The organism is Arcticibacter tournemirensis (assembly GCF_006716645.1).
Lineage (GTDB): Bacteria > Bacteroidota > Bacteroidia > Sphingobacteriales > Sphingobacteriaceae > Arcticibacter > Arcticibacter tournemirensis.
The window spans coordinates 3,055,608-3,111,817 of sequence record NZ_VFPL01000001.1; the positions used below are offsets into that span (position 1 = coordinate 3,055,608).

Sequence of the window (56,210 nt, forward strand, 5' to 3'; positions counted from 1 at the left end):
CTTCCGACCTGAAAGACGTTTCTGATAAAACTCCTGTGTTGAAGATAAAACCGATCATTGACTTGCTTAATGCGCGTCTTTTAGTGTTTAATGTTAGCGAAGAAGGCGTCCGGAGCTTTCATGCCGATCTTATTAAGGAGCAAAAAGAACTTCACGAACGCTGGGGCACCGAAAGTGTAGAGTATCACTATGTGAACCACAAAGATATAGCTGAAGGGATTATGCGTTTCGCAGAGGATAATAATGTTCAGTTAGTGATTGTTATCCCTGGAAAACACGAGTTCTTTGAAAGCTTTTTCCACAGGAGCATTTCAAAAAAACTCGCATATCATACCCGTATCCCCCTGCTCATCGTGAATACAGAGTAGGTTGCAGTATGTGAGTTATGGGTTGTAAGTTGCGAGTTGTAAGTATAAGACACTTGAGCATGTTCGTTTTACAAAAGATAATCACGTGGCTTTATCATAAAGTGTAGACTATCAGTTTATTTTCGGCTAAAAGTTACAGCACAACTTAAAACTTATTACCTTTTACTTTCAACTTTCAACTTTCAACTTTCAACCCGCAACCCACAACCCGCAACCCACAAACCTACAACCCACAACCCGCAACCCGCAACTCAGATTATTCCTGCTATGTGTTTGTAGTTTGACTTGATGATGGCTATTACTTCGTCGACCTTTCCGTTAAACATCATCTTGGTCATTGAGACCGCAAATCCTTTCATCTGATCAAAAGTGGCCTTTGGTGGCATCGCCAGGGCATTTGGATCGGTAAGTATATTGACGAGTGCAGGGCCTTCAGTTGCCAGCGCCATGCCGATAGCCGTTCGCGCTTCGCGTGGGGTATGGGCTGTAAATCCTTTAATTCCCATAGCTTCTGCTATTGCAGCAAAATCGGTATCGGGCATATCGGTCTGCCAGTCGGGTAAACCCCCTACTTCCATTTCAAGCTTTACCATGCCCAGCGACCTGTTGTTGAAAACGATCAGTTTTACAGGGAGATTGTATTGCTTTATGGTGGACAGGTCGCCAAGAAGCATAGATAAGCCCCCATCTCCGCATAGCGCAATTATCTGCTGGTCTGGTCTCGCCAATGCCGCTCCGATGGCTTGCGGCATTGCATTCGCCATAGAGCCATGATTAAAGGAGCCAAGCATTTCGCGTTTGCCGGTAGCATCAAGGTACCGGGCGCCCCATACGCACGACATTCCGGTATCTACTGTAAAGATGGCATTATCGGCGGCGAGTTCATTAATCACTGAACATACATATTCAGGGTGAATGAGATCAGTATCCCCGGGGTCGTCTACATAGACGCGGATAGCCTTTTTTACTTTAGCATAGAAATCGAGTTGATTCTTCAGAAATTCGTCGTCTTTTTTTTCATTTAGCAGGGGAAGCAAACCCTGTATGGTATCTTTTACTGTTCCTCCAAGTCCTAACGTTACTTTCGCCCGGCGACCGATAACTTCCGGCTTGACGTCCACCTGTATGATCTTGCAATGCTTAGGCAGGAAGTTGGTATAAGGGAAGTCTGTGCCCAGCAGGATGAGAAGATCGCACTCCTGCATCGCGTGATAGGCCGACGGAAGGCCTAGTAAGCCTGTCATACCCACTTCATTAGGGTTATGATGCTGTACATACATTTTTCCTCGGAAAGAATACCCCACCGGCGCCTTTACTTTATCAGCAAGGGCGACCACCTCATCATGTGCGTGCCTGCAGCCTATACCGCAGAAAATCGTGGTTTTTTTACTGCTGTTTACCATATCGGCGAAGGTCTGCAGATCGGCATAGGAGGGGCGCATGACCGCCGCGCCCGGGAAAGCTCCGCTGGCTGCAACGCTTTCTTCGGCTTCCATTCCTGCCACATCGCCGGGAAGGCCTATCACAGCTACGCCCTTTCGATGGTAGGCATGCTGTAGCGCCTGTTGCATCATTCGCGGGAACTGCACCGGCGTGCTGGCCAGAACATTATAGGAGCTGCAATCATCGAAAAGTTTGATAGTATTCGTTTCCTGAAAGAAATCGGTGCCAAATTCGCCCGAAGGGCAGGTAGAGGCTATTGCAATAACCGGCGCTCCTGAGCGATGAGCATCATAAAGTCCGTTGATAAGGTGAACATGTCCCGGACCTGAACTTCCCGCACAGCAAGCCAGTCCTTCGAGCTCTGCTTCAGCTGCTGCTGCATAAGCGCCTGCTTCTTCATGCCTTACGTGTATCCAGTCAATTTTTCCGCTTCTTCTGACCGCGTCATTTACTTCATTCAGACTATCACCCGTTACCGCGTAGATTCGTTTTATTCCTGAATCTATCAGCATTTCTACTAATTGTTCAGCTACTTTCTTTGCCATTTGATAAATTTTTACCGTTTATATAAGATTAGAGTATTATAGGTAGATTTGTTTTTGTTTTTTTACAATCTGACATTTGTCGGCTTTATCGTCTTAATATGAAAATTGCTACTTACAATGTGAATGGCGTAAACGGGCGCCTGCCGGTGCTCCTCCGGTGGCTTCAGGAAACCACTCCCGATATAGTCTGCCTGCAGGAGCTCAAAGCGCCTGGCGAAAAGTTCCCGGAAGAAGCTATCCGCGACGCCGGATATAACGCCATCTGGCACGGACAAAAGAGCTGGAACGGTGTGGCCATACTGACCCGCAATTTACCGATAGAAGAGGTAGGCAGGGTGCTTCCGGGAGATCCGGAGGATGTGCAGAGCCGGTACATCGAAGCTAATGTAAACGGAATACGTATCGCTTGTTTGTATCTTCCTAACGGAAATCCTGCCCCCGGACCTAAATTTGACTACAAGCTTGGATGGTTTAAGCGGCTTGCAGCCCATACCCAAACGCTTTTAGCTATGGACGTCCCCGTAGTTATAACAGGTGATTTTAATGTGATGCCTACAGAATTGGATGTATATAAGCCTGAACGATGGCTTGACGACGCTCTGTTCAGGCCCGAAGTACGAGCGGCATTCAGGGAGCTGGTTGCTCAGGGCTGGACAGATGCCATACGGAAGCTCTATCCGGACGAGAAGATCTACACCTTCTGGGATTACTTCCGCAATGCTTATGGTCGTGATGCCGGCTTACGTATAGATCATTTCCTGCTCAGTCCGCATCTCGAAGGCCGCTTGACTGCCGGAGGGGTGGACCGCTATGTTCGCGGATGGGAGAAAACAAGCGATCACGCCCCTGTTTGGATTGAGATATCTGAAAGTTAGTCGTTGTAACTATCAATAGCGGCCTTGAGATACTTTGGCTCGGAAACAGAAAGGAGATAACCTCCTGTCGCGAGTCCTGTACCGAGGCCTAACAGGATAACGCCTCCTGTAAATTCTTTACTTCCGCTATTGAAGCCATGCTGGAGGTCCGTGCTTTTTGAGCCGCCCGAAACAAACGTAATAAGCCCGGCCAAAAGAGAAGCGCCAGCGCCCACGTACAGGCCTATTTTAGCTTTCTTTACCGATTCGTATTTATTTAATAATTGAATGCTCTCCGGATTTCCCGCTAAATCTTTACTTAGGTTGGTGTAGGTTGCCTTTTTTTGCTTTCCGTAGTCTATATTGTAATAGTTTCTGACAGCGGAAACCTGCGGCCGCTCGCGATATCTTCTGCCGTATACATCGCCATCGTCATCGTATTCCCAGGTAAACGTTTTCTCTTCGAATAAATTTAGTTTGCCCTTTCGTATACGCTCGGAGAATGCTGTTTCTCCATTAAACGTGGCATCCTTTACATTGGCAAAAAAGCCGCGGTAGTTATTGAAAAATTTCACCTGCTCGGGATGGAATATTTTTGAATCTACGGTAAAATAGAGCGATCCTGAAAAATCCCTTCTTAAATTGATCCTGTTGGCGTAAATGACGGAATCGGAATACAGGTACAGGAAGTTTTTTGATTCGTCCAACTGGCCGAATACGGCAGAAATGTACATCAGATACATCGCTGCTAAGGTTGCAAAATGTTTCATTTATAAGTGGTGTTTGTGTGTATACGAACTTATTAAGAATGCCGGAAAGCATCAATAATTTCGATCGAAACAATTGTAAATAGAGTGTTACCTGGAATATTATTCCGGGGAATTTTCGATTGGCCAAAAGAATGAAGGTTTTAACACAAAGGGCTTCCGTGCAGACCAGGGCTGCTTACCCATGCAGCGCTTGCAGTGGATGACAAGAATGCGGATGACAAAAACCTGCGAAGCTCAGAGGAGCTCCGTAGGTTTTTTGCACTATTTGAATTAATTGGGGAATATCAGCAGCGGAATATTAATATACGGCGGTAAGGTATCCTCGATTTGTCCATTTACGACCTCCTCGAAATGAAACTGATGATTTACAAGAGCCATCAGGTCGGTACTCATTCCATTGATCAGGATATCAACTGCCTTACGGACATCCCTTTCCTGGATATTATCGAAAAATAATTTATCGTATCTGATACTCCTGCAGATGGTTTCCCTGAACACGCTGTGACTATATTCCCGGTCCATATTGGGCAGTTCTTTTGCCGAAAGGTGAGCAACCATCACGTTTGCGCCGAAAGGATCCGCCATTTCTGTAAGGAATCTTACTACGTGCAGCTGGCAATATCTCAAATCCGCCATATAGATCATTCTTTCAAAGTCATTTACTACAGAGTTCTCAGGTACCAGTAAAACCGGACATTTAATTTTATTTAGTACAAAGTTGATATTAGCAGAATGGGATTCTGATCTTAGGGAATGTTTTGCAGGCGTTCCCTTAACCACCATCCAGATCTTATGTTTGTTAATCAGCTGAGAGATGTCGCTCACAGAAAGATCCGCCAGATTAATATTTCCAATTATAGGTTTAAAGCTGTCGGCCTCAGTGTTGAGGTTCTGAAGGTGTTTCCTCAGATCCGGCGTAGTTTCAACGGTAGTTTCGATATTCCCGCCGATTAATGTTTTCTCTTTGACTGAAACGACTCTGCCTGTTTTAACAATATTGCCTATAAGGATGTTCGCTTGCACTTTGCAGGCTATATTGTAAGCAAGTTCTGCTGCGTGTTTAGCATGTGCCGAATTATCATTGATCAAAAAAATTGTTTTCATTAAAATCCTTTTCAGTGTGCCAGTGGCGATTGTTTAAGTAATAGACAGATTGATTAATTAATATAACAACAGTCAGAAACTTGTGTTTTCAGGATTTTAATTCTAATTAACTTTTTAAATTATAATTATGTGTACTACACTTATTTTCTCTGGCGAAGTACACTACAGCAAATGGGGATTTATAATGGTGACAAACGGCGCGTAAGGTTCAGGTCTATTTTACCGGCGTTCAGGAATGCCCAATTGGTCGAGATATTCAACAGCTTCGCTGCTATTTGTGCAGTCCCAATAGCCATTACTTAAATAAATCAAGCCAATTCCGTACACGTAACTATAGTATTTCGCCTGCGAGAGGTGGGCCCTCTCTTTTTCGGTCAGCATAGCCACGTTATTGGTAATGCCCAAACTCTGCGTTTCTATCTCATTGTTCTTTGTATTCATAATAAAAATGATGTTGTGGTAATGTTATCAGAGGTATGATTGTAAAACTCCGCTTCTGGATGACCGTCTGATATTCTGAAGCGCTTTATCTTTTAGCTGCCGCACCCGCTCTCTTGTAAGGCTAAGCTTCTCGGCAATTTCCTCAAGCGTATGCGGGGCGTTGTTTTGCAAACCATAGAATAGGATCAGGACTCCCTGGTCTCTGGGGTTGAGCTTTGCCAGAGAACGGTTGATCTCTATGGAAAGCGAGTCCTGAATAAGCTTGCTATCGGTACCCGGATCGCCGCTTTCCATCACGTCGAGAAGTGTTCCTTCTTCACCCGCTACAAACGGAGCGTCCATTGAAAGCTGGCGCCCTGAATTGCTCAGGGAATCAGCAATCTTATCGGTAGTAGTCTCCAGGCTCTCTGCCAATTCTGAGGGACTGGGTTCACGTTCGAACTCCTGTTCAAGTCTCGACTGCTCACGTCTGATCCTTACGAGATTCCCAATCTGGTTTCCCGGAAGGCGTACGGCTCTCGACTGTGTCGAAATAGCCGAGATAATACTCTGACGGATCCACCATACGGCGTACGATATGAATTTAAAGCCTTTGGTCTCGTCAAAGCGCTTAGCGGCCTTTATGAGTCCAACGTTCCCTTCGTTAATCAGGTCGCCCAGTACAAGCCCCTGGTTTTGATATTGTTTTGCAACGGATACCACAAACCTGAGGTTTGCCTTTGTCAACCGCTCCAGGGCGGCATGGTCGCCTTCGCGAATCTTTTGTGCAAGGACAACTTCTTCCTGTGCTGTAACTAAATCTACTTTGCCAATTTCTGTTAAATATTTATCCAGAGATTGGGTTTCACGATTTGTGATGGATTGGGATATCTTAAGTTGTCTCATTTTATACGGAATAGTATTCCTTTTAAATATTGTAAGGCTGATCAGTCCTAAACTTTTCTCAGTTTTATGATCCCGCTCCAGTGAAGAAATTTCAGAACGGGGTAAACAGGATCAAACTCAAACCAGCGCTGTGCAAAATTCGCACTGTTGGGATGCCTGTGATGATTGTTCTGGAATAACTCTCCGAGCATCAGGAAATCAAACGGTGTAGTGTTTTTCGAATGATCATTGTTGTTGAAGTTTGCATAACCATATTTGTGTCCGCACCAGTTTACAATAGCGCCATGAATAGGGCCCATCAGAAAATGGATGGGCAGAAGCAGAAACATCCAGAATGAGCTCGCAAAAGCGATATAAAAACAAGTGTAAGCGGCGCCAAAAATCAGGCGCGAAGCTATGCTCGAGCCTATGCGATCTACAATATTCCACTGCGGATAGCTTCCTCCGATATTACGTGTGGGGTCTTCAGCCCTTTTTACATGGTCTCTGAAAGTTAAGACGGTTGCCCACATCATTTGAAAAACATCCTTGAAGAAATGCGGTGAATGCGGATCTTTATCCGTATCGCTAAACGCATGGTGATCCCTGTGCATGGTAGCATAGGCAGCCGGGTTAAGAAATGAAGCCCCCTGGAATATATAAGTCAGCAGGTAAAATGTCTTCTCCCAGAATTTGCTCATGCTAAAAACCTTGTGAGATGCATAGCGATGAAGGAAAAACGTTTGAAAGAACAGCGACAAAAACCAATGGCCTATGAAGAAAATCAGTATATACATAAATGTAATTTAAAGGTAGAATTAACGGGCATTCTGAGCATAAGCTCTTCTCTTGTTCCTGAAAGGCTTTTTAGCCGCGGGTTTTCCCCCCTTAACGTCTTTGCTAGTCGGCACCATAGCGCTGATATAGCTTTTAGCCGTGAAATACGGGTGGTCGTTTACAACGGGGATAGACTGTGAGGTAAGCTTGTTAATGTCTTTCAAATAGTCCTTTTCTTCAGGATCACAAAAAGAAAATGCATTGCCGCTTAGTCCTGCCCGGCCTGTTCGTCCGATGCGGTGAACATAGGTCTCCGGCTGATTGGGCAATTCAAAGTTGATAACGTATTGAAGTTCATCAATATCAATACCACGAGCCGCTATGTCTGTAGCAACTAGGATTCTGATCACGCCAGCTTTAAAGTTCGTCAGAGCCCTCTGCCTCGCATTCTGCGATTTGTTCCCGTGTATGGCTTCGGCAGCAATATTTGCCCGGTTAAGTGTCTTTACTAGTTTGTCAGCTCCGAATTTTGTCCTTGTAAATACAAGTACGCTTTTCATTTCCTTGTTTTGAAGAAGATGGATCAGCAGTGATGCTTTATCTTTTTTCTCTACAGGGTAGACAGTTTGGCTGATCTTCTCAGCTGTTGACGACACTGGAGTTACTTCAACTCTCACCGGATCTGTCAGAATAGTACTTGCCAACGAGGCTATCTCGGGAGGCATAGTAGCCGAGAAAAACAACGTTTGTCTTTTCGCCGGAAGTTTAGCAATGACTTTTTTAACGTCGTTAATAAAACCCATATCGAGCATCCTGTCGGCTTCATCCAAAACAAAAAGCTTGATATGCTGCAAGCTGATCACTTTCTGCGACATCAGGTCGAGTAACCTTCCGGGGGTAGCAATCAAAACATCCGTACCCGCTCTTAAACCACTTATCTGAGCCTGGGCCGATACCCCGCCAAAGATCACCATATGTTTAAGTCCGGCATGCTTTCCGTACGCCGTAAAACTGTCATTTATCTGTATAGCCAGCTCTCTTGTCGGTGTTAATATTAACGCTCCGATAGTTCTGCCGTTTGATTTCTTTTCTTCTTTAGGTTGTAGTAACTGTAAAATGGGAAGTGCAAATGCCGCTGTTTTTCCTGTGCCTGTTTGTGCACAGCCCAGCAAATCTCTTCCTTTTAAAATAACAGGAATCGACTGCTCCTGAATGGGCGTAGGATGCAAATATCCTTCAGCTTTCAGTGCTTTTAACAAAAAAGCACTAAGATTTAATTTTTCGAATGACAAATTATAATGTATTAAATTAGAAAATGTTAACTGCCCGGATGATATGATTACAAGGGAAGTTAATAATATGTCTCTCCTATTACGGGAGTCTTACAATAGGATAGGAGATTATCTCAACTAAACAAGTGTATTTGAACAAATGTAAGGTTTTTTTTGAATATTATGAATATTGTTTGTCAATGTCGGTGCGGGTTTGGGGTAACGCTTGAATTTAACGTTGACATTATGTATTTTTGGTTAATAACTTAGTGAAATGGAAGTTACAGTAATCAGGGACAGACTATTTGATTATATTCGTTATGCCGACGAAAAAAAGGTGAAAGCAATATATACAATGGTGGAGGAAGAAATAAATGAGCGTATCGACTTATGGGGAGATAAAAATCTCCTAAAGGAGATTGACATGCGTCTTGATGAGTATGAATCAGGAACTATTAAAACTTCAACCTGGGAAGAGGTAAAACAGAAAGCTAAACTGGCAAAGGAAGATTAATGAATTATACTATTCGGTTCCATCCTGCGGCTGAAAACGAATACATAAAAGCTTATCAATGGTACGAAGAGCACTTAGAAGGTCTGGGAGATCGTTTTAGTCAGGCTATTGAAATGAAGATTAAACTCATTTCCAAAAATCCAGAGCACTATCAAATTAAAAAACGCAATTGCAGAGAAAGTAAAGTAGACGTTTTTCCATACGTTATTGTATATAAAATTTATCAGAAAACGAACGATATTCTAATTGTAGCGATATTTTATACAAGCAGGAAGCCTGGAAGAAGATATCGCAAATAGGGTTTGACGTACTAAATATATCCAGAGACACAGTTTTATTGCTGTTCTTGCAACGCGTCGTAAATCTTTTAAACCTTTAATTCTTTGTTGTATTTGCTGCGGTATTCAACAGGCGACAATCCGGTGATCTTTTTGAATATTGTCCTGAACGCCTTGGGGTCGGTATATCCTGTTTTATACATCACCTCGTTCACATTTTTACGCATCGATTCAAGGTTGATTTTAGCGGCTTCAACCCTTACTCTCTGTAAATATTCTATGACGGTATTGGAGGTAGCATGCTTAAACCTCCGTTCCAGATGTCTGCGGCTCATGGCGAGCATCGAGGCTAAGTCATCCACAGTGATCCTGCCGGGATAGTTCTTTTCTATAAAGGCCTGCGCCTTTTTTATAACATCGTCTTCATGATCCTTTTGTCCCTTAAAAATGATAAAAGGCGACTGACTATTACGATCAATGTCTATTTCGAATATCTTGGACGAGAGAAGCGCCATTTCTCTTCCTGCGAACTTTTCGACGAGGTACAAAATAAGATTCAGTGAAGAATAAGCGCCGCCGCTTGTGTAGATTCCTCCTTCATCTGTAATGATCTTATAAGGCTGAAGGTTAACGTCAGGAAACATCGCTCTGAATTCGGCAGCCATTAACCAATGCGTGGTGCAGCTCTTTCCTCTCAATAAACCTGTGGAGGCAAGAATAAAAGCTCCTATACAAAGAGAAACAATTTCGGCTCCATTTTTATACTGTTTAATGATCCAGGGTATAAACGCTTCGTTTGCAGCGATAACTTTCTTTAAGTCGCCATGCACCGCTGGGATTACTACCAGATCTGTTTTTTCCACATCCTTGAACAACAACCCCGGCTTGATAGAAAACAGTCCGTTTGTAAGGGTGGTTTCCATACTCAGTCCCACCAGCTGCACTTTGAACAGTGGTTGTTTGCCTGCCTGTTCAAGGGCTTCGTTTACCTTTGAGAACATTTTGAATGTCGCTTCTATGTTGCTCAGGCTGGTCTCGCCCTCGGGAATGAGTAAAGAGATGTGTTTCATGTTATCAAAGCTAGATGGAAATGATGTCGCAATCAACACCCTGTTTTGTCCTTTTTACACCTCACCAGGCAGGGTTTCATTCTTCTGCAGCTCTAAATTTCTTCAATATTTTTTATGTTTACAAAAAAAACAACTTAGATATGAGAATCCAAAAATTGAATCTGCTGCCCGTTGTTGTCGCGGCGCTCGCAATGACACTGTTTTCATGTAAAACAAAAAAGGTGGCGACAAAGCCAAACCCGCCGGCAGAGGCAGTACAACAGGAAACGCCGGTTGAGACAGCGCCTGTAGAAGAGAAAAAGGAAGAACCGGCTCCGGCGCCAGAAAAACCGAATTTCAATTTCAAAAACATTCAGTTTGAATTTAATTCAGTTGTATTGAAGACAGAGGCTTATCAAATCCTGGAACAGGCAGCCCGGGAGATGAAAAAGGATCCGTCGGCCAGATTCATTCTGAATGGCCATTCCTCTGAAGAAGGCACTGCGCAGCATAACATGTCGCTGTCGGTTGACCGGGCTAATGCGGTAAAATCGTATTTAGTAAATTCAGGGATCGATGCAGCCAACTTAGCCATCAAAGGTTTTGGTGAAACTAAACCTATAGCTACCAATTCAAACGAACAGGGGAGAGCGTTGAATCGTCGTGTAGAAATAAAAGTAACACAGTAAGCGATAGATCATCACTACAAACGCCGGTACCTTTGTGCCGGTGTTTGTATTTATATTTACTTTATGAAACATATATCTATTCTAGTCCCCAGGGGAAATGTCGCTCTTTCCTGTATTGAAGGTTCATTTACTTTTTTCAATAAAGTGAACGACTTTTTAAGCGGGATGAAGAAACCAGCTTTGTTCGATGTTCAGCTGGTAGGGCTGAGTACGGAAGCGGAGGTATACCATAAACTGTTCAAAGTAACTCCCGATGTTGTTTTCAATGAAGTTAGGAAAACCGACCTGATCATTATACCTGCTGTAAACGGGGATATGAACAAGGTTATTGAGATGAACAAAGAGTTTCTGCCCTGGATGGTCAGACAGTATCATACAGGCGCTGAACTGGCGAGCCTTTGTGTTGGCGCTTTTTTACTGACCTCAACAGGCTTGCTTAACGGGAAAAAATGTGCGACTCATTGGGTAGCCGCAAACGAGTTTAGAAAGATGTTCCCGGAAGTTATTTTGGTGTCGGACAAGATCATTACAGATGAGCGGGGCATTTATTCGAGCGGAGGAGCCAATTCATTCCTCAACCTTATTCTGTACCTTATTGAGAAACATGCAGGTCGCGATATTTCCATATTATGCGCAAAGATGTTCGAGGTTGAGATTGAACGCGACAGCCAGTCGTCTTTTATAATCTTTGAAGGTCAGAAAGAACACGGTGATGAAGCTGTAAAAAAAGCACAGGAGTATATTGAGGGAAATTTCCATTCAAAGATTTCGGTAGATCAGCTGGCTGACATGTTCTCTGTAAGCCGCAGAAATCTCGAAAGAAGATTTAAAAAGGCAACATCGAACACTACAGCGGAGTATATGCAGCGCGTGAAGATTGAGGCCGCTAAATTACGCCTCGAATCGTCGCGGGATAATGTAAATGAAGTGATGTATAAAGTAGGATATACCGACACGAAGGCCTTCAGGAACACATTTAAGAGGATTACCGGTTTATCGCCGTTGGAGTATCGTAACAAATATAACCGCGGGGTTTCGGTATCTTAGCAAGGTTAAAACTATATAATTTGTAATCAAGGAAGAGTTGATTTATACTTATAACTGATTACGTATAACTTACAACTTACAACGTATAACTTAAAACGTGTATGGATCCTAATACGCCGCAGATCAGGACGGTTAACGTTACCCGCTATGTTACTCCATTAAGGGAGGGTGGTTCTTTGCCGGCAATAGCCGAAGCAGACGACGGGTTTCTGTATGTCCTGAAGTTCAGGGGGGCAGGGCAGGGTGTCAAGGCCCTTATTGCCGAACTGATTGGAGGGGAAATTGCCCGTTTAGCTGGTTTGAAGGTACCCGAAATAGTATTCGCTAACCTTGATGAGGCATTTGGCCGTACAGAACCCGATGAGGAGATTCAGGACTTGCTTAAGTTTAGTACCGGACTTAACCTGGCGCTCCACTACCTATCCGGGGCGATCACCTTTGATCCCGTTGTAAACAAGCCAGATGCCTTACTTGCCTCGAAAATTGTGTGGCTGGATTGTCTTTTAACCAACGTTGATCGTACAGCACGTAATACCAATATGCTGATGTGGCATAAGGAGCTATGGCTGATCGACCATGGAGCTTCTCTTTATTTTCATCATTCATGGGATAACTGGAAGGAGCAGGCAGTACGGCCGTTTGCTCAGATAAAGGATCATGTGTTATTACCGCTGGCGTCTGAACTTGATACGGCTGATGCTGAATTTCGTTCATTGCTTAGCGACGACCTGGTTCACACTATTGTGTCTTTAATTCCCGACGAGTGGCTGCTTGCAAATCATTCGGATGAACCTGCCGATGAAATAAGGGCAGTGTATGCCCGGTTTTTATGTGCCCGTATCGCCTCCTCCGGCATTTTTTTAAAAGAAGCTCAAGATGCAAGAAAGTTACTTATTTGAGTATGCTGTGATCCGGGTGGTACCCCGTATTGAACGCGAAGAATTTCTAAACGCCGGCGTTATCCTGTATTGTGCTAAAAAGAAGTTCTTAGAATGCATCTGTATGCTGGATGAAGAACGCCTTCTTGCTTTCCGGGGAGATACAGATATTGAAGAGGTCAAAGAGCATCTGCAGTCCCTCGGTTACATCTGCCAGGGAACCGCCGAAGGGGGACCTATCGCTAAACTCGATATGGCCTCACGCTTTCGCTGGCTCACTGCGACGCGCAGTACTGTTGTGCAGGCTTCAAAAGTACATCCCGGACTGTGTAAAGACCCCGCAGAAACCCTAGGACGGCTGTTCAATCAACTGGTGCTTTAGTGGTCAGCTATTTGCTATTGGCAGTTGGCTTTCAGCTTTTGGCTTTCAGCTTTTGGGGCTTTTGGCTTTCAGCTTTTGGATATTGGCAGTTGGCTTTCTGCAATCAGCTTTCAGCCTTCCGCTTAGTTGCTTTCATTTAGCGATATTGTTTATTTCTCACAACTCGCTACTCACAACTCGCAACTCACAACTCACATCTCACAACTCACAACTCGCAACTCACATCTCATCTCTCACATCTCAAACAAATCACGGTTTTATTACTTAATAGGAAATAACAAGTTGTTATAATTTAAATGAAAAAATTATGATTGATCCTGAAAACCTGCCATTTGATGACAAGGAAGGTGAAGATGCAGTAAATAACCTCAGGCAAAATGAAAATTCGGCCGAGGGAAGCGCGGATATGCCTGAGACTAATCCTTCCGACCTTGAGCGGCTTGACCAGGCCACGAAAGCCTCGGAGGCAGCTTTTACGTTAGAGCCTGAAAAGGGAATTCCTCCAGCTCCTGAGAACTACAATTCAGGTGATGAACAGGACGGACATAACGTTAAACACTAAATTCACTCCGGGCAAAGGTTTGAGCTTGTCAAGCCTTTGATTTTTAATTGAATTTCTTTGATGCTCAAACAATTAAATCCAAAAATTCTTTCATAGTAGATGTTGAGGATGCAGCGCTGGCCGACAATTGCAATCAAGGCAATTGCCATACTTACAGGATTGATCTTTTTGGTATATGTTTCAATCGCTGTTTATATTAATTTTAATAAAAAAGAACTTCTTACTGCAATCAATAAAGAGTTAAACAGCAGCCTGAATGGTTCGTTAGTGATAGGCAGTATGGAACCCTCTTTTCTGAAGGGCTTTCCTGGTATTTCCGTAAGTTTAAGAGACGTTTCATTACGCGACAGCCTCTGGAAGACACACCAGCATACTTTGCTTCAGGCAAAAGATCTGGATGTTTCTATCAATGCTATTGCGCTCATAACCGGCACAATCCGGATAAATAGAGTCGGTATCAATAACGCACGAATTTACCTGTTCACAGACAGCGCCGGGTATAGTAACACTTCTGTGTTCAAAAAGAACAATAAAGTGAAGAACAAGGAAACAGAAGGCGGCTCAACTGCAGAAATCCGGCGACTTAGCTTAAATAATGTTGCATTCATTCTCGATAACCGGCAGGGACACAAACTTTTCAGGCTGGCGATTAAAAGCGTGAAGGGGAAAATCGACCATACAGGTGACGGATGGAAGGCCGGCGTTAATCTGAATATCCTGATAAACGATCTGGCTTTTAATACAAGGAAAGGGAGTTTTCTGAAAGATAAATTAATGAATGGTTCATTTTCCTTAAGATATAACAATGAAACAGATGTTATAGATCTTGAAAAGAAGGAAGTTTCAATAGGAGAGGGCGACTTTCAGATCGGCGGGAAATTCGATATGTCAAAGAAACCGGTGGAATTTGTTATTACGCTTGACTCTGACGAGCTGGAGTGGAAAGACGCATCTTCTTTGCTGACGAAGAAAATCGCGGGAAAACTTAACAAATTCGATCTTACAGCTCCTATTGCTGTAAAAGCGGTCATTGCAGGAAATATGGTGCCAGGGTCGCAGCCATCAATAGACGTAAGCTGTAAAGTGAAGAACAATGTACTTACCTCTCCGGGAGGAATAGTCGATAAATGTAGCTTTACAGGAGTCTTTACAAACCACGCTCAAAAAGGAAAGGGAAACAACGATCCTAACTCCCTTATTAAGCTCTATCATTTCACAGGTGATTATGAGAAGATTTCCTTTACTATGGATTCGGTTCACATCAATGACCTCACTAATCCGGTTGCCACAGGTACATTCAGGTCGAAATTTCCTATCGTAAGGTTAAATCAGGTATTTGGCGAGGACCTTCTGAAGTTTAACGGCGGTGTCGCGGATGTTAACCTGGTTTATAAAGCGGATATGGTGGACCTTGAGCTAAGAAAACCCATTTTTAAAGGTACGATCAATATAGAGAATGCTGACATCGACTATCAACCCAGAAAACTGAATTTTAAAAACAGTTCTATTGGTCTGCGCTTCACAGAGAATGATCTCCTGATTAAAAATATACAGGTACAAAGCGGGTCGAGTATAGTAAAGATGGAGGGAAGCGTCAAAAATTTTATGAATCTTTATTATACCGCTCCGGAAAGGATCTTATTTAACTGGGAAATCAATAGTCCCCGGATCAATCTGGGTGAGTTTCTGGGATTTCTTGCGCTTCGTAAAAGGGTGAAGACTGTAAAGAAAAGGAACTCCGGCTTTATGGATCAGCTCAATGTAGTACTGGAAAAAAGCAATGTGGACATGCGAATGAGGATAGATAAAGTAATTTACGACAAATTTACAGCTACCGATGCAAACGCCAATCTTACACTTTCTGAATCAGGCATTAAAATGAAGGATATCAGTGTGCGGCATGCGGGTGGAACGTTAAGGCTGAATGGATCTGTTCTGCAAAAAGGTTCTTTGAATCATTTTAAAATAAATACAAAAATAGCTAACGTCAATATCAGGGACTTCTTTTATTCGTTTAACAATTTCGGTTTGCAGACCTTTACCCACAAAAATCTTAAAGGCTTTCTGTTTTCCAGGAACACTATTTCGGGGAGTGTGACTGATATGGGAAAGATTGTTCCCCGCTCCCTAAATGGAACCGTCATATTTGACATTCGAAAAGGGGCACTGATTGGATTCGAACCAATAATGGGGGTTGGTAAATTTGCGTTCCCGTTCAGGGATCTGGAAAATATAACGTTTTCAAATCTTAATGGTAAGTTTGATATCCGCGGCGAGAAGGTTACAATTAACCCGATGATGGTTAATTCAAGTGTGTTAAACATGAACGTCGCCGGGGTTTACTCCCTTGGCAAAGGGACAAATATCGCACTCGATGTGCCACTCAGAAATCCCAAAAAAGACGCAGATATTACAGATAAGAAGGAAATACAGGAGAGAAGAATGAAGGGAATTGTTTTACATATACTGGCTACCGACGGAGATGATGGAAAGATTAAGTTCAAATGGAATAAAAACCATAAATAAAATGAGTTGTATAGACCAGATGCTATCTGTTTTTTAGCTTTTTACTGCATTAATTCTATTTTTGTCTTTTATAATTCCTTGTCTTTTGAGCTCAAAAATACTCGGTCATATTTCTGAAAATTATCATCTCGCATTTGGGAGTGTAGTGCTCGCTTTGATCTTCATTATCAGTTTGAATCAGAGCTACCTGCTTTTTCATACAATTGTTGAACTGCTGTCTATTATTGTCGCTTTTGCTGTGTTTATCGTTACCTGGAACTCCAGGAGGATCCTCGACAATAACTATCTCTTCCTTGTAGGGATCTCCTATTTCTTCATTGGAACACTCGACTTGCTGCATACAATTACGTTTAATGGAATGCAGGTGATTAAAGGCGATGGTTTTTACGCCAACCAGTTTTGGGTAGCTACGCGCTTTCTTGAATCGGTAACCCTCCTTTTAGGGTTCTGGTTTCTGTCGTGGAGAAAAAAGCTTAACGCCGACCTTATCTTCCTGTTGTATTTTGCCATTACTGCAGTCATTATCCTAAGTATTTTATACTGGAAGGTGTTCCCGGTTTGTTTTGTAGCCGGTCAGGGACAAACTGATTTTAAGATTTATTCAGAGTATGCTATTATTTTTTTGCTGACAGTGTCCATCGGAATGCTGATCAAACGACGGAAGCATTTTTCCGACTCGGTTTATAAGTTCCTGTTTCTGTCTATTACTTTTACTATTATAAGTGAATTCTGTTTTACCCTTTATATATCGAATTACAGTTTGAGCAATGAGATGGGGCATTACGCAAAGCTTATTTCATTTTATCTTATTTACCGTGCGAACGTACAAACCGGATTCATGCAGCCAACAGACATTATCTTTAAGAATTTAAAAGATAGCGAAGAACAGTACCGTACGCTGACAGAGAATATACCCGAGGTAATTATGCGCTTTGACAGCAAGTTGAATTGTATCTATTCAAACGGTTCTGCTAAAAGGTTCTTTCCCGTAACACATACAAGAACAGGGCGGATTCGATATACCGACCTGGGTCTGCCGCCATCTGTTGAACAATTGCTCAGCGACGCGCTGGAAAATACCGACCGAACAGGAGAGTTACACGAGGTCGATTTCAACTTAAAAGCCAACGGTGAAGAATATTTTTTTTCGATGGAGGTAGTTCCGGAGTATTCCAATGAAACGGGCTTGAAAACATATCTGATGATATGCTTTGACATTACTACATTAAAGCATGCCGAGAAAGAATTGAGAGAGTTGAATGCTACCAAGGATAAGTTTTTTTCAATCATAGCACACGACCTTAAAAACCCATTCACTTCTTTGCTCGGTTTCAGCCAGTTGCTTTCAAAGAATGCATCAAAGTTGAGCAGTGACAGAATCCAGCAACTTGCAGAGAGAATGAATGAGTCGGCCCGGCAAACGTATAATCTTTTAGAAAATCTCCTAAGCTGGGCCCGAATTCAGACCGGCAATTTAAGTCCTGTTAAGCAGGTTATTGATGTGCCCGACCTCTTAACAGAAGCTATCCGTGTTTGCAGTCCGGGTGCCATGTCAAAGGGTATTGAAATAAACGCCGAATATGCCGGCAACGAAAGAATTATAGCCGACCGGCAGATGATTAATGCCGTACTTAGAAATATTATTATTAATGCCATTAAGTTTAGTTATCCTGGAGGTGAAATAATTCTTAATGCTGATTATAAGGATAATATGTACCAGTTTTCGGTTGCTGATGCAGGCGTGGGTATTGAAGAAGAACACGCAGGTAAAGTACTGACCATGGATAATAGCATATCAAGGACCGGTACTGCAAACGAAACCGGAACGGGACTGGGATTGATCCTTTGCAAGGAGTTTATAGAAATAAACGGTGGGCGTATTTGGTTCGAGAGCTCAGCGGGACAGGGTACAACTTTCTATTTTACGCTTCCGGTGGCTAACGAGTAGCTGAAGTGAGGGTCACTGTGCTGGCGTTTACATCAAGCAGATGGTGTACACCGCATCTGAGTGCGAAATTGTTTTTTTGATGTCCTACGGGGAAGTCAAAGCACACTGGATAGTTATATTCTTTTACCTTCTCAAGAACAATGTCGTATATCGTTTTTCCAAACTCTTCTCCCGGGTCGTCTGGCTTTATCTTAAAGCCTCCTATCAGCAGCCCTTTAAGGCCTGAAAGTTTTCCGTTGCGCTTCAGGTTCCAGAACATCCTGTCAATACTGTACAGGTATTCGCCGGTATCTTCTACAAATAAGATCTTGTTCCTGGTGTTTAAATCAGAGACGCTGCCTGCCAGATTTTCGATTGTCCTGAGGTTACCGCCCACTAATATGCCTTCCGCCTTTCCTGCTCTGTTAAACACTGTCGTCGGCGCAGTATAGGCCATCTGTTCCCCGGTAAGCGCCTGTTTAATCGACAAGATTGTTTCAATCTGTATAGGCTCGGCCTTCGTCCAGTCGGTGGGAAAGCTGTTACACATCTTGGAATGTATGGAAGCTATGTTATACCGCTGGTTTAAATGACAATGAAGTACCGTTATGTCGCTGAATCCGATAATCCATTTGGGATGATTGTAAAGACTGCTAAAATCCAGTTGGTCTACTATACACAGAGATCCATAGCCGCCCCTCGCGCACATGATAGCGCTGATTTCCTTGTCATCTATCATTTGCTGAAAGTCGAGCCTTCTTTCTTCGTCGGTTCCACCCATGCTAAAGTTTCGTAAGCCAATGGTCTTTCCTGGCTTTACCCGGAAGCCCCAGCTTTCCATGAGCTGTATTGCCGGCTGAATGTCTTCCGTCGAAATGTAACCGGCCGGACAGGTGATGCCGATGGTGTCACCCTCCTTAAGGTAGGGTGGCGTTTTGATTTTACGATGCTTTGGCGGAGCAGGCGCAGAGCCCCAGCTCTTAACCGACGATAAAACCAGTCCGGCAGGGAGTAGTGCCGACAAGAAGTGCTTACGGTTCATTGTGAACTTCCTCCGTCTTTACGTCTTTTCCGCTTCTCGTTAAAAACAGTAATAAAATGACTCCGCCAGTTACGCACATATCAGCCACATTAAAAATCCCGGTCCTCAAACTGCCAATGCCCACATTTAGAAAGTCGGTAACTCGGCTTTCAAACATAATGCGGTCGATAATATTACCCAAGCCTCCTGAAAAGATCAAAGAGAAAGCAAGCAGCTCTGCTATACCTAAGTCCTTTATCTTTAACAGCATGTATATGAACAGGCCGGTTAGCATAGCCAGGGGGATGACACTTAAAAGTATAAAGTTAAACGGCTGAGGGATGTCGGCACCCATGCCAAAAAATGCGCCGGTATTTTCGATGTAATGGAACCTGAATGTATCATGAAAATAGGAGGCAGGCGCCTGATACATTAAATGCTCTTTAGCAAGGTCTTTTGTAATCCGGTCGCAGCCAATAAAAATCAAAGAAGCTACACAAAATATAATAATCTTCAGTTCGCGTTTCATGAACATCCTTAAAATATAAAAACCGTTAATATAGACATATTCTCAAAAATAATAGGGGAACGCAGTTATTGATTTGTTTTTATTCTGCCCTCTACCGCATGAGGTAGCTGTTGGCTGAACTATCTTTTAACCTAGTCGGGGAATGAAGTGAGACTAAAGACCGGTCTCTTCCAGTTGCCAGTGATTGTCTTTCAATAAGAAATAGGCCTTGTGACTTATTTTCTTCTTGAAGTTCACAGGAATCAGCACCGAAAAAGGACTTATGTTTTTATAAACGGTTTGATACCGGGCAACCGCATTTTTGCCTTCGTTGAGCAATTCAATATCGCTTACTTCTGAAAGTTCCTCCTGTGCTATTTTTATCCTTCGGACACCGCGGGAACTATCCTGCGAAGTAATAGGTATGAGATAAGGATCGGCTTTTTCCGTGAAGGTGATCAGGGTGCTGCCTATGTCGCCAAGTGAGTGTGGTTCTTCAATAGCTATTAACCCGGCCCTTACTGGTTCTGAATTTATAAGTTTACTTACTTGATTGGGGTCGGCGGTGTTGATAGTATAAGCTATTAATTTGGGGTATTGCTGGCTTTGCGCGATCAGCTGAAATGCCTTTTGCTTATCTAATTTCTCTTCTGAACATGCTGTGATCAGGAGAACAGAAAATGCGAGAAAGATCAGTTTTTTCATAGCTGTGCATCAATCATACAAACATAGTCAACGGCGGTTATATTGTCAAATGGAAAGGGTGTTGTTATCCCCTGATCTTACCCTGAGTATCAATATTGCCCTACTTCTGCTAATGAATCCCTACTGTGAGTCTACCTTTTGGGCAAAAAGGTAGACTCACTATACGCTGAGCCACCCTGGTGTGAAGAAATACAGATAGCCAGGGGATACGCGGTAGCAGACCACTCCCGGAGTGGAGAGGCTCCTGCCTATGGCCTTGCCTGGACTGTCAGAACAGCTCAAATCAAAGGAAATCAGCCGTTTAGTTTAAACTGATTATAAATTACAAATACCTGTTTCATCTTTTTGCAGTTCTTATCAACTTTACTGATACATCAGCTAAAGCCGCCGACCTCCGCATCGTGTTACCGTCCTAACCCTGCCCTGTGCCAGCTGCTGATGGCTGAAGCAATTTAAAAAGGAGGAAAATATATGGCAGTAATCGATAGTAAAGGAGGCATCCACGGCACAGCAGGCTCCGTGGTATACCGCAGCTACCGGGGGATGAACATCGTTCAGGGCCGTCCCCGGCGTTTCAAGCAAACCCAGGCCAGCCAGGAGGCTGCCGGAGAGTTCGGACTGATCAGTCAGGCATCCAAAATTCTCAGGGAAGCCTTCCGGCCCTTTTATCATCACTTTTACGATGGAGGGATGGTCAACCGCATGACGGCAGCGGTCTCGCGCAGCATCCGGGGCAGTCGCAGCCGGGAGCGTGGTGACCGCGACCTGCACGACGGGGAGCTCTCCTTCCTGGAGGGACTGGAGTTCAATGAAGACAGCAAGTTCTCGCAGGCCCTGCAGATCAAACCGCAGGTAAAGCGCAATGAGAAGGGACAAGTAAGCATCAGCCTGCCGGAGATCGATCCCCGCAGGGACTTTGTCACCCCCTTTAAGGGACATTACCGGGTTACCGGTTACCGGCTCAGCTTTGTACTGGCAGGTTTTAACTTCAGGGAAGAGTTCTATGAGTATATCGGGGAGAAGAAGATCAGCATGGGCCCCGGCACCCCGACTAAAGCTCAGGAGCTGGTATTCGAACAGGAAGTGCCCAAAGGCTGTTTGCTGCTGGTGCTGGGCATGCTGGAATGTACCGATACCAATGTGTACAAAAACGAACAGGAGCCACTCAACAGTAAGGATTTTAACCCGGTAAGCCTGATCGGGGCCTTCCATTCGGAAGATGAAGCCCAGGAAGGATATGGGGAGAGCAGGATCATCCAGCATTACGAAGAGGCAGAAGCAACCGGTATCCCTACCCGTACCCAGATGATGACAGGTTACCGGGGGAACGACGTTCTTGCCAGCAGACGTGCCTGGAGAGCGACGCAGATTAGCAAGGGGGAGCCGGTCATGCGGGAAAAGAGTCCGGGCCAGTCGGATCAGGAGCGACGGCGTCTGCAGCAGGAGATGGAGCAAAGGGTAAGGGAGAAACTGGAACAGATGAGGCAGCAGGCGGCCATAGCTAAAGAAACGGCCATTGATACCAGCAAACTCATGGGGAAAAGGGTGAAGTTTTAGGCAAGGGTGATAACCGCCCATAATGCGGTCGCCGATATAAGTAACCATAACAACAGACCTTCCAGAAGCGGTTTTACGCCTACTGATTTGATTGTACTGAAGGAGAGTCCTGTTCCGATCAGAAACAAAGTAAGGGTTAGTCCGGCTTTGGCGATACCGACGAGATATGGTGTTGCGGGCCTTATAAAAGGTACATAGGTATTGACAAGCATGGCAGCGATGAATAGTCCGATGAAGTAAGGGATCTTTATTTTAGCATCCCGGTCTTTAAACAGGTAAGCAGTTGCAAATGCTACAGGAATGATCCACAATGCGCGGGTAAGTTTCACAGTGGTGGCTACTTCTAAGGCAGCAGTGCCGTATTTACATGCTGCACCAACCACTGAGCTGGTGTCGTGAATAGCAATAGCACACCATAATCCGAATTGGTTCTGCGTGAGATGGAAGAAATGTCCGATTGCGGGAAAGGCAAAAAGGGCAATTGAGTTTAAGATAAAGATGGTACCCAGGGCTATAGATATTTGTTTTTCACCGGCTTTTACAACTGGTGAAAGTGCTGCGATGGCGCTGCCGCCACAGATTGCTGTACCGGCAGATATCAGAAAAGACGTCTTCTTTTCGATTTTCATCAACCTTCCAAGTAGCGCTCCGGATGCAAGTACCGAGACGATTGAAACAACAGTGAACATCAGGCCTTCCTCACCGGCCCTCATTGCGCTGAATATATTCATGCCAAAACCTAACCCCACAACCGAGATCTTTAACAGAAGGTTGGTAACCTGGTGATTGAGATGAAGGAAAGGGTGTTCAATGGTTTGTGCAAGGATTAAGCCAAGTAATAGCGCCAACGGAGGAGACATGAAAGGCATCAGGCAGATTGCGGCTGCAAAAATAAAAATAGCTTTTCTAACGGTCGGACTTAGTTTAAAAGGTGTGAAATTATATGATCCCATTATGATTATGCTGTGTTACGGCACAAATATGGGCTTCAACAGAGGCTGGGCAAAATTGCGATTCTTAATCTCCTATTACTTGAGGTTATGGGCGTGCCGGGCGTAGCGGATAAACATTTCGGATAATCCATCGGCTTTTCCCTGTAAATGAATGAGGTAGAAGAAGCGGCTAATGTCGGTTCCTGCAACATCTATAATCCTGATATCTCCTGTATTAAGCTCTTTTGATACAGCATATACCGACATGAAGGCGATACAATCAGAGTTGAGCAAATACGATTTTATAGCTTCGGTGGTTCCGAGCTGCATTTGGATGTCAAGGTCGTCGAGCTTTATGCCAATAGTTTGTAGTGCATGTTCGATAACTTCAAGTGTTCCAGAGCCCCTTTCCCGTATGATAAAAGGATAGTCTTTTAGCTGATTGATGCTTATTTCCCCCTGTCGGGTGAGGGCGTGATCTTTGCGGCAAACCAGAACGATTTCGTCTTTGATGAATTCGGAATAGCTGATCTGCTGGTTTTTTGTTTCGCCTTCTATTAATCCGAGATCGATCTTCTTATGGATAAGAGCGTTCTCTATTGTTTCGGTATTGCCATTAGTGAGTGTTATTTTTATATCGGGAAATTTCTGATGGAAACCTGCAAGAAGTGGGGGAATAACATATTGCGAAATGGTTGTACTTGCTCCTATGCGCAATATGCCGGTCTGGCGGTTGACAAGGGCATTCATTTCAAATTCGATTTTCCTGTATACGTCAAACAGCTCTTCGCAGTGATTAAAGAGCACTTCTCCGGCTTTGGTTACTTTAATCCTGTTACCGTTACGCTCAAAAAGGCGCACTTTGTATTGCTCTTCCAGCTCTCTGATATGTTTGGTTACGGCGGGCTGGGTAATAAACAGCTCGTGTGCAGCTTTGGTAAAGCTTAATCTCCGGGCGACGGTATGAAAAACTTCGAGACGAAAATCGGCCATTTGCATAGGTACAAATTTTTCCGCAACAGAGCAATTCAGCTTCTAGGATGGTATTGTATGATGACGTCGCGAAGATAGTCGCGGTCGAGGTGGGTATATATTTCGGTGGTAGTAATACTCTCGTGCCCCAGCATTTCCTGCACTGCCCTCAGATCGGCGCCTCCCTCGATCAGATGTGTCGCGAAAGAATGACGGAAGGTATGGGGACTGATCTTCTTATTTAAACCGATCTTTTTAGCGAGGTCTTTAATGATCATAAAAATCATTACCCTGCTTAAAGGACCGCCAAAGCGATTTAAGAAAACGAAATCTTCTTTGCAGGGCTTTAGTGGACTGTGGACGCGGATTTCCTCGAGATAGATTTTAAGATATTTTATTGCTTCCGAGCCGATAGGTACCAGCCGCTCTTTATCGCCTTTACCCGTTACTTTAATGAATTCTATATCAAGGAACAGGTTGGAGATCTTAAGGTTCGTTAATTCAGATACTCTTAATCCGCATCCATAAAGCACCTCGATAATGGTTTTATTGCGCATTCCGTCGGGTTTGGAAAGGTCAATGGCGGCGATCAGATTCTGAATATCGTAGATACTCAGTGTGTCGGGAAGCTTCCGTGTCATTCGCGGGCTTTCTATAAGGACAGCTGGATCATCCAATCTTAGCTCGTCAAATAGCAGGAATTTAAAGAAACCCTTAATTCCCGATAATACCCGTGCCTGGGTACTTGCAGGCATGCCAAGTTCGTTAATCCACTTCAGGAATTTTTTCAGGTCTTCGGTACTGATTTCTGCAGGAGTTTTGTTATTCACGGCCAGGGCATACTGCTGAAGCTTCTCAACATCCCTGATATAGGCCTCTACTGTATTGCCCGATAGAGCACGTTCCAGCCGGAGGAAAGATGAAAACCCTTTTATTGCAGAATCCCAGTTCATTAAAGTTGTAAGTAGTGAGTTATAAGTAGTAAATTTTATGTTTTAAGTAGTAGGTTGTAAGTAGTAAGTTGCGGGTTGTAAGTAGCAGGTTATAAGTAATAAGTCAAACATTATAAAATCGTAGAGATGCTTTATTTTCAAAAACATTATAAATCATTCTTCTTAACGTTACATTAAGCATAACTTTCGACGTACAACTTATAACCTTACAACTTAATACTTATAACTTACTACTTACAACCTGCAACTTACTACCTACAACTTATTACTTACAACTTATAACGTAAAACTTGATAAAATAATTAATTTTGAAGTGATGAAGATACAAATAATCAATGGTCCCAACCTTAATCTTTTAGGCACGCGGGAAAAATCTATTTACGGAGATAGCGGGTTTGAGCCTTTTCTGGAGAAGCTTCGTGCGGAATATGGCGATATTGTTATTGACTATTTTCAAAGTAATTCGGAAGGGGCCCTTATTGATAAGCTTCATGAAACCGGGTTTAGCTATGATGGTATTATTTTCAATGCCGGCGGATATACTCACACATCCATCGCCATTGCTGATGCTATTGCTGCTATCACGACTCCCGTTGTAGAGGTTCATATTTCGAATGTTCACGCCCGTGAGGAATATCGCCATGTTTCGCGGATGGCAAAGAACTGCAAGGGCGTAATTGCCGGTTTTGGCTTGCATAGCTACAAGCTGGCGTTGCAAAGTTTTCTTGATTAAAATAAAACCGTCAAAAAACGGTTTAAAGTAAAGCGGGTCATTTGATCCTGTTCTTATATTTTCTATTTTTATCGTGGCTTTAGGGGTGCTCCGTTTCGGGGCTGAGATAATACCCTTTGAACCTGATCCGGGTAGTTCCGGCGAAGGGAAAAGTGATTTTTCTGCATCTTTTATTCAAAAGAGCTCCTTAGCCGGTAACATCTTAAAAACAACTGGCATATGAAGGAGAAAATCTGGAAACAAATTTCTGAAGTTAGAACAAAGTCGCCTTTGGTGCATAATATCACCAATTACGTGGTGATGAACAATACCGCCAATGCACTGCTCGCCGCTGGCGCTTCGCCTGTAATGGCTCACGCACAGGCAGAGGTGCAGGATATGGTAAACATTGCGGGCGCTTTGATTGTGAACATTGGCACGCTCGATGAATACTGGGTTGAAAGCATGGAGCTCGCTGCAGGGAGGGCAAAGGAGCAGGCTAAGCCATGGGTACTTGACCCGGTTGGCGCCGGAGCAACCCCTTTCAGAAACCAGGTGCTGCAATCCTTGCTGAAGCTGCAGCCCTCCGTTATCAGGGGGAATGCCTCCGAAATTATGGCAATCACCAATGTACCTGGCGGCACGAAGGGCGTCGACAGCATTCATGAAAGCGTTGATGCTGTCTCTTCAGCGAAGCACCTCAATCAGCAGACAGGAAGCGTTGTGTGCGTGTCGGGAGCTGCCGATATTATTATTCATGAATCAAGGGTAGTGAAGCTGTCAAATGGGGATCCGCTTATGTCGAAGGTGACCGGCCTCGGCTGTACAGCCAGCGCCCTTATTGGTGCATTTGTAGCAGTAAATCCGGCCGATCCTTTTTTGGCGACAGTCTCCGCCATGGCCTTTTTAGGTGTAGCAGGCGAACTTGCCGCCCGGAAGTCGGCAGGTCCGGGCAGTTTGCAACTAAATTTACTTGATGTGCTGTATAGCTTACCGCAAGAGGAATTTATGAGCGTGATAAGGATCGAAGAAAAAAATGAAGAATAAGGAATTCCCTCACCGGCTGTATCTCGTTACCGATGAGGCAGCATGCCTCGGTCGCGATTTGCTGTGGGTGGTTGAAGAGGCAGTTAAAGGAGGGGTAGATTTGGTTCAGCTGAGGGAGAAGCATCTTGCGGACTACGCTTTTCTGTTAAAAGCACGGCGACTGAAGTCGATGCTTGATAAGTACGATATACCTCTTGTTATAAACGATAACTTAGGGGTAGCGAAGCAATGTCAAGCAAGGGGGATTCATGTGGGAAACACAGATGTACCACCTTTGGAAGTCAGGAAGCAGTGGCCTGAATGCGGGTTGTTAGGATATTCCATTGAGTATGAAAAGCAGTTGGCAAGCGAGAATTCCCTGGTTTCTGATTGCCTGGCATTGAGTCCGGTTTTTTCTACCGGTACGAAGACCGATACTGTTACGGAATGGAAGCTAGAGGGAGTCAGCCGCATCAGGGCCTTAACCACTAAGCCGCTTATAGCTATAGGAGGCATCACTATGGAGAATGCTGCCGAAGTAATCCGTGCCGGAGCAGACTGCATTGCTGTGGTTTCGGCGATTTGCTCGGCAAAAGATCCGGCGGGCGCGGCAGCGCAGTTAAGGAACGCGATAGAAAAGGCTTATTCTTCACGCTAAATAGGAACAAAGAGATGAAAAAATACAGATATATCAGCGTGCTTACCATTGCCGGCTCCGACAGCGGTGGCGGCGCGGGGATACAGGCCGATTTAAAGACGTTCTCGGCCCTTGGTTGTTTCGGTGCTTCTGCTATTACGGCAATAACAGTCCAGAATACGCTTGGGGTAACAGATATCCATAGTATACCTGCCGCCATTGCAGCGGGGCAGATCAGGGCGGTAATGGACGATATAAAACCTTCGGCGATAAAGATTGGCATGGTCCACAGTGCCGAACTTGTTGTTACTATTGCAGGTGTGTTAAGAGACTACCCGCATGTGCCGGTCATACTAGATCCTGTAATGGTGGCCACCAGCGGCGACCGGCTGATCCAAAGCGAAACCATCGAGGTGCTGAAGAAGGAGTTGTTTCCTCTTGCTACCCTTGTAACGCCTAATCTAGACGAAGCGGAAATTCTGTCGTCCATGAAGGTTAGAAGTGTGGATGAGATGAAACTCGCCGGAGCGAAGATTCTGGATACAGGCTGCCATGCGGTGCTAATCAAAGGAGGACATCTGCAAGGTGAAATATTATATGATGTCTATCTTGAAAATGACGGATACGAGCAAATTCTAAAAACCGACTTTATTGCTACTAGTAACACTCACGGTACGGGCTGTACGTTATCATCGGCCATTGCCTCTTTTACCGCGCGAGGGTACGATCTTTCGGAGGCAGTGCAAAAGGCCAGCCAGTACATTCACCAAGCAATAGCCGCAGGCCGCGATGTGAAGACAGGGGAGGGCCACGGACCCCTTAATCACTTTTTTGAACCACTAGCTCTAATTAAGCATGAACTGGACTGAATTGACATGGCAGAAATCGGAAGGTATTTATGACCGGATCGTTGAAATGCCTTTTATCAGAAGATTGATTGACGGGTCGTTACCATTAGAGAATTTTAAGTTCTACATTCAGCAGGACTCCAATTATCTCGGGTATTTCGGGCGTGCGCTGTCCCTTATTGCTGCAAGAACTGCCGATGATTACGTACTGGATTATATCCGTTTTGCGGAAGGCGCTATCGTTGTGGAGAACGCCCTGCATGCCGGTTATTTTAATGAGTTTGGCATTAATGGAAAAGCAGAGATATCTCCTGCATGCCATCATTACACAAGCTTTTTAATGAGCACAGCGGCGGTGGGAAGAGTGGAGACAGCGATGGCTGCTGTACTTCCCTGTTTCTTGATCTATAAAAAGGTGGGCGATTATATTTGTCAGAACCAGCAAAGGGGCGACAATCCGTATAGTACCTGGATCAATACGTATGCCGGCGAAGAGTTTGGTGCGTTGGTACAAAAGGCGTTGCGCATTTGTGATGAAGTTGCGCAGAGATGTACTCCAGCTCAGCAAAATGAGATGACGGAGGCCTTTCTCACGGCCTCGCGTCTGGAATGGCTTTTCTGGGATAGCGCCTGGCGGCTTGAAGAATGGCAGCCTGTCGTGTAAGCGTTACAGCGCCTTGCTGCTGCCATTTTCAATAGCGCGGCCAAGAGCCTGTACCTCTTCATTATTGAGATCGAAAGTGCCCGGTTGAAGAATGACCCATCCTTTTGTTTTAGTCTTCTGAACGATGAGGTTGGGAGCATTCCTGCTCGACACCGTCTCGTGTTTGGGATCTGTGTCTTCATCGAAGGCATCGGTGCTCTCAAGCTCAATAGTGAAAGTATGATCTTCAACCGGAGTAACAATTACATCTGTTCGGACATTCTTAACAGGAAAATGAGTTCTGAATGATGGCATATAGTATATCTTTTCATCAATAGACAATCGGGAGCCGGGATAGTTTGCTTCATGCCAAATAGTAGAGATGTTGTGAGCAATTGAAAGAATAGATTAAAAGTTGCCTTAAAGGGCGACTTTATGTATCTTTGTATAAGTTATGAGTGGAGACATAAAATATAGAACCATAACGATCTATAAGCAGTATTTTCCCGAGTTCTTTGCTAAACAGCGACAAAAGGTTAAAGATAAGATCATCTGGACGCTTAAACTAATTGAGGAAGTACAGTTTGTACCTGAAACGTATTTAAAACACCTGGAGGGGACGGCGGGGTTATTTGAAATAAGGGTACAAGCAGGGAGTGACATTTTAGAATATTTTGTTTTTTTGACGAGGGGCAATTAATTATACTCGCAAATGGGTTTCAAAAAACGACGCAAAAGACACCTAAGCAGGAAATAGAAAAGGCATTAAAAATAAAAGAGTTATACCATGAAGAAAAACAATAATCTGATTACGCTGGATGATTTTATAGATAAAGAGTACGGCCAGAAAGGAACACCGAAGAGAGATAAATTTGAACAAGGCTTTTCGGAATTCAGATTAGGGGTATTGATCTATGAAGCCCGGAAAGCCAAAGGGATGACGCAAACTCAATTGGCTGATAAATGCGGTACAACCAAAGCCTATATCTCTAAAGTTGAAAATGACGTAAAGGATGTAAGGGTGGCTACTTTAAGAAAGATCATTGAAGAAGGATTAGGTGGTCGTCTTGAACTTTCTATTAAGTTATAAATGCATATTTAGACGTTATTGCATGAGCAAAAGCTTGCAATCTCAACAAGTAACCTACAATTTTTGATCTTCAATATTCCCTGAACACAGTTCTTAATCTGTCGGGACCGACCCTCAGGTCGTCCTTTACGTTGCCTGTGATTTGCGGGGCCGGTATTCCTTCTCCCCAGTATTGCGGACCTGTGAAGATCCTTGCTTCGTCCCAGAGGTTGGCCTTGATGAAGAGATCGAGTGTTTTTGCACCGCCTTCGACGATGATGGATTGAATGTCCATAATGTAAAGCTGATAGGCGATCATCTGGGGGAGGTAACGGTCAAAATCTTCAAGTTCCAGATACTTTACCGCGTTGTGTGTTTCGGTCTTTACTGAATTGAAAATGATGGTTTGCTGACTCTGGTCGAACAGATGGAGGCCCGGAGGTAGTGCGAGATGGCGGTCTATGACAATCCTTTTCGGGTTGCGGCCACGCCATTCCCTCACGTTGAGCTGCGGATTGTCTATTAAGGCGGTGTTCTTTCCGACCAGTATGGCATCCTCTTCCGCACGCCAGCGGTGCGTAAGGATACGGGCGGCTGCGGAGCTTATCCATTGCTGCGAACCATTATTAGGAGCGAAAAAGTGATCGGCTGTTTCAGCCCATTTCAAAATGATGTAGGGCCGCTGTTTTTTTAACCTCGTAAAAAAGCGGCGGTTTAGAAAGTCGCATTCTTTCCGGAGGACGTTTTCTTCAACCGTTATACCGGCATTCCTTAGTTGCTGAATGCCTTTTCCGTTAACCTGATCGAAGGGATCAGGACTGCCTATCACCACTTTCGGGATCCCGTGCCTGATAATCAGGTGGGCACATGGTGGTGTCTTTCCATAATGCGAGCATGGTTCCAGCGTGACGTATATTACCGACTCTTTTAACCTGGCTTCTGCATCCGCAAAGGCAGCAAATACTGAATTGACAGCATTTACTTCTGCATGTGCTTTGCCGTACTCCTGGTGAAAGCCCTCACCAATGATCTTATCATGATGTACAATAACGGCACCTACCATGGGATTGGGACTAACTCTTCCCGCTCCCAGCCGTGCCAGCTCAACAGCACGATGCATGTATTTTTCTTCCGGTGTGATCAAAACAATTTCGGATATTTTAATTTTCTACTAAGAAACGCTTTAGCGATTCGATCTAAGAATATGCAAGTTTACATAAAAAGAGAAAAGCTGAACTGATAAAATGATATTCTCTACATTTCATCAGTAAAACTGCTTTTCAAAGGAAGATAAGACCGATCCACTTGTTTTATATGCAGCTTTATGTAAACTTGCATATCAAACAAGTCTTAGTTTGTAAAATAGAAGAACACAACAAAAGACCGTTTACTTTTCAGGAAACATGACATTTGGAGATATAGAAACAATATATGTAAATCAGCTACCATCCTTTTACGAGAAGGATGAGGCTAAAAGCATAGCAGCGCTTGCTGTAGAACATGTTTGCAATGTGAGCAAGAGCTATTATCTGCTTCATAAGAATGATTCTGTTACGTTAGTGCAGGAAACCTCTCTTATAAGAATTCTTGACGAACTTCGTTTGGGAAGGCCTCTTCAGTATGTGATGGAAGAAGCCGACTTTTTCGGACTGCGGTTTAAAGTAAACTCTTCTGTGCTTATACCCCGGCCCGAGACTGAGGAGCTTGTACACTGGGTGCTGACTTTTGTAAAAGAAAAAAACCGGATTAAAAGAGCTGAGGAAGCGCTCTCTGTTCTTGATATTGGTACCGGCAGCGGCTGTATCCCTGTTGCACTGAAGCGAAATCTTCCTGAAGCTGTAATATGTGGACTTGATATTTCCTCTGATGCTCTCGAAACGGCAACAGCGAATGCCGCTCTCAATGGAACGGAGGTTCGGTTTATCCAGGGAGATATTTTGGATAGTACATTTAGTCTTCAGCCTGTTAGATTTAACATCATTACAAGTAATCCCCCTTATGTTACCAGTTCCGAGAAAAAAGGAATGCATAAGAACGTTCTTGATTTTGAGCCTCATACCGCTTTGTTTGTGCCTGATGAAGACCCACTGATATTTTACCGGTATATCGCCGATTTCAGTCTCAGGCACCTTGATTCTGAAGGATCTATCTTTCTTGAAATCAACGAGCACTTTGGCGCTGAAACATGTGCTTTACTGGAAGCGAAAGGCTTTAAAACAGAATTGAAGAAAGACTTACGGGGGAAGGACAGGATGATAAAAGCGTGGCGATAAACTCAGAAGAGTTTTAACTGCTGATCAACAGGCGGTTTAGCTTTGCCAAAAACGGTACGGCCTCCATAGCGCCAGGATTCATTCCGTTCTTTTTCGATCAGCTGTTCGAAGTTGTTGTTTGGTTTAAAGTCTTTTTCGGCCTTTTGTGCAATCTCACCTAGTTTTCGAAGAGCCAGTTGTTTATCGGAATTGCCCATTTTTGCTTTGTGTACCGCTGTCTGCAATGTGCTTATCGTTTCATCGTAAACGTTGATTGGCACTGGAAATGGGTGGCCATCTTTGCCGCCGTGGGCAAAAGAAAAGCGTGCAGGATCTTTAAAGCGGGATGGAGTTCCGTAAATTACTTCGCTTACCAGAGCAAGGGACTGCAGTGTGCGGGGACCTACACCTTCGAGCAGCAGGAGCTCTTCGAAATCCGACGGCCTCTTGTCGCGCGCCAGCCAGAGGATGCTTCCAAGCCGTTTCAGATCTACATCTTTTGAGCGTACGTCGTGATGTGCAGGCATAACCAGTTTTTGCGCCTCGGCAAGCATCTGTTTTGGGTTCTCGACAGTTAAGGCCATTACTCCATCTCTTGCGGTGGAAGCCTCCCTGGCCACCATGTTTAAAATACTTCCCTGATTTGTTCCGCAAATACCTGTGTGAGGTTCGTCCACGAAAGAGGCGAGGGACGAAGAATGCCAGTGATAACGTCTTGCTGTTGATCCTCCGGTCTGCATTCCCTGCTGAACAACCGTCCACTGGCCTTCATCGCTTACTATAAAGCTATGCATATATAACTGAAAGCCATCCTGAATGGCGGTGTTATCTACTTTTGCACTTAACTTACTGCAACGCACCAGGTAGCTGCCGTCAATGCCTGTACGTTCGCCCACTGAAAGAAGTTCGCGGGGCGCTTCACGCGAATATTTTCCTTTCCCGCCGCAGATATAGATCCCCAGTTCTCGGGAGTGAGGATTTACGGCACGTTTTAATGCTCCCATGACAGAGGTAGTAATACCCGAAGAATGCCAGTCCATGCCCATTACAGCTCCAAGACTCTGAAACCAGAAAGGATCACTGAGCCGTCGTAACACTTCCTGCTTTCCGTATTCGATGATAATAGCCTCTGTAATAGCCAGGCCCAACTTTGCCATTCGTTCTGCCAGCCATTGAGGAACGTAGCCGTAATGTAAAGGCAGATCTGCACTTCCCGATCGTTTCATTGCTAACAAAGTTAGTAAAAAATAAAGTGAGTGTACTTTTTTCTTTGACCGCAAAGAAAAAAGATACCAAAAAAGAAACTCGCGGCTGCTTTCATTGCTTTGAAAATGGGTGCGTTTACGAAGTTTGATGCAGCCGCAATGAAAAAGGCCGCTATTTGCGGTTTCGGCGGGGTAGTGGTGTGAATATATTAAAGAAAAATAATTATCTATCACATAGTTAACGTGCCAATATTGTATCTAAAAAGCCTGAGGTATAGTATGTACTTCAAGGCTGAAGGTAAACTTTTCCTTATAATAATCTCATTCTGTAAGCATTTTTTGCTGCTTCGCCTAACTGATTCATGAGTTTATAATTGGCAATAGCACCTACTGCGGCACCGATTACCGGTAGTAGCTGCGCCATTTTGGCCAGATCAATATAGTCGCGGTATTCCTGCTGAAAGCTGCGCCAGTCGAAATCTTCAGGCTTTTCCGGTAAGCCTTGCTCGTATGTGTGCCAGTTTTCAATGAGCTTATATGTTTCTTTTCTCTTCTTCCGGCTGGAAAAGGTTAATTGGAAGATGTAGAGAATATAGAGCCGCTCTTTGTAATCTTTGACGTCGAAACCATAAACGGAAGCGGCATCAAACAGGAATTTTAGCTTTAATCCTAGCAGGAGCGGGAAGTCGGCCAGTCCGAGCAGAATGCCTCCAGCGCCCGTTACGGCGCCCTCAGCAACGGCAGAATTACGATAAAATGATATTCGTTCCTGCAACTGATTTTCTCTGAACTGCAAGGGAACGTCTGTAAGCATTCTGGCGGACGTATATTTTGCTCCAAACAGAACGGCCTCTACCATTTTTTGGATGGTAGTGGTAATCACGGCATGGGCTTTTTCCGGAATCATCCGGTTAATCCGGTCCTGCGCCCTTTTTGAGAGCTTGTCGAAAAGACCCGGATCCTGCTGCATTTTCTGCTGCCATGCTTGTAGTTCGGCACGTGCCTGATCTTCGTAATTCATCATAGTATAGGATACTAATCTAAGAACTTATTTGGCGTATTTAAGTTTTTTGAGATCCTCATGTCGGCCCTCCGCCAAAATATCGTTAATTTTGTGTCATGGAAGAACCTTTTGATATTGAATCAGGACATATTACATATTCTGTATTTCCCGAAGAGGACGGTGTTTATACTATTTTTAAAGAGGGAATTGAGTATATGAAGATCCAGAAAGACGAGGGGGAACAGTGGCTTAAACTAGATCCTGAGACAGATCTTCCTCTGTTTGACGTTGACGAGGAAGTGAACCTGATAGGCGGCGAGATCCTGCGTTATAAGTTGTAGGTTGTAAGTTATACGTAGTAGGGTATAAGTGATACGTTGTAAAATAAGCTAATAATTGAGAACCTAAACTTTGTAAGTAATAAATGTAAAGTTTTGCCTTTAGTTTCACCCAGGGACCAGCGCTTCTCTTGTATACGGTTACTGCCTTCTGTTAAAAAAAGTTAAAAATATTTCTTAATTACGAAATAGTTCGTACTATTGTAATACGAAATTATTCGTAGTTAAGATGAATATAAAACCAACGGATAGCGAGTTAGAAATTCTGCAGATATTATGGCAGAAGAGGGAGTGTACTGTAAGGGAAGTAAATGAAATACTTTCGGAGGAGCGTGGCGAGGAAGTAGGTTATACTACTACACTCAAGCTTATGCAAATTATGCACGAGAAGGGGATGGTAGAGCGCGATACCAGTTCGCGGACTCACATATACAAAGCGTTGATGAATCCCGAACGTACAAGAAACAGCATTCTTAATAAAGTGATTGATACGGTATTTAACGGATCGGCCAGCCAATTGGTGATGCAGGCTTTAAGTAACCGGAAATCGTCAAAGGAAGAGATCGAACAGATAAAGAAATATTTGGATCAACTGGATAAAAAATAGAATAGTATGGACACTGTTAAATTATTTCACGGCTTAACGGAGGCTATGTACGAATCCCTCGGTCAGGGATTAATAATTTATTTGTTAGCCAAATTAATCATATTCCTTCTTCCCTGGATGGATTCGGCTTTCCGGTTCCGGTTGTTATATATTTCCTTATGTGTTATTTTTCTTCTATTTACCGGACGAATGGTCGAGGTTGCGCTTACAGGGCAGCAAGTGGCCGAATACCCGGGCGCAGTGATCGGAGCAAACGAAGTCAGCAACGGTGATTTCAGCATTAAGGCAGTAGCCCATAAGTATGCATCGGGAATAGGGTTATTATATTTGGCGGGCATTCTGGTGCAGACGGCGATATTGATCGCCTCTCTATTGAAGATCCGATGGTATAAGAATCAGAAAAGCCTCCACATTAATCAACTGTGGCAGATCAGGATGGAGTCTCTTCAGGAGGTTTTACATATAAAACGGAAGGTGACTTTGTACTTTGGGGAGCGTATTGCCGGGCCCTTTACTACGGGGTGGATAAAGCCCGTTATCTTTTTCCCTCTTGCTTCATTAAACAACCTTAGTGTTGAGCAGGTTGAGGCAATCCTTACACACGAACTGGCGCATATTAGGCGTAACGACTATTTGTGGAACCTGCTGCAGCGCGTTATGGACATGATTTTATTCTTTAATCCTGTAACGTGGGCTCTTTCTGCAGAGATCAGACGCGAGCGTGAATATTGTTGTGACGACATGGTGCTGGGGCGGAATTCGTCATCGGTTTCCTATGCAAAAGCTTTGTTCTTACTCGAACAGGAGCGTACAGGTTATAGCTTAATAATGCAGGCCGGCGGTACCAAAAGAGATTCATTATTAAACCGTATAAAACGATTAACAGATATGGAAACATCAAAATCTACAGGAATACCTAAAATAATTGCCCTGACAGGCTTAATGGTCGGTGTGTTGTTTATTGGCTGGACAAAGCCAGCGGAAAAGGTAAAGGAACTATGTGAAGATATACGGACTGACACGCTATGTTACACAAGCTTACCCGGTCAGCTACCGGCGAAAACCAATGCACTCAAACTGGCGAGTACATTGGCAACACCTGCGTTGGCAATATCGGCGGTCAGTCTTGACACGCTGCCTCAGGCTCCGCCAGTTCATCCTGACGTGTCAACTCCTCCTCCTCCTCCTCCAGTTCACCCCATTCTATCCGTTCCATCGGCTCCTCCGGTTTCCGCGGTGCCTGTAATGCCTTTAAGTGATTCTATAAAGACGAATATCTTTAAATATTATAACAGTCCTGAGTTTAAAAAACACATTGCCGAAATCAGGAAGCATAGTGAGGAGATCAGGAAGAAATTTGAAAGCCCTGAATGGAAGCAGCAGATTGCTAAGATCAGTGCAGAAGCGGAAACTGCGGCAAAAAACTACAATAGTCCAGAGTTTAAAAAACAGATGGATGAAATAAAAAAGCAGGGAGAAGTGATCAGAAAGCAATTTGAAAGCCCTGAATGGAAGGCGCGGGTGGAAACGATGAAAAAGCAGGCCGCAGACATGGAAAAACAGTTTAATTCACCTGAATGGAAACAGAAGATGCAGGAATTGGTAGACCATGCTAAAGAAATGGAACGAAAGGTTGAAGAGGAAAAGAACAAACAAAAGGGTAATTAGTAGTAAGTAATAAGTCGTAAGTTTTAGGTGTAAATACACTGATAATCATCACTCTATAAACACCAGGCGATATTGCCCTTTAATATAACAATAGTATTAAACAACAAAAAAAGGCGGCTGATTGATTTTTAATCCCGCCGCCTTTTTTGCAGTGCAAAGGATATTACTTTCCCGAAGCCACTTTCACTCCTTCAGGAACCTTCCAAAGATTCTTTTTGTACTGGCGGATCTTTTCTTCTGCTTCGGCTGCGTTGAGCTCTTCCTGAGAGGAGCCGGAACCAAGGGCCGATGATTCGCGTATGATCTTACTTGTAAATTTACGCTGTACAAAAATATCATCCATTGTCATTTCAAACATGTCACGATCAGGGTCGGATACATCCATTTTTACAAGAGTATATCGCAGTTGAGGGAAATATAACCAGAACGCGGGTGTAGAACCCACCGCCAGAGCTGTTGAATCCGATGTTGTGATATCCATCAGTGGAGCTACGCCGACAATACGTGTTTCTACCTTTCCCCGTTGTTTATCCAGGAAAATATCTTCTTTAATTCTGAACTTAGAAATCTTCTCAGGATTGAACTCGTTTAGCATCATCTTTGAATCGATTTGGTTCCCGTCCTGGTCGAAGATAGGTACCAGTACGCTATCCTGAAATCTGGCTTGCCCCTGAAGCGCTGTAAGCTTGTGGGTGAAACTTTCATCGGTTGGCTCGTAAGGTGTTAACTTACCCGCCGCTATATCTTTCATGATCGCTTCGATCAGGGTTTTTCCTGGAATAGCAAGAGCGAAATTCGTTTTATCATGAATGTCGATATCTCTCCACACACGTTTGTAAAAACGGATATTGCTTTTGTTTACGTCAGGATACTTAAACGGGATGGCACTCTCGAGTACTTTATTGGCATTGTAGAAGCCATCTGTTTGTGGAATGGTATCAGCCAGCACAGCATCTTTAGATTCTGCTGAACCTACAGCTGGCGAAGTGCTTTCAGAAGGGAACATTTCCTGCGCTTTCAACGAAAAAGCCCCGGCAAGAAATATTGATAATACAACAACAGTTTTCATAGTTTCAGTTTAATAGATTTCCATTTAACAATTATTTTGCTTTAATTTTTGATGAAGGTATTTCGATGGCAGACATTACGCACCTGAAACCAATATAGGAATGCGGCATATCTTGATTTTCGTAGTTACGGGTAGAGCTGTTCAGCAATAATCCAGGATCCTTCCATGAGCCTCCTCTTACAACTTTGCGTCTGCGAACTTCTCCATCATTTTCAGTCGCATCATAGAGCAATACAGGGTTAAGGTCGTTAACAAACTCAATGGCAGAAGGGCTATAAGCGTCCAGTGTCCATTCAGAAACATTTCCGGCCATATTGTAAATTCCGAAGGCGTTAGCGGAATACGACTTTACAGGTAATGTAAATGTTGCGCCATCTTTGGAGTAGAGGCCTTCACCTTGCTTGAAGTTGGCTGCTACTTTATTTTTGTTAGCGTCTTCGGGATCTGTTTTCCCCTCGGCGGCGTATTGCCATTGCGCTTCCGTAGGCAGGCTGAAGGTGAATATAAAGTCTTTGAGATATGAATTCTTCTTTAAGCTTGCAGAGAATTCTTTACCGCGCCAATCGGTGTAAGCACGTGCCTGTTTCCAGGTAACGCCCACTACGGGGTGGTTATCGAAGGAGCTATGATAAAAATAATTCTCGTCCATCATAGCCATTTGAGCATTAGGAAAGTCTTTTGACCAAATACCTTCAGCAGGCATTACAGAAACGGTATCGGTAACATATTCATTGTTATTAGATCCGCCAGCTCTTAAATAGGTGAAACGGTATTTCAATACCTCAGGATTTAACATTTTACGGTCACCCCGCATCACAAACATCGGAGCCAGTTTATCCTGTACTGACGGGATATCAAAAGGGGAGCTCTTTTTAACCTTATCCCAGTCTATTAACTTACGTGTTACTGCGGTAGCGCCGGAACCCTCCTTCACTGTTTTAAAATAAGAATCATCCTTCAGGTAGTTTGTTACGGCAATTGAATCAGCTACCCAGTTTACAAACTGGCGGTATTGCTTATTGGATACTTCGGTCTTGTCTATAAAGAATGCACTTAAGCTGACATTTTTTCCTTCCGAGAGTGTATCAGTCCCGGTTTTATATAAAATAGTTCCAGAAGGTATATAAGCCATTCCCGGAGGAGCTGGCAGATTCTTCCCGCCATATTGAGGGAAGGAGGTACGTGCGTTTTTCTGGTTAAAGGCCGACATAAATAACACGACGACGAAGCCTAGAAAAATGGTATATGATACAGATAATTTCAACATATTATAAGAAATGAAATAAACTACTTTTTAACAAAAAGGGCCTTTTGAATCCCTACAGACCAGTATGAATAGAAATCTTTATGCTCACTGTACATTGGAGCAAAGCCATCCAGGCGGTCTGCGGTTGATACATTTAACTGATAATTAATGTTTACGGACCACGTTGGCCCGGTCATTGACTGTTTGAACGGAATGTCGATTCCGACATTTAACGGAATGACTGTTGCTGTTTTATCATAGGTGCCATAAGCGTCATCAAAAAGCTGGCGGGTATTTCCCTCATTAATTTTTGCGTTAACATCGCTTCTTATCAGACCAATACCGACACCTGCATAAGCATAGGCGAGATAACCCGCCAGTCCTTGCTTTTTGAGAGAATAGAGCCCGTAATTTTTCTTTGCGGCGTAAAACTGGCCTGCACGAATCTTTATATTGAAATTGCCGGCCATGAAATCATTTTTAAAACTTCCGAAATTTGCTTCCCCTTTTAAATTTCCAGCCTGCAAGTTTATTCCCGCTGAGAAGAAGGGACTGAGATGGAAATCAAAGTTTGCACTTCCGGCATATCCAACGGGTTCGTTTTTAAAATCACCGTGAAGATTGGTTCCCCCGAAACCAAGTCCGACACTGAATGGAGAAGAGAATTGTGCCTTTAAGCTTGTAAAACAGCCCGCACAAAGGATTAATACAGAGCAAATAACTTTTTTGCCACGTACATTTATCTTATAGATTTTATTCATAAATAGATAAAAAGTAAAGTAAGTCAACAACTTTTTCACCTATCGTTGCCCGACCGTTAAACAGATGTGGCAACAAATAGTTTGAGGACATGTTAAAAAATATGATATAAGAGTCTGAAGCAATAAACAATTATATGCTAAAACATGTTTAATAACTTATCAGACAGATATGAAGGCAATAAAAAAAATATTTTTCTCAATTCTTACAGGGATGGTATTGAGCGCGTGCGGAACGTCGACGCAAATTGTGGGATCATGGAAGAAGGGCGGGGCTGATACTTTAACTTACAAAAAGGTGCTTGTTGCGGCGTTGACCAACAATTTGCAGGCTAAACAAAAAGTGGAGAATGCGCTTGCGGCCGTTTTTTCAGTCAGGGGAGCTACCGTTTCAAGAAGTCTGGATGTGTTCCCTCCGGACATTGAAAGCAAGAATAATAAAGACAAGGATGCATTTCTGAAGAAGATTAAGGATTATGATACTGATTTGATTGTGACCAATGCAGTGGTTGATAAAAAGACTCAGGAACGTTACATGGGTGGCGGTTATGCGCCCTGGGGCTGGGCTGGTAATTTCGGCGGGTATTACCGAGGGTATTACGGCCGCTTTTATGACCCCGGATACTATACTTTAGATAAGGTATATTATTTAGAGACCAACGTATTTGATGCGAAAACCGATCAGCTTATATGGTCTGCTCAGTCGAGAACCTACAACCCATCAAGTCTGAACAGCTTTATTGATGATTATGCAAAAGTTATTGTAGAAAAGATGACCAATGATGGTATTTTAAAATAACGAAAAAGAAGAAGTTTGACTAAATACGCTCTCAAAAAAAAACCGCCTCTATTTGAGACGGTTTTTTTATACTTAATAAGTATTATGCTTCATCTGGCTGTAAACCCCAGTGAGCTGGAGAACGCCATAGAGCTGAAAGTAATAATTCTCTCATGTAGAAGAATTCCTTAGGAAGCTTGTCGTACATTCTTTGGAATAATTCGTCATGGCTCTGAATTTCTTTCTTCCATGCTTCTCTGTCAACTTCCATGATCTTCTCGAAATCTTGTCTGGAGAAGTCAAGACCAGTCCAGTCCATGTCTTCGTAACGAGGCATGTAACCAATAGGACTTTCAACGGCACTTGTTTTACCAGTAACCCTTTGAACGATCCATTTTAGAGCACGCATGTTATCGCTGTATCCTGGCCACAGGAATTTTCCGTTTTCGTCTTTTCTGAACCAGTTTACACAGAAGATACGTGGTGCCTTAGGAAGGCTGCGACCAAACTGTAACCAGTGGTTGAAGTAATCAGCCATGTGATATCCGCAGAAAGGAAGCATTGCAAATGGGTCACGACGAACTTTACCGATTTCGCCAAATGCAGCAGCAGTCATTTCAGAACCGATAGTTGAAGCAGTGTACACTCCGAAGTTCCAGTTGAATGCCTGGTGTACCAAAGGCACAGTGCTTGCGCGACGGCCACCGAATACGAATGCTTCTACAGGAACACCCTGTGGATCTTCCCATTTAGGGTCGATAGAAGGACATTGGTAAGCAGGGGCGGTAAAACGTGAGTTTGGATGTGCAACCAGTTCGCCGCTTGCAGGATCGTGTTTTTTACCTTTCCAGTTAGTGATATTTTCAGGAGCCTTGTCAGTTAAGCCTTCCCACCAGATATCACCATCAGGAGTAACACCTACGTTAGTGAAGATAGCGTTGCTGCCTAAAGTCTTCATTGCGTTAGGATTGGTATGCTCGTTGGTACCTGGAGCTACGCCGAAGTAACCGTTTTCAGGATTGATAGCGTAAAGTTTTCCATCAGGACCTGGTTTGATCCATGCAATATCATCACCTACTGTAGTGATCTTCCAGTCACTCATTGATGCTGGAGGAATAAGCATTGCAAAGTTGGTTTTACCGCAAGCACTTGGGAATGCAGCGGCGATGTAGGTTTTTTCCTTTTCAGGGCTTTCTACACCGAGGATAAGCATGTGTTCAGCCAGCCATCCTTCTTCTTTACCCATTACAGAGGCAATACGAAGAGCAAGACATTTCTTACCTAATAATGCGTTACCACCATAACCTGATCCGTAAGAAACGATAGATCTTTCTTCAGGGTAATGTACAATGTATTTAACAGTTGGGTTACAAGGCCATTTTACATCTTCCTGACCGTCAGCTAAAGGAGCGCCAACAGTGTGAAGACATTTAACGAATTCGCCTTTAGTACCTAATTGCTCTAATACTTTTGTTCCAACTCTGGTCATGATATGCATGTTAAGAACTACATATTCAGAGTCAGATAATTCAACACCAATTTTAGAGATAGGAGAACCGATAGGACCCATGCAGAAAGGAACGATATAAAGAGTACGACCCTTCATACAACCTTTCATAAGGCCTTCAAGGGTTTTCTTCATTTCTTTAGGCTCTGTCCAGTTATTAGTAGGACCAGCATCTTCTTTTGTTCTGCTACAGATAAAAGTTTTATCTTCAACACGTGCAACATCACTTGGATCAGAGAAGCAAGCATAGCTATTAGGCCATTTCTTTTCGTCAAGCTTAATAAATGTGCCTTTCTCAACCATTTTATTTGCTAACTCATCATATTCTCTCTTGGAACCGTCACACAGATAAACTGCGTCAGGAGTTGTCAATTCAATAACTTCTTTGATCCAGCTTTTGAGGTCTTCATGCTGGAGTGCGTTTAGTGCATCGCTCATGTTTGTTGGTTTAAATAATACGTCGTTCATGTTATTCGATTTATATGTTATAGGCTCTTTATTATTTAAATCCCATGGCAGGAGAACTCTTCTGTATTCTATGTCGGCAATCTATTTGGTAACGTTTGTTAACTGTTACGGTGCGTTCTTTTATGCCTTGGAATTTGGTACATAGTTAGCAATAAGACTCGGTTTCGTATATGACTGTGGTCATTATTTGAAATGTATTTTATCATGTTTAAGACGGGGAAAGATCATGACCTGTTGTAAAGATTGAATTTTTATTCACAGGTATTAATTAAGGCTTTAATAAAAGTTGCCTTTCCTTGCAAAAAGAACATTTGGTTAGTTTCAGGGTGCAAAAATAAACCAATTCTAAGAACGAATCAATTATATTCGGATTTGCGTTTTGCTAAAATTATTAGTATAATACAATGGGAAAATTAATATTTTTGTCGTTATGAAACTAAGCACAAAGGAAACGCTGGAAATTTTTGCCCGCTACATCGGCAAACATGTGTGGATTGAGAACCTCAGGGGCTTAAATAATGAATTAACTCATCAGTGCGGACTACTCAAAGGACTGAAGGAAGATGCAATATTAATAAGTTATGTTTCGCGACTTTTATGGATGCCGGTAAATGATGAAGCAACCGCTCTCTATAGGTATAAACTATTGCTTCATCCCTTAAGCCGGCTTACAGAAGATATTATGGCTACTGCAAATAGTCTTCCGGCCTCTGGCTTTATTTCCCAATATTACGTGAGGCTTGGATTCGACATGCCTGTATTTATAGCGCCGGATCATCCGGGTAACTGCAAAACAGTAGCTGAGCTGGATTTGGCAGATTACCGGTCGCCGCGGGAGATTCTGGAATTAAATTATTCAGAGGCTGCGAGTACCAGCCAAACCAGTATCATTTTATAAATAAGGTCCCCCTATATCGGAGCAATAGAGAGAGGTGAAAGCAACTTGCGGAAATATGCTTTTTTTTGAAGAAAATTGCAGAAACACAGCCGTATTACTTGCAACATCATTTAGCATAATGTTATCTTTGCATCACTTTTCGGATACTATTTGCAATAGTATTATTATATGTACATTCAAATTTAAAATTTATGCGAATTGCAGTCCCTGCAGAAATTAAGAACAATGAAAACCGCGTAGCAATGACGCCTGCCGGTGTCATTCATTTAGTGCGTTTCGGGCACGAAGTATTCATTCAAAAAGGCGCTGGTATCGGCTCCGGCTTTACTGATGAGGAATATCAGCAGGCAGGGGCTGTAATTGTTGACACGGCGGCAGAAGCGTGGTCAATGGATATGGTTATGAAGGTTAAAGAGCCCATTGCTTCTGAATATCAGTATTTCAGAGAAGGCCTGATCCTTTTTACCTATCTTCATCTTGCACCTGAACCTGAGCTAACTAAAGCGCTTATCGATAATAAAGTTGTCGGTATAGCTTATGAAACCGTACAGCTAGGTAATGGTTCGCTTCCTTTGCTGACGCCGATGAGCGAAGTCGCTGGTCGCATGTCAGCCCAGATCGGCGCTCAGTTCCTTGAGAAATCTCAGGGAGGGAAAGGTGTCTTACTGGCGGGCGTGCCCGGAGTAAAGCGGTCTAAAGTCGCTATTATCGGTGGTGGAGTCGCTGGCACGAATGCCGCTAAAATTGCGGTAGGCCTTGGTGCTGATGTTACAATTATCGACTTGAATCCTGATCGGCTTCGTCAGCTGGATGATATTTTTGGTTACCAGGTAACAACGCTTATGTCTAATCCTTATAATATCGGACTCGCCGTTAAGGAGTCGGACCTGGTGATTGGCGCTGTATTAATACCTGGTGCAAAGGCTCCCAAATTGGTTACTGAAGAAATGGTTCAGTCAATGGAGCAGGGCTCTGTCCTTGTAGATATCGCGATTGACCAGGGTGGTATCTTTGAAACTACCGACAGAATTACTACACACGATAACCCTACATATATTAAACATGGCGTAGTTCATTATGCTGTTGCTAACATGCCTGGTGCTGTTCCAAGGACTTCGACGATCGCACTAACAAATGTAACTGTACCTTATGCAGTTCAGATAGCCAATAAAGGCTTTAAAAAGGCCTGTCTCGAAAACGAAGCGCTGCTTAAAGGTGTTAATACGCTGGATGGCTATGTAACTTATAAAGCTGTAGCTGATTCTCATGCCCTGGGTTTTGAGAATGTGAAAAAGCTGCTTGCCTAGGCTTAATGGGTATTTTAAATATTATTGATGTAGCACCCGGCTGTCGCCGGGTGTTTTTTTATTGTTAAATGACTATCATCATTTTGATAAGGAATCTTTTTTGTCAATTTTGCAGTTGAATATGATTATTTACAAACAATTCTTTTTTGATTCCGCTCATTTTTTGCCAAAGGTACCCAAGGGCCATAAATGCGGGGACTTACATGGACACACTTATAAGCTTACGGTTTTCTTTGAAGGTGATCTTGATCCGGTGCAGGGATGGCTTATAGATTTTAATGAAATTAAAAAGATTGTTGATCCTGTTGTATCTTCTATAGATCACAAGCTTTTAAATGATATTCCAGGGCTTGAGAATCCCACCAGCGAACTGCTTTCGGTATGGCTGTGGAATAAGATCAAACCTGAGCTTCCATTACTAAGCCGTATAGAATTAAATGAGACCCCTACATCCGGGGTAGTATACGAGGGAGCCTAATCTTTCTTTTAGTGATTGTTTCTGCCGAATCTGTAAAAGACAGAGGCCGATCCATATTGATGCGCATGTACCTGAGACTTTATCTCACGTGAGCGGAATATAACGGAAAAGTTAAGTGTCCACCGTTCTGCTGCATATTTCAATCCCACTTCCTGTGAAAATGCCATGCGCCTGGGGCTAAAGGTTACCGGCCCTTTATCATCATTAAACATCCCGCCCTGAATTGTTGCGTCATAGGCGATGAAGTGAAGTGAAGGTTGAGCAAAGAAGAATAATTCTCTGGAAGGCACACTATCAGTTGCAGAATTTGAAATACGGCTGTTTGTACTTACCGAGCTGAACAGGCGATTTATATTCCCCGCCCGGAAAAGGATACCAGCGCCTGCGCCCGAAAATGTAGTACCTATATTGGCATATCCTTTTAAGCTGAAGTCGGTATGAGGTCCCGTTCTCGAGAGCAGCCTCGTATAATCAAAAGATGTATTAAGAGCAAGCTCATTGTTTACCTGATATTGCCAGCCGGTGACTTCATAAAACTTAACTACTTTATGAAGTAATTTCTGTGCATCCTCACCCAATGCGTCTGGACCTATTGTTCCGCAATTTAATGCAACCTGAAATACCTGTTCGTTATTCAGGAACCAGTTCATCTTAAACCCACCGTAAAGATAGGCGGCAAAGGGACGATCGACATATGAAATATCAGGAACAGATCCCGACTGGGCATTGTACATATACTGTCCGGCTTCAGCTTCCCATATTCTTTTTATCGTTTTTGAATCAGTACGATCTGAGTTAAGTGCACGTCTGAAGGTTATGAAAAGCCCGTTCGTGTAATATCGGTCCTGTCCGTAAGCAAGATAAGCGTCATTCTCGCTTCTAAAGCCGAATTCATTGGCGAAATTTCTATTCTGAGAAAATGAAAAAGAAGCTAATAACAGGAATGATGTTATTGAAAAGAGTAATTTCATAAATTATATAAGCGCACAATGCCAGTAAAAAAATATATATGGTTAAAAAGCATAACCAAAGCTGAAACCCACCCAGGGGATGAATGAACCGTAGCCAAACAAGGGGCTAAATCCGCCCCGGAAACTAAAGCCACTATCAACTGGCTGGAGCCGGTAGCCAAACGTAAGATTTCCCAGTACACCGTCGCCTTCGGCGCTCAGATACTCATCTTCATTGTCGCTGAAATTTAAATAAGTTGCACCTGCACCTACTTCGAAGAAGTTTTTACCTTTTCCTAATAAATAGTTTAAACCAACCGGTATAGTAGTGATGCTATTGCCGTCGGCTGCGATATAACCTATGCCTATCCGGCCGCCCAATCCATCTCTGCGGTTAGAAAAACGGGTATCGTAGTTGCCGGAAATAGTCAGACCAGGGCCTAACATTTCTACGTAAACAGTTTGAGCTCTTTTGCTAATTAATGTATCGGTAAGTAGTCCGGATTGTTGAGCGAAGACAACTTCCCCAAAAAAGATCAGGGTAATAATAGCTGAAACAAGAATTGGTTTTTTCATTAAAAGTTTAAGTCAACACGGTGAAGGTACTGAAATAAATAAAAAAAGCAGCTCTCACGCTGCTTTTTTTATTTATTTCGGGATTGAGTACTGTTAAGCTACTTCTTTGTTTACCGATTCCCTGATTGTAAGATCGATAGGATCTTTAACTTTATCGTTAGAAAGAGCAAGGTCAATCACTTCTTTCATATCGGTTACATAGTGGAAAGACATATCTTTTATATAGTCTTCTTTTATCTCAAGGATATCTTTGTGATTGGATTTTGAAAGTATTATATCTTTAATATTTGCGCGCTTGGCGGCAAGTATTTTTTCCTTAATTCCACCGACAGGCAAAACTCTGCCTCTTAACGTAATCTCGCCGGTCATTGCAAGGTTAGGTTTAACCTTACGCTGAGTAAATGCCGACGTCAGTGCTGTAAGCATCGTTATACCGGCGGAGGGACCATCCTTCGGAGTTGCTCCTGCAGGAACGTGTACATGCACGTCCCACTGATCAAAAAGACGGAAATCGATACCGAATTTCTGTGAGTGAGCACGGAGGTAAGCCATAGCAATTGTGGCCGACTCCTTCATTACATCGCCCAGATTCCCTGTTAACGACAATTTGCCTTTTCCCGGGCTGAGACTCGCCTCTATAAACAGGATATCACCGCCAACTTGCGTCCAGGCAAGTCCTGTAACTACTCCAGCGACTTCATTTCCTTCGTACAGATCTTTATCGAAGATTGGAGGCCCAAGAATTGTTTCCATATCAGCTTTGGTAAGGGCTGAGCTGTAATCCTGATCCATAGCTATTTTAGTAGCAATCCCCCTCACTACAGAGCCGATCTTCTTCTCAAGTCCGCGTACACCCGATTCACGGGTATAATCTTCTATGATCTTTTCAATCACGGGAGGCTTAAGCATAACATCTTTCTTTTTCAGGCCGTGCTGGTCCAGCTGCTTAGGCAGCAAATGCTGCTTCGCAATTTCAATTTTTTCTTCTATAGTATATCCATTAACTTCAATAATTTCCATACGGTCGAGAAGCGCCGGTTGAATAGAACTTAAGGAGTTTGCCGTAGCGATGAACATAACATTTGAAAGGTCGTAGTCGAGTTCAACATAGTGATCGTTGAAAGCATTGTTCTGCTCCGGGTCGAGTACTTCGAGCAGGGCAGAAGAAGGATCGCCACGGAAGTCGTTTCCAACCTTATCGATTTCGTCCAATACAAAAACAGGATTAGAGGTTCCCGCTTTTTTTAGCGACTGGATAATCCGCCCAGGCATCGCTCCAATATAAGTTTTGCGGTGTCCGCGAATCTCAGCCTCATCACGAATCCCTCCAAGTGCAATACGAACGTACTTTCTGCCAAGTGCTCTGGCTATGGATTTACCCAGTGAGGTCTTTCCAACCCCCGGAGGGCCGGCAAGGCAAAGAATCGGCGCCTTCATGTTGTTTTTGAGTTTCAGAACTGCCAGATATTCTATGATTCGCCGTTTCACTTTGTCGAGTCCATAATGATCCTTATCAAGGATGCGTTCGGCTCTCTTCAGATCAAAATTGTCTTTTGAAAATTCCGACCATGGTAATTCAAGTACAAGCTCAAGATAGTTTACCTGCACTGAATAGTCGGCCGCAGCAGGATTCATCCTGCCCAGTTTGTCCAACTCCTTTATAAAATGCTCTTTTACTTCTTTTGACCATTTTTTTCTGGCAGCCCGTTCGCGGAGATTCTCAAGTTCCAGATCGGGAGAGTTTCCGCCCAGTTCTTCCTGGATTGTTTTCAGTTGCTGGTTAAGGAAGTATTCTCTTTGCTGCTTATCCAGGTCGGTGCGTACCTTCGATTGGATTTGATTCTTAAGCTCCAGCATCTGAAGTTCCGCAGTCAACTGCTCCAACACCATTTTTGCCCTGTCGCGAAGATTCGCGAGTTCCAGCATCTGTTGTTTTACCGGAACATCGGCATTCATGTTTGAAGAAATGAAGTTGATCAGAAAGGAGGTGCTTTCTATATTTTTAATGGCAATACTCGCTTCGCTCGGAAGATTCGGCGAAAGCTGAATGATCTGCATCGCCATCTCTTTAATAGAAGCTACCATAGCTTTAAATTCCTTATCCGCTTTGGGCCGTATTTCTTCAAACTTGTCGATCGTAGCTTTAATATAGGGTTCAGATTGCACTTCCTCCTTTAACCTGAATCGTTGTTTCCCCTGAATAATTACCGTTGTGCTGCCATCGGGCATCTGAAGCATCTTGATGATAAGAGCTACCGTTCCAACGATATTTAACTGGTTGAACGCAGGATCTTCTATGGCCACATCTCTCTGCGAAACAACGCCAATAGTGCGGTCGCCTTTGTAAGCATCTTTTATAAGTTTTATAGATTTATCACGTCCTACAGTAATAGGAATTACTACGCCCGGAAATAACACAGTGTTACGTAAGGGAAGTATGGATAAAACTTCGGGGGTCTGTTCATTATTCATTTCCTCTTCGTCTTCCTGCGACATCAGGGGAAAGAACTCTGTATCTTCATTTATTATGGGTAACGACTGATTAAAATCCAGCAAGTTGTTCATTCAGTTCCTTTCTCAACGTCAATATGACAGTGTGTATATTAAATATAGTGTATTTTACTTTTAGCGAATAGCTGTGCAATGCCTATGCCAATCAGAATAATTTTGTTAAAAGACCCATAGTATGGTTAACGGTGTAAAAATAAGAAAATAAAGCTGCAAAAACGTCATACGGGGCATCTTCACATTTCTATTAAAACAAAAGCAACGGGTTTAGCATTTATATCCTCGTTAAGGGGCGGTATGAAAATAAAAGAAAACTTATATTTTGTAAATAGCAAAAATAGAAATAATATTACCGTTCATTCGTTATACTTTTTAAGTAAATTTTCAATGAAAGTAATTGCATCAATTTTATCTCTTGTACTTTTTTTCAACGTTGGGGCTAAGGCACAACAGAATCAAGACATTAAAAACAACTATGTTAAATTAGGGCAGAAAGCTGTTATGGACGGTAATTTCAAACAGGCGGTTACTCACCTTGAGAAATCAATGCCTGCAGAAGCGAATAATGCTGACGTTCTATATATGCTGGCTTATTCTTACTATCATTCGGGTGATTATTCCAAAGCAATCAGTACATTCGGACAGGTTGTATCCCTTCGCCCCAATAATGTATCAGCTTATTATTACCGCGGAAAAGCGAGAAACATTCTCGGTACTCAAACTACCGCTTCAAACACAGAAAGAGAGAAGTTACTGCTTGCTGCCATAAGGGATTTTAGCAAAGCTATTGAACTTAACAACGGCGACTTGAAATTATTTCAGAACAGGGCAATTGCTTACCGTGACTACGGAATTCTAAAAGGGCAGAAGCTTCCTAAATTCTATGACAAATCTGCTGCGGAGAATGCATTTAAATCCTGCATTGACGATCTTCAGCATCTCCTCGACGCTACACCAGGTAGAAAAGATATTATGGACGAGATGAAAAAGGCCAAGGTTTATATGGCCAATCTCGATAGATAAGACTTTTTAATTATGAATTATGGGTTATGAATTATGAATTGAGTTGCGGGTTCCAGGTTGTGGGTCGTAGCCTAAGCTGCCAATCAACTTCGCCGCACAACTCATTCATAACCTATAATTAATAATTTATTCTCACAACTCACAACCCATAATTCATAACTCATAATTAACTTCGACCTTCAACTCAAAGCGCCTACCTTCTTCCGCCGAAGTCCTGCACCCAATAGTAGTTTTCCATTGATATACCCACTTCTCTGAATGAGCTATTCATAATATTGCGGCAATGGCCTTCACTCTTCAGCCATCCTTCCATTACTTCCTTAATGGTTCTTTGTCCCCATGCTATATTTTCGCCTACGGCTATGTGTTTATAACCGGTAATGGTATAACCTTCGTTCATGATCCTGTCTTTGCTGGTCTTGCCTGATTTACTAATATGGCTGAAATACTTATTCTTGCTCATATCCATTGCATGTCTTAACGCTGCAATCTGAAGCTGTGTATTCCATACAAGTGGAGGGACCGGAGGCATATACGTTTTTCCGCAGTTGCATCCCCTGGTTCTTACCTCATTAATTCTCTGAAGGAATTCCAGTTGAAAAGCATTGCCCGAGGCTGGTGAAATATTCGTTGCGGATGAAATCCTTTTCCCCGCTGGTAGGGGCACGGCACATGAGTTAAGAGTACAAAGCACTACGGCAATTAAATATGTTACGAATTTCATAGATGTAATTTCTCTCACGTGCATATAAACGAAAGACCGCTCATTTTATTGGGCGGTCTTCCGTTTTGTTCCTGGCATAGGGAATTAAAATTTCTGTTAAAGAATCACCACTTTCCTTCAATCGTGTAACGGTGGGAGCCTAATATCTTTACATCCTGAAATTTATCAATGCGATAAAGAGAATCAGGATAATAGTTTAAATGTTCTTCGGAAGTATAAAGAACATTGGTTGTTTTGTTACTGATTTGAATATGTTTAACTTTTCCTGCAGCCGACATGGTTATAGTTAACTGCTTTGTACGCACATCAGGATATAGCGCCGTATAAATTACCGCAGTTCCTTTGTTTTCGACTTTATAGCTATTCTTCCATGACGGCTTGTTTATATCGGATTCAATAAACAACGCGAGTTCGTTTTCCCAGTTGGAAATATTAACCTCTCTGACCTCTGATGTACCGTTGTCGGTGACCGTTTTATGTATTATAAGATTTTTTTTCCCCAGACGCGTTGATTCTGACGTAAAAAAGCCCCTGATGTCAAAATAGGTTATTTTTGCATCAGGAGCTGTCTCAGAACTACATCCGGCGAACCAGAATAGTGCTACAATCGGAACTATTTTCCTAAACCAAGACATTGCCCGTCATTTTCTCTGGTATTGGTACGTTCAGAATTTTTAGAACAGTAGGAGCGATATCTCCAAGTTTACCGTCTTTAATTTGTTTATAATCTTTATCTATAAGTATGCATGGTACCAGGTTTGTGGTATGAGCCGTATTCGCGGAACCGTCAGGATTGATCATAAAATCGGCATTGCCATGATCTGCAATGATGATAAATGAATAGCCTTCCTTAATTCCACATTCAACAACTGTCTTTAAGCAGCTGTCAACAGTTTCCACAGCCTTTACAACCGCTTCAAAAACACCAGTATGACCTACCATGTCAGGGTTCGCAAAGTTAAGACAAACAAAGTCAGGGTGGTTTTCAGGAAGTTCTTCGCAGATAGCGTCTCTGATACCTTCTGCGCTCATTTCCGGCTTCAGGTCGTAAGTTGCAACCTTAGGAGAGGGTATAAGCAATCTTTTTTCTCCATCGAATTCCTTTTCACGGCCTCCCGAGAAAAAGAAAGTAACATGCGGATACTTCTCGGTCTCTGCAATTCTTACCTGTGTCTTGCCGTTTCGCCCCAGTACTTCACCAAGGGTATCTACCAGATCATCTTTAGTGAACACCACTTTGACATTTTTAAATGTCTCATCATAAGTGGTCATGGTAATATAGTGGAGAGGAAGTGGTTCCAGGTGATATTCAGGGAAGGCCTTCTGTGTGAGTGCAAGTGTAATTTCGCGACCGCGGTCTGTCCTGAAGTTGAAACAAATCACTACGTCACCGGGTTGAATTGTTGCAACAGGAGCGCCTCCGGTTTGTACCTTAACGATTGGTTTCAGGAATTCGTCGGTAATACCTTCTTTGTAGGACTCTTCGATCGCAGCAGTAAAATCGGTACAAGGCTTGCCTATACCATTTACCATTAAATCATATGCCTGTTTTACGCGTTCCCAGCGGTTGTCTCTGTCCATCGCGTAGTATCTTCCTATTAAAGAGGCAATCTTAACCGGAGAGTTTTCCAGATGTGCTTCAAGAGCTTTTACGTAGTTTACTCCGCCGTTAGGGTCGGTATCACGTCCATCGAGAAAGCCATGTATAAATACATTCTCAAGATTAGCTGATTTAGCTGCATCACATAACCCATACACGTGCTTGATATGAGAATGAACGCCGCCATCAGAAAGAAGTCCGATAAAATGAACATTCTTGTTCTCGGATCTCGCGTATTGAAAAGCTTCCTGCAGCACGGGGTTAGTAAGAAGTTCTCCGTCATCCACAGCTTTATGAATGCGCCCTAACTCCTGGTATACTACACGGCCTGCGCCCAGGTTCATGTGTCCTACTTCTGAATTACCCATCTGACCGTCGGGTAAACCTACAGCCATACCCGAAGCTTCTAATTTCGAATTGGGGTATGTAGTTACCAGATAGTCAAAGAAAGGTGTATTTGCTGCAAGTATTGCATTGGATTTATCGGCCCGGCCGTAGCCCCAGCCGTCCAGAATAATAAGTGCTAATTTTTTAGTTTCCACGAAGCAAATATACATTTGAATTCTTCCGATACAAAGTGACGGATGTCATATTTATGCTGTTTATAGACTGAACAAATAACATCAAGAAATGTATTTGTTATTTTAGCGCGTTATGAAAGAAGACAAAGAGTTACTTTTCAAATTTATTAAAGACGCTTTACTTGAAGATATAGGGGATGGCGACCATACATCTCTTTCAACTATTCCTCAGGCGAAGCAGGGAACAGCAAAGCTTTTGATTAAAGAAGACGGTATTCTTGCCGGAGTTGACGTGGCTTTGGAGATATTTAAACAGGTTGATCAACAGCTTCACGCAGAAGTATTTATTCATGACGGTGCAGCGGTAAAACCAGGAGACATCGTATTAACAGTTAAAGGTCCTGTTTATTCCATCCTTACCGCAGAAAGACTTGTTCTTAATATTATGCAGCGCATGAGCGGTATCGCTACTACCACAGCGCGGATTGTTGATCTTATTAAAGATACAGGAACGAAAATTCTCGATACCAGAAAAACTACTCCCAATATGCGGTTTCTTGAAAAAATGGCAGTTAAGATAGGAGGAGGGGTAAATCATCGGTTTGGTTTATACGATATGATCCTGATTAAAGACAATCACGTCGATTACGCCGGCGGAATAAAGCAGGCACTGCAAGCAGCAAAGAGATATCTCACAGAGAAAGGTTTGAATATTCAGATAGAAATTGAGGTCCGTAACAAGGCGGAATTGCTGGAAGTGATTGAGAATGGAGGTGCTGATAGAATCTTGCTCGATAACTTCAACTTTGAACAGCTGCGGGAGGCGGTAGAGTTGGTCGGAAACAGGTTTGTAACTGAGGCTTCGGGTGGCATAACAGAGGAGAATGTTCGTGAATATGCCCTTTGTGGCGTTAATTATATCTCCATGGGTGCATTAACTCATTCCGTTAAGAGTTTGGATATGAGTTTAAAGGCTATTTAGCACAACATAAAATAGTATATTGCATTTATTTGACTTTTCTTTTTTAGTATAATTGCAGGCTGAATGATATCTGTATATTCTATTTCGGCACTTATTGCTGCTTATCTTTTTGGTTCCATTCCCAGTGCAGTATGGATTGGGCAGGCTTTTTATGGAATTGACGTTCGTGAATATGGTAGCGGAAATGCCGGTGCAACAAACACTTTTCGTGTATTAGGGAAGAAAGCGGGCATTACTGTAATGACGATCGACATACTGAAGGGTTTTACGGCAACTAATCTTGCCTACCTGATAGGACTATCTGTAACGGGGCCGCAGCATTCCATTCAGTTTGTGAATTACCAGCTTGCCCTTGGTATTACGGCCGTTATGGGGCATTTATTTCCGATATTTGCAGGGTTTCGTGGAGGAAAGGGCATTGCCACCCTCTTCGGAATGGTACTCGCTGTCCATTTAAATGCTGCGTTATTTTGTGTTACAGTATTTTTATTTGTTTTGCTGGTCTCAAAATATGTCTCGCTAAGTTCAATAGCGGCAGGGTTTTCCTTTCCGTTAAGCATCATTTTTGTTTTTCATTCGCCCTTGCGTTCTATTGTTTTATATGGGATGTGTATATGTATACTCATATTGGTAACGCATCAAAAGAACATAGAACGTTTACTTCGGGGAAAAGAATCTAAAGTAAATATGTTCAGAAAAAAAACAGGTTGAGGCTATATGGTGTTATGCAACAAATAAGATTGTATTTATGAAACATATAAGAAAGTTTAGTACCGCTTTATTAATTTTAGTAGCTGCGGCGTGCTCGACGGTTCCTCTTACCGGACGCAGGCAATTAAATCTCGCCAATTCGGATGAAATACAACAACAGTCTATTCAATCCTATCGCCAGTTTTTAAGCGATCCCAAAACGAAAGTTGTAAAATCTGGTTCTGATGCGCAGCGGGTGAAAACCGTGGGCAGTAGGATAGCAAGTGCTATCGACCGGTACCTTAGTCAGAATGGCTATGCCAATCAGTATAATTTTAAATGGGAGTTCAACCTTGTTGAAAGCAAAGATATTAACGCCTGGTGTATGCCAGGAGGTAAGGTTGCGGTATATACCGGAATTATTCCTGTAGCTCAGACAGATGCTGGACTTGCCACTGTAATGGGGCACGAAATTGCCCATGCTATCGCCAGGCATGCTGAAGAGAGGTATTCTCAGACACTTGGAGCGCAGGCAATCGGTGGTGTTGTTGGAGCTGCAGCGGGATCAGAAACCATCAATCAGTTGTACGGTCTCGGCGGACAACTTGCATTGTTAAAGTATGGCCGCAGTCAGGAATCCGAAGCAGATCGCCTGGGCCTGATTTTTATGGCAATGGCGGGTTACGATCCCAACAGTGCGGTTACGTTCTGGAAAAGGATGGCATCCTCTAAACAGGGGAATGGTGCTCCTCCTGAGTTTTTAAGTACCCACCCTAGTGATGCAACGAGGATTTCAGCCATCCAGAAACGTCTGCCAGAAGCGATGAAGTACTATAAGAAGTGAGTTGAACGTTAAGTTGTTGAAAGTTAAAAGTTGAAGGTTGAAAGTTGAAAGTTGAAAGTTGAAAGTTGAAAGTTGAAAGTTGAAAGTTCAGCCTTGAACGTCGTAAGCTAATAGCTGATAGCCAACTCTCGCTCAGCATTCAATTGACTGGTTCAAAATACTAAAGATAGCCTTTGCTTTCAGGATGCATTCTTCATACTCCTTGGAAGCATCAGAAGCAAAGGTTATCGCGCTTCCAGCCTGAAAGGACAAATATCCGTTTTCTTCGTTGTAAAGAAGCGTTCGGATCACAACATTAAAGTCAAAATCTCCTCCCGGAGCAAAATATCCAACTGCTC

Annotated in this window: 61 protein-coding genes and 1 riboswitch (2 of these 62 cut by a window edge); of the genes, 32 read left to right on the top strand and 29 right to left on the bottom strand. The window is 43.2% G+C overall.

Annotated elements, in window-relative coordinates; translation table 11 throughout:
- Window positions 1-368, top strand: the end of a protein-coding gene (locus BDE36_RS12860) for a universal stress protein (protein WP_141815199.1). The gene continues 469 nt to the left of window position 1, outside the view; 368 of the gene's 837 nt are visible here — the last part of the coding sequence; the start codon falls outside the window, past its left edge; its stop codon occupies window positions 366-368.
- 251 nt (window positions 369-619) lie between these two features.
- Here BDE36_RS12860 and BDE36_RS12865 read toward each other — a convergent pair whose 3' ends face one another.
- Window positions 620-2,356: a thiamine pyrophosphate-dependent enzyme gene (locus BDE36_RS12865; RefSeq protein WP_141815200.1), complete on the bottom strand. Its 1,737-nt coding sequence runs from the start codon at window positions 2,354-2,356 to the stop codon at window positions 620-622.
- Window positions 2,357-2,454: 98 nt separating this feature from the next.
- On the opposite strand from BDE36_RS12865, the gene xth reads away from it, so the two are divergent.
- Complete coding sequence (gene xth, locus BDE36_RS12870; RefSeq protein ID WP_141815201.1) at window positions 2,455-3,231, top strand: exodeoxyribonuclease III; 777 nt, start codon at window positions 2,455-2,457, stop codon at window positions 3,229-3,231.
- Here xth and BDE36_RS12875 read toward each other — a convergent pair.
- The 6 genes from BDE36_RS12875 to BDE36_RS12900 all read right to left on the bottom strand — a co-directional run bounded on the left by BDE36_RS12875 (window position 3,228) and on the right by BDE36_RS12900 (window position 8,458).
- Window positions 3,228-3,980: a hypothetical protein gene (locus BDE36_RS12875; protein WP_141815202.1), complete on the bottom strand. Its 753-nt coding sequence runs from the start codon at window positions 3,978-3,980 to the stop codon at window positions 3,228-3,230. The genes xth and BDE36_RS12875 overlap by 4 nt on opposite strands.
- Window positions 3,981-4,250: 270 nt before the next feature.
- The gene (locus tag BDE36_RS12880; protein ID WP_141815203.1) at window positions 4,251-5,084 is read right to left on the bottom strand and encodes a universal stress protein; all 834 of its coding nucleotides are present in this window, start codon (window positions 5,082-5,084) and stop codon (window positions 4,251-4,253) included.
- A gap of 219 nt (window positions 5,085-5,303) precedes the next feature.
- The gene (locus BDE36_RS12885) at window positions 5,304-5,525 is read right to left on the bottom strand and encodes a hypothetical protein (RefSeq protein ID WP_128768961.1); all 222 of its coding nucleotides are present in this window, start codon (window positions 5,523-5,525) and stop codon (window positions 5,304-5,306) included.
- A 27-nt stretch (window positions 5,526-5,552) separates the two neighbouring features.
- Window positions 5,553-6,410 (bottom strand): sigma-70 family RNA polymerase sigma factor, encoded by an 858-nt coding sequence (locus BDE36_RS12890; protein WP_141815204.1) that lies wholly within the window; start codon window positions 6,408-6,410, stop codon window positions 5,553-5,555.
- 47 nt (window positions 6,411-6,457) lie between these two features.
- Window positions 6,458-7,186 (bottom strand): acyl-CoA desaturase, encoded by a 729-nt coding sequence (locus BDE36_RS12895; protein WP_141815205.1) that lies wholly within the window; start codon window positions 7,184-7,186, stop codon window positions 6,458-6,460.
- Between the two features lie 21 nt (window positions 7,187-7,207).
- On the bottom strand, window positions 7,208-8,458 hold the full coding sequence (locus BDE36_RS12900; RefSeq protein ID WP_141815206.1) for a DEAD/DEAH box helicase: 1,251 nt from the start codon (window positions 8,456-8,458) through the stop codon (window positions 7,208-7,210).
- A 253-nt stretch (window positions 8,459-8,711) separates the two neighbouring features.
- On the opposite strand from BDE36_RS12900, the gene BDE36_RS12905 reads away from it, so the two are divergent.
- Window positions 8,712-8,951, top strand: a complete 240-nt coding sequence (locus BDE36_RS12905) for an addiction module protein (RefSeq protein WP_141815207.1) — start codon at window positions 8,712-8,714, stop codon at window positions 8,949-8,951.
- A complete protein-coding gene (locus tag BDE36_RS12910; protein WP_141815208.1) occupies window positions 8,951-9,250 on the top strand; it encodes a type II toxin-antitoxin system RelE/ParE family toxin in 300 nt (99 codons plus the stop codon). Before BDE36_RS12905 ends, BDE36_RS12910 begins: the two co-directional genes overlap by 1 nt.
- 68 nt (window positions 9,251-9,318) lie before the next feature.
- Here the strand turns inward: BDE36_RS12910 and BDE36_RS12915 are convergent, their stop codons facing one another.
- Entirely contained in the window at window positions 9,319-10,299 is a 981-nt protein-coding gene (locus BDE36_RS12915; protein WP_141815209.1) for a GlxA family transcriptional regulator, read from the bottom strand.
- 140 nt (window positions 10,300-10,439) lie between these two features.
- On the opposite strand from BDE36_RS12915, the gene BDE36_RS12920 reads away from it, so the two are divergent.
- The 7 genes from BDE36_RS12920 (at window position 10,440) to BDE36_RS12950 (ending at window position 18,310) form a co-directional block, all read left to right on the top strand.
- Entirely contained in the window at window positions 10,440-10,967 is a 528-nt protein-coding gene (locus BDE36_RS12920; protein WP_141815210.1) for an OmpA family protein, read from the top strand.
- 63 nt (window positions 10,968-11,030) lie between these two features.
- Window positions 11,031-12,014: a GlxA family transcriptional regulator gene (locus tag BDE36_RS12925; protein WP_141815211.1), complete on the top strand. Its 984-nt coding sequence runs from the start codon at window positions 11,031-11,033 to the stop codon at window positions 12,012-12,014.
- Between the two features lie 101 nt (window positions 12,015-12,115).
- A complete protein-coding gene (locus tag BDE36_RS12930) occupies window positions 12,116-12,913 on the top strand; it encodes a HipA family kinase (RefSeq protein WP_141815212.1) in 798 nt (265 codons plus the stop codon).
- Window positions 12,891-13,274, top strand: a complete 384-nt coding sequence (locus tag BDE36_RS12935) for a DUF3037 domain-containing protein (protein WP_141815213.1) — start codon at window positions 12,891-12,893, stop codon at window positions 13,272-13,274. Before BDE36_RS12930 ends, BDE36_RS12935 begins: the two co-directional genes overlap by 23 nt.
- Window positions 13,275-13,581: 307 nt before the next feature.
- Window positions 13,582-13,836: a hypothetical protein gene (locus tag BDE36_RS12940; RefSeq protein WP_141815214.1), complete on the top strand. Its 255-nt coding sequence runs from the start codon at window positions 13,582-13,584 to the stop codon at window positions 13,834-13,836.
- 99 nt (window positions 13,837-13,935) lie between these two features.
- A complete protein-coding gene (locus BDE36_RS12945) occupies window positions 13,936-16,362 on the top strand; it encodes an AsmA family protein (protein ID WP_235904287.1) in 2,427 nt (808 codons plus the stop codon).
- 85 nt (window positions 16,363-16,447) lie between these two features.
- Window positions 16,448-18,310 (top strand): sensor histidine kinase, encoded by a 1,863-nt coding sequence (locus BDE36_RS12950; RefSeq protein ID WP_141815215.1) that lies wholly within the window; start codon window positions 16,448-16,450, stop codon window positions 18,308-18,310.
- Here the strand turns inward: BDE36_RS12950 and BDE36_RS12955 are convergent.
- The 3 genes from BDE36_RS12955 to BDE36_RS12965 form a co-directional block, all read right to left on the bottom strand.
- The gene (locus tag BDE36_RS12955) at window positions 18,300-19,331 is read right to left on the bottom strand and encodes a S66 peptidase family protein (RefSeq protein WP_141815216.1); all 1,032 of its coding nucleotides are present in this window, start codon (window positions 19,329-19,331) and stop codon (window positions 18,300-18,302) included. The genes BDE36_RS12950 and BDE36_RS12955 overlap by 11 nt on opposite strands.
- Entirely contained in the window at window positions 19,321-19,839 is a 519-nt protein-coding gene (gene lspA / locus BDE36_RS12960; protein WP_161987624.1) for a signal peptidase II, read from the bottom strand. The genes BDE36_RS12955 and lspA overlap by 11 nt, the downstream gene beginning before the upstream one ends.
- Before the next feature lie 153 nt (window positions 19,840-19,992).
- Window positions 19,993-20,523 (bottom strand): membrane lipoprotein lipid attachment site-containing protein, encoded by a 531-nt coding sequence (locus BDE36_RS12965; protein WP_141815218.1) that lies wholly within the window; start codon window positions 20,521-20,523, stop codon window positions 19,993-19,995.
- Between the two features lie 471 nt (window positions 20,524-20,994).
- Here BDE36_RS12965 and BDE36_RS12970 point away from each other — a divergent pair, with 471 nt between their 5' ends.
- A complete protein-coding gene (locus tag BDE36_RS12970; protein WP_141815219.1) occupies window positions 20,995-22,080 on the top strand; it encodes a hypothetical protein in 1,086 nt (361 codons plus the stop codon).
- Here the strand turns inward: BDE36_RS12970 and BDE36_RS12975 are convergent.
- The 3 genes from BDE36_RS12975 to xerD form a co-directional block, all read right to left on the bottom strand.
- Window positions 22,077-23,033 carry a YeiH family protein gene (locus BDE36_RS12975; protein ID WP_141815220.1) on the bottom strand — a complete coding sequence of 319 codons (957 nt, stop codon included), beginning with the start codon at window positions 23,031-23,033 and terminating at the stop codon, window positions 22,077-22,079. The two genes, BDE36_RS12970 and BDE36_RS12975, sit on opposite strands and share 4 nt — an antisense overlap.
- 75 nt (window positions 23,034-23,108) lie before the next feature.
- Complete coding sequence (locus BDE36_RS12980; RefSeq protein WP_141815221.1) at window positions 23,109-24,005, bottom strand: selenium metabolism-associated LysR family transcriptional regulator; 897 nt, start codon at window positions 24,003-24,005, stop codon at window positions 23,109-23,111.
- 35 nt (window positions 24,006-24,040) lie between these two features.
- Window positions 24,041-24,937 carry a site-specific tyrosine recombinase XerD gene (xerD, locus tag BDE36_RS12985; protein ID WP_141815222.1) on the bottom strand — a complete coding sequence of 299 codons (897 nt, stop codon included), beginning with the start codon at window positions 24,935-24,937 and terminating at the stop codon, window positions 24,041-24,043.
- Between the two features lie 316 nt (window positions 24,938-25,253).
- On the opposite strand from xerD, the gene aroQ reads away from it, so the two are divergent.
- From aroQ to BDE36_RS13010, 5 genes are all read left to right on the top strand, one after another.
- Window positions 25,254-25,670: a type II 3-dehydroquinate dehydratase gene (gene aroQ / locus BDE36_RS12990; RefSeq protein ID WP_128768981.1), complete on the top strand. Its 417-nt coding sequence runs from the start codon at window positions 25,254-25,256 to the stop codon at window positions 25,668-25,670.
- Window positions 25,671-25,741: 71 nt separating this feature from the next.
- Window positions 25,742-25,836, top strand: a riboswitch (TPP riboswitch).
- Between the two features lie 53 nt (window positions 25,837-25,889).
- Window positions 25,890-26,696 (top strand): hydroxyethylthiazole kinase, encoded by an 807-nt coding sequence (gene thiM, locus BDE36_RS12995; RefSeq protein ID WP_141815223.1) that lies wholly within the window; start codon window positions 25,890-25,892, stop codon window positions 26,694-26,696.
- Window positions 26,686-27,333 (top strand): thiamine phosphate synthase, encoded by a 648-nt coding sequence (gene thiE, locus BDE36_RS13000; protein ID WP_128768983.1) that lies wholly within the window; start codon window positions 26,686-26,688, stop codon window positions 27,331-27,333. The genes thiM and thiE overlap by 11 nt, the downstream gene beginning before the upstream one ends.
- A gap of 14 nt (window positions 27,334-27,347) precedes the next feature.
- Window positions 27,348-28,181: a bifunctional hydroxymethylpyrimidine kinase/phosphomethylpyrimidine kinase gene (gene thiD / locus BDE36_RS13005; protein ID WP_141815224.1), complete on the top strand. Its 834-nt coding sequence runs from the start codon at window positions 27,348-27,350 to the stop codon at window positions 28,179-28,181.
- Window positions 28,168-28,824 carry a TenA family protein gene (locus tag BDE36_RS13010; protein ID WP_141815225.1) on the top strand — a complete coding sequence of 219 codons (657 nt, stop codon included), beginning with the start codon at window positions 28,168-28,170 and terminating at the stop codon, window positions 28,822-28,824. The genes thiD and BDE36_RS13010 overlap by 14 nt, the downstream gene beginning before the upstream one ends.
- Before the next feature lie 3 nt (window positions 28,825-28,827).
- On the opposite strand, the gene BDE36_RS13015 is transcribed toward BDE36_RS13010, so the two are convergent.
- Entirely contained in the window at window positions 28,828-29,118 is a 291-nt protein-coding gene (locus BDE36_RS13015) for a flagellar biosynthesis anti-sigma factor FlgM (RefSeq protein ID WP_141815226.1), read from the bottom strand.
- Between the two features lie 139 nt (window positions 29,119-29,257).
- Here BDE36_RS13015 and BDE36_RS13020 point away from each other — a divergent pair, with 139 nt between their 5' ends.
- Genes BDE36_RS13020 through BDE36_RS13025 form a run of 3 tightly spaced genes read left to right on the top strand, consistent with a single transcriptional unit; the run spans window position 29,258 to window position 29,893 of the window.
- A complete protein-coding gene (locus BDE36_RS13020; RefSeq protein WP_235904286.1) occupies window positions 29,258-29,503 on the top strand; it encodes a type II toxin-antitoxin system RelE/ParE family toxin in 246 nt (81 codons plus the stop codon).
- Window positions 29,504-29,505: 2 nt separating this feature from the next.
- Entirely contained in the window at window positions 29,506-29,607 is a 102-nt protein-coding gene (locus BDE36_RS24185) for a type II toxin-antitoxin system RelE/ParE family toxin (RefSeq protein ID WP_235904289.1), read from the top strand.
- On the top strand, window positions 29,591-29,893 hold the full coding sequence (locus BDE36_RS13025) for a helix-turn-helix domain-containing protein (RefSeq protein WP_128768988.1): 303 nt from the start codon (window positions 29,591-29,593) through the stop codon (window positions 29,891-29,893). The genes BDE36_RS24185 and BDE36_RS13025 overlap by 17 nt, the downstream gene beginning before the upstream one ends.
- Before the next feature lie 70 nt (window positions 29,894-29,963).
- Here the strand turns inward: BDE36_RS13025 and ribD are convergent, their stop codons facing one another.
- The gene (gene ribD, locus BDE36_RS13030) at window positions 29,964-31,013 is read right to left on the bottom strand and encodes a bifunctional diaminohydroxyphosphoribosylaminopyrimidine deaminase/5-amino-6-(5-phosphoribosylamino)uracil reductase RibD (protein WP_141816580.1); all 1,050 of its coding nucleotides are present in this window, start codon (window positions 31,011-31,013) and stop codon (window positions 29,964-29,966) included.
- A 262-nt stretch (window positions 31,014-31,275) separates the two neighbouring features.
- On the opposite strand from ribD, the gene prmC reads away from it, so the two are divergent.
- Window positions 31,276-32,145, top strand: a complete 870-nt coding sequence (gene prmC / locus BDE36_RS13035; RefSeq protein WP_141815227.1) for a peptide chain release factor N(5)-glutamine methyltransferase — start codon at window positions 31,276-31,278, stop codon at window positions 32,143-32,145.
- Between the two features lie 2 nt (window positions 32,146-32,147).
- On the opposite strand, the gene BDE36_RS13040 is transcribed toward prmC, so the two are convergent.
- Window positions 32,148-33,350, bottom strand: coding sequence for a DUF763 domain-containing protein (locus tag BDE36_RS13040; protein WP_141815228.1), 1,203 nt, complete (start codon window positions 33,348-33,350; stop codon window positions 32,148-32,150).
- Window positions 33,351-33,639: 289 nt separating this feature from the next.
- Complete coding sequence (locus tag BDE36_RS13045) at window positions 33,640-34,353, bottom strand: EcsC family protein (protein ID WP_141815229.1); 714 nt, start codon at window positions 34,351-34,353, stop codon at window positions 33,640-33,642.
- Between the two features lie 95 nt (window positions 34,354-34,448).
- On the opposite strand from BDE36_RS13045, the gene BDE36_RS13050 reads away from it, so the two are divergent.
- The 3 genes from BDE36_RS13050 (at window position 34,449) to BDE36_RS13060 (ending at window position 36,945) form a co-directional block, all read left to right on the top strand.
- Complete coding sequence (locus BDE36_RS13050) at window positions 34,449-34,673, top strand: hypothetical protein (protein WP_141815230.1); 225 nt, start codon at window positions 34,449-34,451, stop codon at window positions 34,671-34,673.
- A 226-nt stretch (window positions 34,674-34,899) separates the two neighbouring features.
- Window positions 34,900-35,277, top strand: coding sequence for a BlaI/MecI/CopY family transcriptional regulator (locus BDE36_RS13055; protein ID WP_128768993.1), 378 nt, complete (start codon window positions 34,900-34,902; stop codon window positions 35,275-35,277).
- A 6-nt stretch (window positions 35,278-35,283) separates the two neighbouring features.
- Window positions 35,284-36,945, top strand: a complete 1,662-nt coding sequence (locus tag BDE36_RS13060) for a M56 family metallopeptidase (RefSeq protein ID WP_141815231.1) — start codon at window positions 35,284-35,286, stop codon at window positions 36,943-36,945.
- 163 nt (window positions 36,946-37,108) lie between these two features.
- On the opposite strand, the gene porN is transcribed toward BDE36_RS13060, so the two are convergent.
- From porN to BDE36_RS13075, 3 genes are read right to left on the bottom strand one after another with little or no spacing between them, the layout of a single operon-like run.
- Window positions 37,109-38,014, bottom strand: a complete 906-nt coding sequence (gene porN / locus BDE36_RS13065) for a type IX secretion system ring subunit PorN/GldN (protein WP_128768995.1) — start codon at window positions 38,012-38,014, stop codon at window positions 37,109-37,111.
- Between the two features lie 31 nt (window positions 38,015-38,045).
- On the bottom strand, window positions 38,046-39,281 hold the full coding sequence (gene porK / locus BDE36_RS13070; RefSeq protein ID WP_141815232.1) for a T9SS ring complex lipoprotein PorK/GldK: 1,236 nt from the start codon (window positions 39,279-39,281) through the stop codon (window positions 38,046-38,048).
- Window positions 39,282-39,301: 20 nt separating this feature from the next.
- On the bottom strand, window positions 39,302-40,021 hold the full coding sequence (locus BDE36_RS13075; protein ID WP_141815233.1) for an outer membrane beta-barrel protein: 720 nt from the start codon (window positions 40,019-40,021) through the stop codon (window positions 39,302-39,304).
- Between the two features lie 169 nt (window positions 40,022-40,190).
- Between BDE36_RS13075 and BDE36_RS13080 the strand changes: the two genes are divergently transcribed.
- Complete coding sequence (locus BDE36_RS13080) at window positions 40,191-40,817, top strand: DUF4136 domain-containing protein (protein WP_141815234.1); 627 nt, start codon at window positions 40,191-40,193, stop codon at window positions 40,815-40,817.
- Between the two features lie 82 nt (window positions 40,818-40,899).
- Here BDE36_RS13080 and BDE36_RS13085 read toward each other — a convergent pair whose 3' ends face one another.
- Window positions 40,900-42,771 (bottom strand): phosphoenolpyruvate carboxykinase (GTP), encoded by a 1,872-nt coding sequence (locus tag BDE36_RS13085; RefSeq protein ID WP_235904285.1) that lies wholly within the window; start codon window positions 42,769-42,771, stop codon window positions 40,900-40,902.
- A 430-nt stretch (window positions 42,772-43,201) separates the two neighbouring features.
- Here BDE36_RS13085 and BDE36_RS13090 point away from each other — a divergent pair, with 430 nt between their 5' ends.
- The 3 genes from BDE36_RS13090 (at window position 43,202) to queD (ending at window position 45,454) form a co-directional block, all read left to right on the top strand.
- Window positions 43,202-43,669, top strand: coding sequence for a hypothetical protein (locus BDE36_RS13090; RefSeq protein WP_141815235.1), 468 nt, complete (start codon window positions 43,202-43,204; stop codon window positions 43,667-43,669).
- A gap of 191 nt (window positions 43,670-43,860) precedes the next feature.
- Complete coding sequence (gene ald / locus BDE36_RS13095) at window positions 43,861-44,976, top strand: alanine dehydrogenase (RefSeq protein ID WP_141815236.1); 1,116 nt, start codon at window positions 43,861-43,863, stop codon at window positions 44,974-44,976.
- A 121-nt stretch (window positions 44,977-45,097) separates the two neighbouring features.
- The gene (queD, locus tag BDE36_RS13100) at window positions 45,098-45,454 is read left to right on the top strand and encodes a 6-carboxytetrahydropterin synthase QueD (protein WP_141815237.1); all 357 of its coding nucleotides are present in this window, start codon (window positions 45,098-45,100) and stop codon (window positions 45,452-45,454) included.
- An 8-nt stretch (window positions 45,455-45,462) separates the two neighbouring features.
- Here the strand turns inward: queD and BDE36_RS13105 are convergent, their stop codons facing one another.
- From BDE36_RS13105 to lon, 3 genes are all read right to left on the bottom strand, one after another.
- On the bottom strand, window positions 45,463-46,425 hold the full coding sequence (locus tag BDE36_RS13105) for a lipid A deacylase LpxR family protein (RefSeq protein ID WP_141815238.1): 963 nt from the start codon (window positions 46,423-46,425) through the stop codon (window positions 45,463-45,465).
- Window positions 46,426-46,467: 42 nt separating this feature from the next.
- Complete coding sequence (locus BDE36_RS13110; RefSeq protein WP_141815239.1) at window positions 46,468-46,980, bottom strand: hypothetical protein; 513 nt, start codon at window positions 46,978-46,980, stop codon at window positions 46,468-46,470.
- Between the two features lie 93 nt (window positions 46,981-47,073).
- The gene (lon, locus tag BDE36_RS13115; protein WP_141815240.1) at window positions 47,074-49,545 is read right to left on the bottom strand and encodes an endopeptidase La; all 2,472 of its coding nucleotides are present in this window, start codon (window positions 49,543-49,545) and stop codon (window positions 47,074-47,076) included.
- A gap of 330 nt (window positions 49,546-49,875) precedes the next feature.
- On the opposite strand from lon, the gene BDE36_RS13120 reads away from it, so the two are divergent.
- On the top strand, window positions 49,876-50,511 hold the full coding sequence (locus tag BDE36_RS13120; protein WP_128769005.1) for a tetratricopeptide repeat protein: 636 nt from the start codon (window positions 49,876-49,878) through the stop codon (window positions 50,509-50,511).
- A 193-nt stretch (window positions 50,512-50,704) separates the two neighbouring features.
- Here BDE36_RS13120 and BDE36_RS13125 read toward each other — a convergent pair whose 3' ends face one another.
- The 3 genes from BDE36_RS13125 to gpmI form a co-directional block, all read right to left on the bottom strand.
- Window positions 50,705-51,235, bottom strand: coding sequence for a CAP domain-containing protein (locus BDE36_RS13125; RefSeq protein ID WP_161973389.1), 531 nt, complete (start codon window positions 51,233-51,235; stop codon window positions 50,705-50,707).
- Window positions 51,236-51,339: 104 nt separating this feature from the next.
- Window positions 51,340-51,870, bottom strand: a complete 531-nt coding sequence (locus BDE36_RS13130; protein WP_141815241.1) for a hypothetical protein — start codon at window positions 51,868-51,870, stop codon at window positions 51,340-51,342.
- Window positions 51,857-53,377: a 2,3-bisphosphoglycerate-independent phosphoglycerate mutase gene (gene gpmI, locus BDE36_RS13135; protein WP_141815242.1), complete on the bottom strand. Its 1,521-nt coding sequence runs from the start codon at window positions 53,375-53,377 to the stop codon at window positions 51,857-51,859. Before gpmI ends, BDE36_RS13130 begins: the two co-directional genes overlap by 14 nt.
- Window positions 53,378-53,489: 112 nt before the next feature.
- Between gpmI and nadC the strand changes: the two genes are divergently transcribed.
- The 3 genes from nadC (at window position 53,490) to BDE36_RS13150 (ending at window position 55,872) form a co-directional block, all read left to right on the top strand.
- A complete protein-coding gene (gene nadC, locus BDE36_RS13140; RefSeq protein ID WP_141815243.1) occupies window positions 53,490-54,338 on the top strand; it encodes a carboxylating nicotinate-nucleotide diphosphorylase in 849 nt (282 codons plus the stop codon).
- A gap of 63 nt (window positions 54,339-54,401) precedes the next feature.
- Window positions 54,402-55,049, top strand: coding sequence for a glycerol-3-phosphate 1-O-acyltransferase PlsY (plsY, locus tag BDE36_RS13145; RefSeq protein ID WP_128769010.1), 648 nt, complete (start codon window positions 54,402-54,404; stop codon window positions 55,047-55,049).
- A gap of 37 nt (window positions 55,050-55,086) precedes the next feature.
- A complete protein-coding gene (locus tag BDE36_RS13150) occupies window positions 55,087-55,872 on the top strand; it encodes a M48 family metallopeptidase (RefSeq protein WP_128769011.1) in 786 nt (261 codons plus the stop codon).
- A gap of 132 nt (window positions 55,873-56,004) precedes the next feature.
- Here BDE36_RS13150 and BDE36_RS13160 read toward each other — a convergent pair whose 3' ends face one another.
- Window positions 56,005-56,210: the end of an anthranilate synthase component I family protein gene (locus tag BDE36_RS13160; RefSeq protein ID WP_128769012.1), read on the bottom strand. Its footprint extends 1,078 nt past the window's final position; 206 of the gene's 1,284 nt are visible here — the last part of the coding sequence; its start codon lies off the right edge, out of view; the stop codon is at window positions 56,005-56,007.

Coding starts and splice junctions, on each gene's coding strand:
- BDE36_RS12865 (WP_141815200.1), bottom strand. CDS start 2,356: ATGGCAAAGAAAGTAGCTGAACAATTAGTAGAAATGCTGATAGATTCA.
- xth (WP_141815201.1), top strand. CDS start 2,455: ATGAAAATTGCTACTTACAATGTGAATGGCGTAAACGGGCGCCTGCCG.
- BDE36_RS12875 (WP_141815202.1), bottom strand. CDS start 3,980: ATGAAACATTTTGCAACCTTAGCAGCGATGTATCTGATGTACATTTCT.
- BDE36_RS12880 (WP_141815203.1), bottom strand. CDS start 5,084: ATGAAAACAATTTTTTTGATCAATGATAATTCGGCACATGCTAAACAC.
- BDE36_RS12885 (WP_128768961.1), bottom strand. CDS start 5,525: ATGAATACAAAGAACAATGAGATAGAAACGCAGAGTTTGGGCATTACC.
- BDE36_RS12890 (WP_141815204.1), bottom strand. CDS start 6,410: ATGAGACAACTTAAGATATCCCAATCCATCACAAATCGTGAAACCCAA.
- BDE36_RS12895 (WP_141815205.1), bottom strand. CDS start 7,186: ATGTATATACTGATTTTCTTCATAGGCCATTGGTTTTTGTCGCTGTTC.
- BDE36_RS12905 (WP_141815207.1), top strand. CDS start 8,712: ATGGAAGTTACAGTAATCAGGGACAGACTATTTGATTATATTCGTTAT.
- BDE36_RS12910 (WP_141815208.1), top strand. CDS start 8,951: ATGAATTATACTATTCGGTTCCATCCTGCGGCTGAAAACGAATACATA.
- BDE36_RS12915 (WP_141815209.1), bottom strand. CDS start 10,299: ATGAAACACATCTCTTTACTCATTCCCGAGGGCGAGACCAGCCTGAGC.
- BDE36_RS12920 (WP_141815210.1), top strand. CDS start 10,440: ATGAGAATCCAAAAATTGAATCTGCTGCCCGTTGTTGTCGCGGCGCTC.
- BDE36_RS12925 (WP_141815211.1), top strand. CDS start 11,031: ATGAAACATATATCTATTCTAGTCCCCAGGGGAAATGTCGCTCTTTCC.
- BDE36_RS12930 (WP_141815212.1), top strand. CDS start 12,116: ATGGATCCTAATACGCCGCAGATCAGGACGGTTAACGTTACCCGCTAT.
- BDE36_RS12935 (WP_141815213.1), top strand. CDS start 12,891: ATGCAAGAAAGTTACTTATTTGAGTATGCTGTGATCCGGGTGGTACCC.
- BDE36_RS12940 (WP_141815214.1), top strand. CDS start 13,582: ATGATTGATCCTGAAAACCTGCCATTTGATGACAAGGAAGGTGAAGAT.
- BDE36_RS12945 (WP_235904287.1), top strand. CDS start 13,936: ATGTTGAGGATGCAGCGCTGGCCGACAATTGCAATCAAGGCAATTGCC.
- BDE36_RS12955 (WP_141815216.1), bottom strand. CDS start 19,331: ATGAACCGTAAGCACTTCTTGTCGGCACTACTCCCTGCCGGACTGGTT.
- lspA (WP_161987624.1), bottom strand. CDS start 19,839: ATGAAACGCGAACTGAAGATTATTATATTTTGTGTAGCTTCTTTGATT.
- BDE36_RS12965 (WP_141815218.1), bottom strand. CDS start 20,523: ATGAAAAAACTGATCTTTCTCGCATTTTCTGTTCTCCTGATCACAGCA.
- BDE36_RS12970 (WP_141815219.1), top strand. CDS start 20,995: ATGGCAGTAATCGATAGTAAAGGAGGCATCCACGGCACAGCAGGCTCC.
- BDE36_RS12975 (WP_141815220.1), bottom strand. CDS start 23,033: ATGGGATCATATAATTTCACACCTTTTAAACTAAGTCCGACCGTTAGA.
- BDE36_RS12980 (WP_141815221.1), bottom strand. CDS start 24,005: ATGGCCGATTTTCGTCTCGAAGTTTTTCATACCGTCGCCCGGAGATTA.
- xerD (WP_141815222.1), bottom strand. CDS start 24,937: ATGAACTGGGATTCTGCAATAAAAGGGTTTTCATCTTTCCTCCGGCTG.
- aroQ (WP_128768981.1), top strand. CDS start 25,254: ATGAAGATACAAATAATCAATGGTCCCAACCTTAATCTTTTAGGCACG.
- thiM (WP_141815223.1), top strand. CDS start 25,890: ATGAAGGAGAAAATCTGGAAACAAATTTCTGAAGTTAGAACAAAGTCG.
- thiE (WP_128768983.1), top strand. CDS start 26,686: ATGAAGAATAAGGAATTCCCTCACCGGCTGTATCTCGTTACCGATGAG.
- thiD (WP_141815224.1), top strand. CDS start 27,348: ATGAAAAAATACAGATATATCAGCGTGCTTACCATTGCCGGCTCCGAC.
- BDE36_RS13010 (WP_141815225.1), top strand. CDS start 28,168: ATGAACTGGACTGAATTGACATGGCAGAAATCGGAAGGTATTTATGAC.
- BDE36_RS13015 (WP_141815226.1), bottom strand. CDS start 29,118: ATGCCATCATTCAGAACTCATTTTCCTGTTAAGAATGTCCGAACAGAT.
- BDE36_RS13020 (WP_235904286.1), top strand. CDS start 29,258: ATGAGTGGAGACATAAAATATAGAACCATAACGATCTATAAGCAGTAT.
- BDE36_RS13025 (WP_128768988.1), top strand. CDS start 29,591: ATGAAGAAAAACAATAATCTGATTACGCTGGATGATTTTATAGATAAA.
- prmC (WP_141815227.1), top strand. CDS start 31,276: ATGACATTTGGAGATATAGAAACAATATATGTAAATCAGCTACCATCC.
- BDE36_RS13040 (WP_141815228.1), bottom strand. CDS start 33,350: ATGAAACGATCGGGAAGTGCAGATCTGCCTTTACATTACGGCTACGTT.
- BDE36_RS13045 (WP_141815229.1), bottom strand. CDS start 34,353: ATGATGAATTACGAAGATCAGGCACGTGCCGAACTACAAGCATGGCAG.
- BDE36_RS13050 (WP_141815230.1), top strand. CDS start 34,449: ATGGAAGAACCTTTTGATATTGAATCAGGACATATTACATATTCTGTA.
- BDE36_RS13055 (WP_128768993.1), top strand. CDS start 34,900: ATGAATATAAAACCAACGGATAGCGAGTTAGAAATTCTGCAGATATTA.
- BDE36_RS13060 (WP_141815231.1), top strand. CDS start 35,284: ATGGACACTGTTAAATTATTTCACGGCTTAACGGAGGCTATGTACGAA.
- porN (WP_128768995.1), bottom strand. CDS start 38,014: ATGAAAACTGTTGTTGTATTATCAATATTTCTTGCCGGGGCTTTTTCG.
- porK (WP_141815232.1), bottom strand. CDS start 39,281: ATGTTGAAATTATCTGTATCATATACCATTTTTCTAGGCTTCGTCGTC.
- BDE36_RS13075 (WP_141815233.1), bottom strand. CDS start 40,021: ATGAATAAAATCTATAAGATAAATGTACGTGGCAAAAAAGTTATTTGC.
- BDE36_RS13080 (WP_141815234.1), top strand. CDS start 40,191: ATGAAGGCAATAAAAAAAATATTTTTCTCAATTCTTACAGGGATGGTA.
- BDE36_RS13085 (WP_235904285.1), bottom strand. CDS start 42,771: ATGAACGACGTATTATTTAAACCAACAAACATGAGCGATGCACTAAAC.
- BDE36_RS13090 (WP_141815235.1), top strand. CDS start 43,202: ATGAAACTAAGCACAAAGGAAACGCTGGAAATTTTTGCCCGCTACATC.
- ald (WP_141815236.1), top strand. CDS start 43,861: ATGCGAATTGCAGTCCCTGCAGAAATTAAGAACAATGAAAACCGCGTA.
- queD (WP_141815237.1), top strand. CDS start 45,098: ATGATTATTTACAAACAATTCTTTTTTGATTCCGCTCATTTTTTGCCA.
- BDE36_RS13105 (WP_141815238.1), bottom strand. CDS start 46,425: ATGAAATTACTCTTTTCAATAACATCATTCCTGTTATTAGCTTCTTTT.
- BDE36_RS13110 (WP_141815239.1), bottom strand. CDS start 46,980: ATGAAAAAACCAATTCTTGTTTCAGCTATTATTACCCTGATCTTTTTT.
- lon (WP_141815240.1), bottom strand. CDS start 49,545: ATGAACAACTTGCTGGATTTTAATCAGTCGTTACCCATAATAAATGAA.
- BDE36_RS13120 (WP_128769005.1), top strand. CDS start 49,876: ATGAAAGTAATTGCATCAATTTTATCTCTTGTACTTTTTTTCAACGTT.
- BDE36_RS13125 (WP_161973389.1), bottom strand. CDS start 51,235: ATGAAATTCGTAACATATTTAATTGCCGTAGTGCTTTGTACTCTTAAC.
- BDE36_RS13130 (WP_141815241.1), bottom strand. CDS start 51,870: ATGTCTTGGTTTAGGAAAATAGTTCCGATTGTAGCACTATTCTGGTTC.
- nadC (WP_141815243.1), top strand. CDS start 53,490: ATGAAAGAAGACAAAGAGTTACTTTTCAAATTTATTAAAGACGCTTTA.
- plsY (WP_128769010.1), top strand. CDS start 54,402: ATGATATCTGTATATTCTATTTCGGCACTTATTGCTGCTTATCTTTTT.
- BDE36_RS13150 (WP_128769011.1), top strand. CDS start 55,087: ATGAAACATATAAGAAAGTTTAGTACCGCTTTATTAATTTTAGTAGCT.